Here is a 57671-nt window from a genome sequence, read left to right as displayed (position 1 = left end):
AAGGTCGACACCCTTTCGGGTATACAAACTGCGCCCAGATCGGGCGCTGAGTAACTGCTGTTTGTTCTTCGACGAAGATAGATTCGCCGATTTGTATGTCGTTCGGTCCGTTGTTGGAAATCGAAACTTGATCCGAATCAACCCTAACGGGTTGCCGGATAAATACCCCATCTGAGGTACTGCGAAAACCGAAGCACCCTGAAGATTGAGTATCAGTAATCGAAGCCGTCATGACATGTCATAGCGGTCAACAACCTTTAGTTCATCCAGCACCAAAGCACGAAGGAGGATATATGAGCACATTTCTCGCCCATGATGGAACCAAATTGTTCTATAGAGACTGGGGCACAGGCCAGCCTATCGTTTTCTCACACGCATGGCCCGCAAGCGCAGACGAGTGGGATCCCCAGATGTTCTTTTTTGCAAACCGAGGATTCCGAGCGATCGCTTTCGATCGCCGAGGCCACGGACGATCTGAGCAGACGTGGGACGGCAACGACATCGACACCTATGCCGACGATTTGGCGGCTCTTTTAGAGACACTCGATCTGAATAATACGATTTTGGTTGGGCACTCCACGGGCGGCGGCGAGGTAGCACGGTACGTCGGTCGGCACGGACTATCGCGGCTTGCCAAGATCGTGTTTCTAGCATCAGTAACTCCCGGGATGCTTAAGAGCGATACCAATCCCGACGGGTGGCCGCTTGAGACGTTCGATGGGTTTCGCGAGGGGCTCTTGAAGAATCGCTCACAGACGTATCAGGATGCTGCGCTGACGTTTTACAGTTATGACCAGCCTGGAGTTGAAGTCTCAAAGGGCACGCAAGATAAGTACTGGTATCAGGCGATGCAGGGGAGCCTGAAGGCGCACTACGACTGTGTCGCGGCCTTTTCAGAACCGGATTTTACAGAGGATCTGAAAAAGATTACCGTGCCGACTCTCGTCATGCATAGCGAGGACGATGAGGGAGTACCGTATCATTTCACTGGTGCCCGTTCCGCGAAGCTTATCAAGAACGCACAGCTGAAAACTTATAAGGGTCTTTCGCATGGCATGGCTGAGACGCATCCCGACCTCATCAATGCAGACTTGCTTGCGTTCTTTCAAAGCTAGGGTACTTCGCAGAGAGCCAAGGTCGAGTCCTCACGATTAAGAACATCGCTGAGGACCTGACCAATTTCGGGCATGTTGCCTACCCCGCTTGACAGTCCGACATACGTCAGAGATTGGCGCTCAAGTCTTCCGAACCTAATATCCTTTGAAGTTTCAGGAGAGCTTGATGAATCGTTGATAAGTGAAGTCTCGCTCGTCGGAGATTCAACGCAAGCAGTCGCTCTACGCAGAGGCAATTTTATACGCTCGGTTCGCCGGAACACGTACTTCTATTTCCGTTCCCCTTCCCGGGCTACTCCACACCTTCATTCCGCCGCCGAGTGTAATCGTAAGGTTGCGCATCTCAATGAGTCCCCTGACTACGGGGTTTTTAGGTGTGAGCTCCTGGCTCGAGGAAGATATCCCGGTGCCGTTGTCGTAGATCCGGCAGACCAGTTCGGAGCTGCTGTATGTCAATAAGACTTGTGCGGTCGAGGTGTTCGAGTAAAGTGAAGCATTTGTGAGGGCTTGGCGCACAATTCGAGAAAGTTCCTGTTGAGCGCTTATCTCTAATTCTCGACGCTTGCCATCTTCCACAACTCGAAAGCCAATACCCGGACATATTCCGGGTTCCTCGAACATTCTGGTCAACTGCACGGCAAAATCTGTCCCGTTTAAGCTTTGTGCGCGGGTTTTCTCCAAAGAACTCCGAACTTCAGAATAGACCTCATCCGCACGAGCGAGCGCGAGTCTTAGAGATCTCATAACGGGCTCGTTTTCGGGAAGTGTATCAACTACTACATTCAAGTGAAGCGTCAGCCCGTAGATGGTTTGGAGAAGTTTGTCATTCAACTCCTGAGCGACGTGAAGCCGTTCTTCCGAACGCAGAGCAAGCTCCCTTCTTATGGATCGTACCCGCAGCCAGTGGGTGATATATTGCAGTCCTAGAAGCACCAGACAAGTAGATACTGCGTACCAGGGACTCAAATGTGCCGTTGGATTGTTCAATAGACTTCTCCTACGGTCCGGAGTCGCGTCCGAAAGAAACCCGCTTGATGAATCACATGGGCATCCTACGAATCAACTGAAAGACCGTTAACGCTTCGCTTCCATGACACTTTCGTATCTTTCAGGTGCCAAGATACCCCGCATCCTAATCCCTAGCTGTTCGGATAAGCCATGAGCAGGTCTAATGGCTCTCTATCAGCATCTGACTACGATAAGCCCGGAACCTTCTCTGACGAATACCCTAAAGGGTGACTCCCACGCGCCACTAGATAGTGTTTCTAAGAAGTCCGGTGATAGGTACCTTCATTAAATGTTGAGTCCTCAAAGAGATGGGCAAGGAGCAGGTCTCTTGCTCTTACGTCTGACAGCGATAATCGTGCCGCTCAGGATGATCCAATGCGAACTGCTAGGAGGAAGAGCTTTTCCGATCTTCGTTTTGGCTATCACATTCGCTGTTCTATCGACGTTGGGTCTCTTCACGTCGATAGCCTCTTGCCTAATGGCAGCGCTGATTGCCCTTCTTTTCTATTTAGGTTGGAGCCTAGATGGCCTAACCACCTTGTATGGGCTGCTGACCTGCTTTTCGCTAGCACTGGTAGGTCCTGGCGCTTACTCCCTAGATAATCTTCTATTTGGACGACGACGAATCACACTCCCGGAGTCAACACGTCTCTCGCGAGGCGCATAACAGTGCTTGATGTTTTACATTAGCGAGATGACACCCACAGTTGATTGCTCTCCTAAGAATCGATGGGCTTGCGAATTCGTAACGCGGTCGATACGATGTGTTCGTTTGCGGGGCTGATGAGATAGAACGTCATCTACCCGGATGGACTCCTTCAATGCTGCTACACCGCCGCAGTATCATCATCAAATTCCTCCAGCGCAAGAAGATCCTGACTGCATCTTCCAGTGAATACTTCCTGGGAGCGAGTCCCTCACAACGCACCACACTATCTCGTAGATCACAGCCAACCCTAAAGGGTGGTGGTCTTTTGAACGTCCTGTTGTCTTATTGCAATAGCAGAAGCAGACAAGCCGGAGGGTTGCTATGACGTTCGAGATATCGCCCACTTCATGTATGGAAGAAATCAATATGAGGACCAGCCGATCCACACCCACGAGGTTTAGCCGCCGCCACTTCGTTGTTGCGGCTGCATCATCTGTTGCAGCGCTCTCGATGTCGCATTCCGCAACGGCAGCAACTCTCAACCAACTTTCCACAAACCTACAATATAAGGAGAATCCGATGAATATGATCACGGTCAAGGACGGTACGCAGATTTACTTTAAAGACTGGGGCACTGGTCAACCTCTCTTCTTTCATCACGGTTGGCCGCTTTCAGCCGACGACTGGGACACACAGATGATGTTTTTTCTGGAGCGAGGATACCGGGTGATCGCACACGATCGTCGTGGTCATGGGCGTTCGACACAGACGGTGACGGGAAACGAAATGGATACCTATGCCGCCGATGTTGCCGAGTTGGTCGCCAAACTGGACCTAAAAGAGGCTATTCACATCGGTCACTCCACTGGTGGTGGTGAAGTAGCACGGTACGTTGCGCGATACGGCAAGGGTCGAGTCGCGAAAGCCGTGCTGATAAGCTCCGTGCCCCCGATTATGGTCAAGTCGGAGAAGAATCCTGGAGGTACGCCGGTCGAGGTGTTTGATAAGATCCGTGAAGGAACCGCGAATCACCGTGCGCAGTTCTACGAGGACATTACTCTTCCCTTCTATGGCTACAACAGACCAGGTGCGGTTATATCTCAGGGAGTGAGAGACAACTGGTGGCGCCAGGGTATGATGGGCGGGATCAAGGCACAATACGACTGCATCAAAGCGTTCTCGGAGACCGACTTCACTGAAGACCTGAAGAAGATCGAAATCCCAACCTTGGTCATGCACGGTGAGGACGACCAGATTGTTCCTTTTTCCGACTCGGGGCCGCTCTCTGCAAAGCTTTTGAAGCATGGCACACTGAAGGCTTATCCTGGGTTTCCTCACGGAATGCCGACAACGCATGCAGAGCAGATCAATGCCGACCTCCTCGAGTTCATCAAGTCGTAGCTAGAATGCTGTGGAGAAAGACTATCCAGGACTTCTTCACAGCGCCGTTTTCCCTCACGCATCTGCTGCAAATGGGGACATAAAATAATGACAACCTCTAATAAAATTCGAGTACTCTGCGCGGACGACCACCCTCTAGTTCGGGATGGCATAGCTTTTGCACTTCAACAGCAAAGCGATATGGAACTTGTCGCAGAGGCTAAAAACGGTTTGGAAGCAATTGCCGCCTTCCGGCAACACCGGCCAGACGTTACGCTGATGGACCTGCAAATGCCGCAAATGAATGGGATAGATGCAACGGAAGCTATCCGCAAGGAGTTCCCTAATGCACGCATTGTGATTCTTACAACTTATTCTGGGGATATACAAGCTTCACGTGCCCTTCAGGTTGGAGCTGTCGGTTATATCCTCAAGGGAACATTTCGCACTGAGCTCATTAATACGATCCGCACTGTTCATTCCGGGCAACGCCGAATTCCGCCGGAGATTGCCTCCGAGATCGCTGAGCACTTCACGGCGGACGCACTATCGGCGCGTGAGATTGAGGTACTTCGGTGCGTAGCGGCTGGCTGCGCCAACAAAATCATCGCCGATCGGCTATTGATTTCTGAGGACACGGTGAAAGGCCACATGAAAAACATTCTGGCTAAGTTGCAGGCGAATGATCGCACGCATGCTGTCACGATCGCTATGAAACGCGGTTTTCTTGACGCCTAATGAACAACGCAGAAATGTGATCGCGATAACGGTTGAATGCGCCAGATTCATCTATGTTGTGTCTGACTTTCGGGAAACTGTGGCTTACCCTAAAGAGGGGTAGGTAGACGACCGCAATTGAGCTTCCCCTTCTTGGGTGCTCTGCCACAATCCATCCATCAGTTCTTTTTTCTTTCGCCTCAAGAAGGAGTAGAGATGGCACTGTCACTTAGCACAACCTCAGAACACTCGGGCACATTCTTTGCGACCGGCGTACCTGGAAATGCGCTCCGTAAAGCAAGCGCTGAGTCGATGCTGACCTCCGATATGATCGAAAGACTTTTTGCTTATGGCAAGGAAGAGGAATTTCATTCAGGTGCGGTTCTCTTCGCGCGTGGTTCCCGAAGTGCCGACTTCTTTGTAGTAATTGATGGCACAATCGAATTACTGGAACACAAACGCAACGGATCGTTCTATCCGCTCGCTACCCTCACCAAAGGTCAGTTCTCAGGAGAGCTAGACCTATTAAGCGGCAGGGAGACGCTCTTAAGTTGTCGTGCCGCTATGCGTAGTCGGATCCTGCGTATCGGAGCTAATGGCCTACGTCAGCTGATGCGGACCGAACTCGACATCACGGACCTCATAATAGAGGCATGGGTTGGAAGACGTGCTTTTCTACTTCAGCATTCGCAGGGTGGCGTCATCGTAGTCGGCCATGGTCATAGTGCCGCGACCATGCGAACTCAACAATTTCTTGTCCGAAACGGATACCCTAACAAACTGATCGACGCTGAGATGAATCCCCATGCTGAATTGTTGCTGCAGGGCCTAAACCTTGATCCAACTGAACTACCTGTTGTATTTCTCCCCGACTGCCGGATGCTGCGCAACCCGAGTAACACGGACCTCGCGGACGAACTCGGCATGAACAATGTGCTGCACATGCAGGACACATTTGATGTAGCCATTGTCGGCGCGGGACCAGCGGGACTAGCTGCAGCCGTATATGCTGCTTCAGAAGGACTGAGAACGATCGTCCTTGAAGGCACGGCGCCGGGCGGTCAAGCGGGCACGAGTTCCCGGATAGAGAATTACCTCGGATTTCCAAGTGGGGTGTCCGGCCAGGAGCTTGCTTCGCGAGCAGAAATACAGGCTCAGAAATTTGGGGCTCGCTTCTCTGTCTCACGAAATGTAGTCGACTTGAATTGTTTGGGCAGCATCCACAGGCTTTATTTGGCCGGAGGCCAGATTGTCTCATCTCGAACTGTAATCGTGGCTACCGGAGCCCGCTACCGAAGGCTGCAAGTAGCAGGATACGAGCGATTTGAGCTGAGAGGGATACACTACGCTGCAACGCCAATTGAATCCGCTCGATGCAAAGGTCAGGTGGTTGCCGTGGTTGGCGGCGGCAACTCTGCCGGGCAGGCTGCGCTCCATCTTGCGCATAGCGCCCATCAAGTGCACTTGATCGTGCGAGGCACAACGTTGGAGGCAACTATGTCAGACTATCTCGTCCAACGAATCAATTGCTGCCCGCGCATTACCATGCACCTGAATGCCGAAATCGAGTCTATCTCTGGCGATCAGAAGCTTAGCGGCTTCGCAATGACTGATAGTCTGAGAAGCGAAAAGACGTTTTACGAGGTAAGCGACATTTTTGTGATGATTGGCGCCGATCCGAACACCGATTGGCTTAGAGGACGGTTGGATTTGGATCGAAATGGCTTTCTAAGGACTGGCCATACTCCCTCCAACGCCGGGTCGCCTCTGGGAACAAGTTGCCCAGGCATATTTGCAGTTGGCGATGTGCGCTCCGGGTCTGTTAAACGTGTCGCCTCTGCGGTCGGAGAGGGTTCAGCAGTCGTATCGGATGTCCACCACTATCTAGAAGATTTCGAGACAAATTTAGAGACTCCTTCTCTGGCGGCCGGAGATTGTAGAGTTAAACTTGCGTCTTGAGGTGACAAATCAGTAAGACAAAGATCGCGGGGGGGGCAATGGGCTCGACGTCTCGGAGCACAAAAACACGTTAGAACGCTCGAGCACCCATAGCAATAGCGAGTCAAGATTTATTATGTGGGCAATACCGTCATGACTGAGGGAAGAGCGAAGGGTGAGGAGAGCGAATTGATCATCTTCCTGAAGGCTTTACGTCCGCCTTGGTCCTGCAGATTCGCCTACGTGCTGATCCTCTTTGTCGGGGTGCATGGGCTAAATGCGCAGGATGCTCTGAAGCTGATTCAGCTCAATCACATGTCGTGGACAGCCCGGGATGGCGCTCCTTCAGAGATTGCTGGGCTCGGACAGACGGCGGACGGAATCCTCTGGATTGGTAGCGGCAGTGGCCTCTACCGGTTCGACGGCACCACCTTCTCTCTCTTTCAACCTGCTCAGGGAGAACCTCCGTTGCCGCGAATCTCGATCAGATCGCTTTGCGTGGCTCAGGACGGGGCGGTGTGGGTAGGATTCAGACCTGCCGGGGTAGCTGCAATCAGGAATGGCCATGTCAAGCTCTACGGAGTCCAAGATGGCCTTCCGCCAGATACAACCTACCAGCTGCTTCAAGCAAATGATGGAACGATGTGGGCCATAGCCGGTCTACACCTTTGGCAACTACGCGGAGAGCGGTGGCAACGAGAGTCACCGAGCGAACCGTTCTCATCTGAACGCGTCTATAAGATGTTCTTCGATAAAGCAGGAACACAATGGGTGGGAACTAACAAATGGATTTACCGACGAGAATCCGACCAGGATAAGTTTGAAGCGACAAAAGAGGTCGGCGGGGAACTGATACAGTTCGCGGAGTCGCCAGATGGCAGTCTTTGGGTTGGTGGCGAAGAAGGCGCGGGGGCACCCATCCCAACCGTAAGACGCCTCAACGTGGAGGGTCATCGGTCCCCGGACCCGATGCGCCTGCACGTGCTATCGGATACGCTCCTTTTCGATCCGGAGGGCCAGCTTTGGATAGCATCGGTGTATGGTCTCTTGAAGGTCAGCCCGCGTGAGATTGCGAAAACTCCGATTCCCAACGCGGTGGATCAGGACAAGCAGTTCAAGTGGTTCGGGCATGATCAGGGACTGAGTACAGACAGCGCTACCGCAATATTTAAAGATGCCTCAGGAGATATTTGGGTAGGAACAATGCGCGGCCTGGATCGATTCGAACCGCCTAAGCTAATTCATCCCGAAAACGTTCCAGTATCGGACCGGCGCATGATGGTCACGAGTTGTTCAGATGGCGAGGTATGGATAGCGGTGCCTCTTGCGCCACTGGTTTCGATCCGCGACGGACGGACAACCACCCGCATAGATAAGACATATGAGATCAATTCCATCTACTGCGGCCCGAGTAACGTCATCTGGTTCACCGATGATCATGGCATCGGACGGTTTGATCGTAAATCGACTACTCACATCCCACTTCCGGAAGGAATGCGGCCATCCTCGGCAAAACAAGTCATAGAAGCAAGTGATGGTTCAATTTTTGTTACCTTTCGCAATGCCTCAGATCTATGGCGATGGCAGGGTGGAATATGGTCCTCAGTCACCGTTCCGAGCATTCAGAAGGAAGGAAGGAACGTCATCTTCCAGGATCGGTCAGGAAGGCTCTGGGCTGGCTATGGCAATGGCACGATCGCTGTGCTCGAAGATAATTCTGGACACGACTTCCAATGTCCGACTCTCGGCGACGTCACAGCTTTTGCTGTAACGAGTCACGGATTTCTTGTCGGCGGCATGAATGGTATAGCAGTGCAGCGCGGAAATAGATTTGATCATTTACCTCTGGAAGACGAGCTTCACGTGCGCGGAATTTCAGGTCTAGTTGAAGCGGACAACGGCGATTTATGGCTGAACGTCGCCTACGGCGTGGCGAGAATACCGCAAGCCGAATTCCTCAAAGCTCTCGACTCTTCGGCCTACCGGATGAAGTCGCAACTTATCACAGAAGGTTCTGTTATTGGACCAGCACCTCTCAGCTATGCTCTGCCATCAGCAGTCCGGGGGGCCAGGGGAACGATCTGGTTCGCGAACTCAAGCACCGCATTCTATGTAGATCCAAAGCGGCTGCCCCAGAATTTAATTGCTCCCGTGTTGACCATTTCGTCTGTCTCTGCCGATGGGGCGGCCCTTCCTGATTACCGCCGGATCCGACCTGGGGTGAACACATTAGTCATTAAATACGCGGGGATCAATTTACCTGCCCCAGAGCGTGTTACCTATCGCTATCGGCTCGAAGGAAGTGACACTACGTGGCAGGAAGTTGGATCTAGAACTGAGGCTGTTTACACGAAACTACGTCCTGGGCACTACGTATTTGACGTGCTCGCCTCGAACGGGGAAGGAGTTTGGAGTCAGCCCTCCAGTACTCGCTTTCAAGTGTTGCCAGCTTTTTACCAGACGGCATGGTTTGCCCTGATGTGTTTCGCTCTCGCAGTCGCCGCGGTTTGGCTCGTCCTCATGTTGCGAATCCAGCGCGTAACCGAAACGGCGCGAATTAGGGCGGAGGAACGCGCTGACGAACGTGTAAGGATTGCACGCGATCTGCACGATACCCTCCTGCAGGGGGTACAGGGACTTATGCTTCGCTTTGATGTCGCGTCACAGGAGGTTCCAGAGGGGGGACGCGCCCGCAGCATGCTGGAGGATGCCCTCAAATCGGCAGACACGATTTTGTTGGAAGGAAGGAATAGGGTTAGAAGTCTCAGATCCGACAGACTCAAGGACCTCACCCTAGCTGAAGCCCTCGACGGCGTCGGCAGGCACTTCACGCCCTATAGCAAAGTTAGATTTGATGTTCTAACCGAGGGACCAGTACTTGTCGTCGATCCGATCGTTCTCGAAGAAGTATTCTGCATCGAACGCGAAGCCATTACGAATGCCTTTCAGCATGCTGATCCTTCGTATATTGAAGTGGCGATCAGCTATGGTAAGAAAGAGTTTGTTGTCTCGTGCGCAGACGACGGTCTAGGGATAGATCCCATGCTTTTCAACGCTGGTGGAAGACCAGGCCACTGGGGACTTGTGGGAATGAAAGAGCGGGCAGAGAGGATAGGCGCCAAATTCGAATGTTTGAGCTCACCTGCGAATGGGACCCGGATTATAATCACGCTACCGGCGAATCGAGCCTACGGAGTTAGGTCTCCAATAATGCGCGTCCTCTTTAAATGTCTGCCTCTGTTGCGATCGTAGACCTCAAAAAGCCAACAATAGATCTCAAGGTTTTGTGAGGTGCGATCTGACGACATAATGAGCCACACTCAACGGTTACGCATACTATTTACCTTTCTCTTTTTGCTGAGCTTCAAACCGGTCTTCGCACAAGCGCCATTGCCATCGCTCCCTGACATTGAGTCCGCCGGGGCTCTGGGAGAAGATCTCTTTGTCCAGTCTGGGTCCACCGGAATGGTTCTTGTTGTCGTGAGAGATAGCCAAATCTTTTTCCGCGGATACGGCGAGGCCGCGCCCAACTCACAAAAGCCTCCCACTGAGGACTCTCTGCTGCGGCTCTGCTCGCTTACAAAGATCTTTACTACCGATGTCCTCACGAAGCTCGTTATGGACAGGACTGTGCGGCTCAACGATCCCCTTCAACGGTTTGCTCCGCGTCGTACGATTGTGCCCAAACGTGGCCAATCCATCACTCTCGCGGATCTCGCGACGCACACATCCGGTCTCCCGCGTGAACTCGGCAACCCTCCTCGCGGCACACCGCATTTCACCTTTCCCGACTACGGCACTCGCTGGCGTTGGCTGCCAAATCAACGCCTCCGCAGCGCTCCAGGTACGACTGCCGTCTACTCGAACGTTGCCTTCGACCTTCTCGGCGACGCTCTTCAGTCCGCCGCAGACAGGCAGTATGCAGCTCTTCTTGCGGAGCGCACTCTCACTCCCCTCCACATGCGAAACACGACGTTCTTCCCCAGCGCTGCGCAATGCAGCCATCTGCTCATCGGCACCAATGACGAAGGCCCCTGCACGTCCACTGAAGAAACTGCCGGAAGTTCGGGCCTCTACTCCACGGCTGGCGATATGGAGATCTGGCTAAGGTACCTGCTCGGCACAGGTGGTTCTACCCACGCCGCGCAGAATCCTGCGGCGCAGGAGATCTACATCATCCCTTCGAAGCTCGTCAGCCAAAAGGGGCTCGACCACGCAGGCGAACCGACCGGTGTAGGTCTCGGCTGGATTCACCTCCTGCCGATCACAGATGAATCACACATCATCGAAAAGACAGGTGGGGGAGCGGGGTTTTCCACCTACATAGCCATCAACCACTCTCGCCACACCGCTATCTTTCTCGCCGCCACCGACGGCCCCCTCGATACCCACCTGAATCTCTTCAATGGAGCGAACAAGCTTCTGCTCGCTGTAGCCGGTCTGCCACCGCTCCCACCGCCAACTCCCAAACCCGCAATCAAGCGGAAACACAGATCGCGACGTCCTTAGACAAAGCGAGATGGTACCTACCGAGCGGTGATAATAACTCGGCTTCTCGATAGTAGCCACAGGTGACTAGAAGGGCGTTTGAACTAAGCCGCTGGCGCGGCGGATGCTGCATTGGTGGCGGGGCTGGCGGAGGCTGGGTTTAGCGTTTGGGTCACAAGGAGGATTCCCCTGTGACCCATCTTCGTCAGTTGATGCTAGACGAGCTCGAGCGCCGCAACTACTCTCCGAACACCGTGCGGTCTTACCTTCACGCGGTCGAGGAGTTTGCCCGGCACTTCTGTCGTTCACCCGAACAGCTTGGACCCGAGCACGTCCGCGAGTACCAGGTCCATCTGTTTCGCGACCGCAAGCTTTCGGCGCGGACCATCGCGGGGCAGACGGCGGCGCTGCGGTTCCTGTTTGTCAAGACGCTGCGGCGGCCTTACCTGCCCGATGCGCTGCCGTTCCCGAAGATAGGAAAGGGGGATCCTCTTTTAGGGATCGCTTTTCTTATTGCTGATTCACCCCTCAGTTAACTTGCGAAGCTCAACAACGAGGCTGTCGATGTTATCTTGCAGCATTTTCTGTTGACTTCTACGGATTGCAATTTCCCCCGCCATCTTTGGATTGCATTCCAATTTGGCTATTTCCGCTTTCAGCCTCGCTTGTTCGCCTCATAAGATCTGATGTTCGTGTGGAGCGTCTCTCCTGTTGGACTATCCATCAGTCCCTCCCACTGTCTGGCTCCTCTAATCCTGAGAGCAGGCGTACCAGCGTGGACTTGCCGGCACCGTTGGCCCCTAACAAGGCACAAATGCCAGGTTCTACAACGAGGTGTATGCCTCGGAGAACGGGTTTAGAGGTATAGTTCTTCGTCGCGGCTTTGCAGTCAATCACTCTGTTGTTCCCCACTAATCGCCGATGCGGCTCCCGTCTGGCTCATGAAGCGCGACCTGCTATTTCTCGCCCAGCGGCTTACCGCGATGGTACGCCATCACCGCGAGGGTCAAAGCCCGCCCACAAGCCTGAGGCAAAGACGGCAAAGAAGCCTGCTGCGTACTCGCCACCAGCGGCAGATTCTCGCGGAGCCTGAGGCCCACGGGCTCCACGTTTTTATATCCAGCAGCCGCGCGTGCGGCCGGCTTTCATTCTCTCTGCACTCAGTCTGGAGGGAATCGACCAGAAGGGTTCGTCATGCCGGTATTGGCCGCAACGGCGACAGGCAAGATCGTCGAGGGAATCGTTCCGCCGATCAAAGTTGGATTGCTAGTTGCAGCATCTCGTCGCGGAATCTCACATCGTGGCGCTGTCTCGTCGTCAGGTTAAGGATGTGAGCGAACCACCGTTTTCGATCCTTCTTGCAATGGTCCTCTATTCACTCCGTTCTCAGCGCTTCCATTGGCTCTCTCTTCCCTGCGCGTATCGCCGGCATGAGGGTAGCCGCAAGCAGGGGCGCCAGCAGAACCAGCAGCGATGCAAGGTAAAGCCGCAGATCATCCGGTTGCACCCCGTACAACTGACTGCGTAACAGCCTGTTCGCTACCAGCGAAACCACAGTACCGGTCGCCAGGCCTATCGCTGCCGGGACCATCGCCCGCCGCACGAAAAAACGTGTGATGTCACCCCGTGTCGCTCCGAGTGCCATCCGGACGCCAATCTCCTGCGTGCGCTGCGCAGCAAGATACGAGACGACTCCATAAATTCCAATGCAGGCCAGTAGCAATGCGACCCCGGCAAACGACGTAAATACCGCTGCGTTCAGCCGTGGTTGCGCCACAGCATCGCCTAGTAGCTGATCCATCGTCCCTATCTCTCCTACCGCCAGCCACGGGTCTGACTGGTGTATCTGCTCGCGGATCGACTTTGCGGCTTGTTCCGGCGGCACCTTCGTCCGCACCAGAAAGTAGCGATGCCAACCGCCATTGGCGTTCGCAGGCCAGTAAACAGCCGGTCCAGGCTCCGCCGCGATCGCTCCTGATACCCCTCGCACATCGGCAACCACCCCCACGATCTCGTGCGCCTGTCCATCCAGGAGCAGGTGATGTCCGATTGGATTTCCCGTCGGCAGAAACTCCCGCACCAAGGCCTCGTTCACCAGTACCGGTGGCACTGTCGAGACCTGATCCGCTTCGGCAAACGCTCTCCCTGCCAGCAGTGGTGTCCCGATCGCCGCCAGCAGATTCCCGGCGATATTCCGGATTTCCGCGCTGATTGCCGGCTGATTGGCAACTTGCGGCAGCCAGTCCGCGTTGAAGCTGCCGCGCACATGAAAGTCGGTCATCGGCGGCGAACTGATCTGTCCCGCAGCCTCTACTCCAGGGAGATTTTCAATTCGTTGTTGCACGTCGTTGTAGAAATTGCGTACCGCTTCCGGTCTCGTGTCCCACGGCAACACCACCCGAACCGTGAGCAGGTGTTCTGGCTCAAATCCCAGTGGCTGCTTCATCAAGTTCCACAGCGACTCCGCCAGCAGCGACGCACCCACCAGCAGCACGAGAGACAGACCTACCTGCACCCCACCAGGACGCTGCGCAACCAATTGCCCGATGACCCTCCGAGGCGTGTCTCACCCTGCTTGAGCGCCGAATGCAGCTGCACCTTCCGTGTCTCCAGCACCGGAACCACTCCGAACACGATTCCAGTTGCCACCGAGATCAGCAGAGCGACCCCAATAACAATCCCGTCCATGTGAATCGTGCCCGGCCGCCCCAGAATTCCCGGTAGGCTGGTAGCGGCGGTGCGAGTCAGCACGAATGCCAGGAGGATTCCCGTAACGCCGCCTGCCAACGCAAGGAGCACACTCTCCACAAAAAACTGAAAAGCCACGCGCCGTCCCGAGGCACCCAGCGCCCGCCGCAGAGCGACCTCTCGCTGCCGAGTTGTCGCCCGAGACAAGAGCAGGTTGGCCACATTGATGCAAGCGATCAGCAGCAGTAGCGCCGACGCGATCAGCAAGACCACCAGTGCCGACTGTACCTGACCGTACCGGTCCTCGCGCAGTGTCTCGCTCGTGAACTGCCACGCGCCGTCGCTCGACGGATACTCTCTCCTGAGTTGCTCCCCGATCCGATCCAGATCGGCCTGAGCCTGCGCCAGGGTTACGCCCAACCGCAACCTCCCAAATACATTGGTGTCCCGCTGTCCGTCGCCCCGATCATTGCCCCATTTATTCGGAGTAAACTGCGCCGCTTGCCAGAGGTCCACGCCTCCCGGCGCAGAAAAACCCTGCGGCATCACGCCCACAATCGTCGCCGTCTGCTGATCCAGCTTCACCTGTTCTCCGATTACGTTCGGATCGCCTCCGAAAAGCCGCTGCCATCCCGGATAACTCAACACCACGGTCTGCGGGGCATGGGGCACGTCGTCTCTTGCATTGAATACCCGCCCTAGCATCGGCGCTGTGTCGAAGACATCCCAGAATCCGGCATTCGCCCCCGCTCCCTTCATATAGATAGGCAACTTCTTTCCCGCAATGAGGGTGCTCTCGTCGAAGTAAAAGATGGCCAGACTGGAGAAGCTCCGGTTTCGCGCTTCAATGTCATAGAATCGCGGCCCCGTCATCAGCCCTCCAGCCGACCGCCCGGCAATCCGTGTGTCGTGAATCGCGACAATTCTCTCCGACTGTGGATAGGGCAAGCTCCTGAGCAGCGTCGAATACACCACCGTGAACATCGTTGTCGTCGCCGCAATCCCCAGTGCCATCGTCAACACCACGACGAGCGTGAACCCCGGCGAACGCCTCATCTGCCGCAGCGAGTAGTGAACGTCCTGCCAAAAACGCTCAAACTGTGCCGTCCCCCACGCCTCGTGTGTCTGTTCCCGGATCAGCGTGGGGTTGCCGAATGCGCGGCGGGCCGCATAACGCGCTTCTTCTGCCGACAAGCCTTTCTCACGTTGCTCTTCTTCTTCGAGCTCCAGGTCGTAGCGCAACTCGCGCTCGAGATCGGCACCGCGCTTTCTGATCTGCCACCAATGCATATCAGCTCTCCTCGGCAGTTGGCCACATCACGCTCGCTACAGCTTCGGCCATTTGCTTCCACTGGGACTCTTCGACCACCAACTGCTTCTTGCCCTTTTCCGTGAGCCGGTAGTACTTGAACTCCCGATTGCGGTCCGGGGCAGTTTCCCATTTGGAAACCACCCATCCGCGCTTCTCAAGGCGATGCAACGCGGGATAGAGAGAGCCATGCTGCATTTGTAAAAAGTCGTTAGTGGTGCGCTGAATGTGCTTGCCGATTTGATGTCCGTGAGCAGGACCGTAAAGGAGCGTCCGCAGGATAAGCATGTCCAGCGTGCCTTGGAGCAGATTCGACCGTTGCGGTGTCAGTCCTACCATAGAAGACGTTCGACCCTCGATGGAATGCGATGGTAGTTCGTCTACCATCAATTGTCAAAACTACAAGCTCAATTCAATTCTGGAATGATGGCAACAGTCAGTATGGAGTGACCGGCGCCGATGCGCCGACCGTGGGTTAGGCTGTGAGCGTCCGAAGGACGCACAGTCCAGAGCCACAAGCGGAAGGGAGCCGGTCATGAAGGAGAAGTTACGATTTTCAGGTTTGGATGTCCATGCTGAGACGATCGCGGTCGCGGAGCCGGAAGGTGAAGTGCGGAGCCTGGGAACGATTCCGAACCGCGCGGAGTCGATTCGCAAGTTGATCAAGAAGCTTGGTCCAGCAGACAAGCTGAGAGCATGTTACGAAGCCGGACCGACGGGCTACGTCGTGTACTGGCAGCTTGCGGAGCTAGGCGTCGAGTGCGAAGTTGTGGCACCCACGCTGGTACCGGTCAAGGCTGGTGATCGAGTCAAGACGGATAGACGGGATGCAGAGAAGCTGGCACGTTGCTATCGATCCGGTGATCTTACTGCGGTGTGGGTTCCGGATGGGGGTTCCGAAGCGCTGCGCGATCTGGTACGTGCCCGCGAAGCAGCTAAGCAGGATCAGACGCGAGCGCGGCATCGCTTGAGCAAGTTCCTTCTGCGTTCCGGTCAGCGCCCATCGACCGGAGTCAGGCCGTGGACACGACCCTATCTGATCAGGGTCGCGCAGCTACGTTTCACACAGATAGCTCAAGAGTCCACGCGCCAGGATTATCTCCACGAGGTCGAGCACATGCGGGAGCGAGTCGCGCGCCTTGAGCAAGCCATCATGGAAGCGGTGAGCTGGCATCGCCGGCGATGCAACAAGTCATTAACGATTTACAAGCACTGCGCGGTATTGCAGATATCTCGGCTGTGACCATTGCGAGCGAGTTAGGTCAGGTATCTCGCTTTGAGAGTGCTCGCCAACTGATGGGTTACTGCGGGGTTATACCGAGCGAGGATTCCAGTGGCTAGGCGGCCCTGAAAAGGCTGACGTCTCCGGTTCGATCCCGTCAACTCTTCGAACACTCTAGCTACGAGACGACTCATTGGGATGAAGCCAAGGCCGGAGCAACGCGTGAGCAATCAAGAGCGCTGACGAAACAGCTTCTGCGCCAATCGTTACCGCGCAGCGCGCGGGCATACTACTTGCGTGTGGTATGACATAGTGGGCGAGCCCGCCGAACCCTAACACTCCGTATGCAACGAGCGCTGTCCGAGTACTTTTCCAATACACCAGGCAAGCTGCGAGGAGCACGGCGACCCATGACGTCAATACCAGATTGCGTGTGAGCCACACTGGCCCAGGGTAAAGATCGAGGCGACGGGCGTTATCGACAAAATGAGCAGCGGAGGTGATTATCGTAAGACCAAACAGTATCGCCTCTTTCGGGTGCCAAATCTCCGCACTTGAGGTCGTTGCTCTCATTGACGTCAGATTAGGCCTGAATGCCCTCGGTCCATGTACTACTTGTGTCACAAGGCGAAGCGTTCACATGCGAGACGGCTGAAATGCCGTGGGGCAGTAACGCAAGATTCCAACTTCGGAAACCGTTCTGAGCGCGCAGCATTTTGTGCGACTCGGTTACGGTTTCGTCGTGTGAGCTAATTAGTCGCTTGAAAACTTCGGAACAAATCTAGGAACAATTGAAGCCGAACGCACTCCAAATAGCGCATTCGGCTCCGCGTAAATCTAACAAAATGCAATCGCTCCGGCTGCCTTTAGCCCACTGTTAATTGAAGGGTTATAGAAGTCACAGTCCGGTTCCTTTCTCGATGAGTGCATCGACAATCGAGAGCCGCTCCTTCCGAGAGCGGGTTTACATTACTTGCATCCACGACCTCGTCGTATGGTGTCCGCGCTGAGAGCCAGTCCAGGGAATGCCTGTTTCGTCCGTGAGGAACCGAGCGCTGAATCGCTGCCGACCAACCATTTCCACGAAATCCTTAGATAAAATCCCGTCCGCTAGCCTCTACATCGAACGTTACTTTATGGGTCTCTGGTGTCAGTCAGAGCACATGCCCGCCACGGCTTCACAGTTGCCATATAAACTTATGATGGACTCCGGATGCTCAAAACACTGTGCTTGTTTCTTTCTCTCACACCGTTACATGCTCTTGCTCAACAGCTTGCGATCACTTTTGATGACCTACCGGCTCATGGTGTCAAGCCAGCCTCGATCTCTCGCCTTCAGATCGCTCAATCGATCCTTGACACTTTGAAGCACCAGAACATGCCACCCGTGTATGGCTTCATCAATGGTGTTCGAACAGAAGAAGTTCCTGAGACCCTTGATGTCCTTCGCGCGTGGCGGGCCGCCGGTCAGCCGCTCGCAAATCACACATGGTCTCATCCGAATTTCAACGAAACCTCTTCCGCGCAGTTCATCGCCGACATCGAAGCCAACCAGCCGCTTCTCCGCACTCTCATGCCTGCGCCCTCTGACGACTGGCACTGGTTTCGGTATCCCTACTTGAATGAAGGCAACACTTTGGAGAAGCACCGCGAAGTTCGCACCTGGCTCAAAGCCAACCACTATCGTGTGGCTGAAGTCACTATGGATTTCGAAGACTATGCGTGGAATGAACCTTATGCCCGTTGTTTCGCCAAAAACGACACGGCAGCGCTCCAACAGCTCCACGACACGTACCTCTCGACTGCTGACGAGTTCATCACCTACTATCGCGCCATGTCGAAGACTGTCTATGGCCGTGATATTCCCCTGATCTTGCTGATGCACGTCGGTGCCTTCGATGCTCACATGCTCCCGGAGCTTCTCGCTCTGTACCGCTCCCGAGGTTTCACCTTTGTTAGTCTCCCACAAGCCACCGCTGATCCCGTCTACGCTGTAGATTCAGACATCGCCTACAAGTATGGCGACACCCTCACAGAGCAGCTGGCTTTCAAGCGCGGCATCCCACGTCCTCACCATGAACCTAAACCTTTTGCTCTCTTGCAGGCTCTCTGCCGCTAAGTAAGATAATTCGCATTGGGGAAGTTACTCTTTAAGAGCAGTCCGGCGCGCGGACTGGGCGCTTAGGTGCCGTGCCGCAGAGTGAACTAGTCCATCAAATCGGTTCCTCTGTCGCACACTCAAGTCTGTTACGCTGCTGCGGTGGACACTCGCTTCCAACAATTCCAATCCGGAAACGCATTACTGAGCGAGACGGTTGCACAACTCATGGATTCAGGGTTTGCCACCATACCCGGACCTTATTCCAGAATGCGATTTCAGGAGTTGGTCGCTGACTATGACGAGGTGATGGCATCATCGCCGGGGCCGGACTTTAACGAAGGAAGCACCACGAACCGACTATCCGGTCTGCTCAACTACAGCTCGAGGTTCGACGACATCTTTCTCTACTCGCCCCTCCTTGAGGCCTCCGCTCGTTTGGTCGGCGAGCCCTTCAAGCTCAGCTCCCTGTTGGCGCGCACCCTGCGTCCGGGAACACCGGCGCAGGAACTTCACTCGGACTTACCTCGTGAGTTGGAGGATGCGCTGCTCGTCGGCTTTATCTTGATGCTTGATAGTTTTCGACGTGAGAATGGCGCAACGCGGTTCGTTCCCGGATCCCACAGATGGCCGGATGTTCCACGCGACCGAATGACCGATAGACGGGACACTTGGCCGGGCGAAGTTCTGGCTAATGGCGAGGCGGGGACACTCATCGTATTCAATGCGTCCATCTGGCACGGACACACGGCTAACTTGACGACACATCCACGCCGCTCAGTGCAAGGATACTTTGTGCGCCGGAGCGCACAATCCGGTTCCAACTTCGCAAATTGCCTGCTGCCGTCCACTCGCAACCGCATGAGCCAATTGGCGCGATACCTCCTGTCCTTCCGAGACTAGGCATGCGTTCGCGTTGGCCAGTCGCCAACATCTTAGGTGCTAACGCCGCGAAGAATTAGGCTGGCGTTCCTCCGTCTTCCACTGGGATTAATCCTGCTAAACGCCCTTCTCGTCGCTTAACTCCCGGATGGTCGGCAAACAGGGAGTTAGCAACTTGCCGATCAAGGAGGAGAGTAACTTCCCCATAACCCGTGACTCGGGAGCAACGCGGAAGTGCCGAGCTCGTAGGAGCTCAATGAGTGCATTGGCGATTTAGCAACAACTGAGATTCGCCGAGCAGCGATTGCTTCCACAAGCGCGTTTTTCACGGCTAATCGGACGTCATACGACTTTCCAAGCTCGATCCTGCTGCGGGAATCGAGCGGCAGCGGTTAGACCCGGCCTTGCTTTGCAAGGAACCTCTTGCTCAACCATCTCCGTAGAGGCTCGTCGTAAAGTTTCAGGCTTGCATACGCAATCGCGATGGCCGCGATCGCGACCAGAAGCGCTGGAAGAAAGCCCTGAGCTAACGTCGGCTTATCGATTACTACCCACGCAGTGTAGATGTAGATCAAAGGATAGTGCGTGATGTAGAGCGGATAGGACAAGTCTCCAAAAAACCGCGCCACTCGGATCGATGGACCGTCAACACGCTTCTCACCGGCACCGATGGCCACAATGATCGGGAAGATAACGATGATGCAGAACGCTTCGTAAAGGCCATTCATCCAGTGGTGCTGCGTGCCTCCGAACCGCGGAAGCGACAGTGCAACAACCAGGAGCAGACTGGAGATGCCAAATGCACCCTTAAGCTGGATGCGCGCTCCGAGCCGGCAGAGCAGAATCCCTGCGAAAAACGGGAACAGAAGCCGTGCGAAGCCGACGTGCAGCTCCTTTGTATTAAGAGCCCAGCCACCAATGAGGTCTCCGCGATGCCCAAAGACTGCGAGCTGAACGAGAAGAATTGCTGCCAAAAAGACGAATACGCTAAGGGCCCTCTTTGAGAGCTTGCGCAGGCCAAGCGCGTAGAGGATGTTGGCGATGTACTCGAAAAAGAGCGACCAGGCCGGCCCATCGAGCGGATGCATCTCCTGCCAGCCCCGGATGTCCATGGAGATGGGGAGAGGAAGCAGGGTGCAACCCACGACCATAACCAGCATCATCTTCCACACGGGGGTGACAGCGATCAGGGGAAAAACTGGACCCTTCTGGAAATAAAAGAGCGCCGCACCAATAAGGCTTCCCATGATGACCATCGGTTGCAGGCGGATGAGCCGACGCTTGTAGAACTCCCACTGCGTCATGCGCGTCCAACGATCGTCGTACGCATAGGCGATAACAAAGCCGGAGAGCATGAAGAAGAAATCAACCGCGAGGTATCCATGGTTGATGATCTGCTTGACCGGATTCTCATTCGAGAACGGCTCGAAGAGGTGGAACGCCAAGACCATCAGCGAAGCGACGCCACGGAGACCATCAAGTATGACGTAGTGGTTCTTGGTGGGCGCGATTGCGGTGGTAGAAGTTGCAGCGAAAGCAGTTTCCATAGGGCCGTCCGGGATTTGTTGAAACGCCGGATAACCGGCGGTATAGGTAGCAAGTTCTAGTAGAACACGCTACCGCGTTGGGATTAGCGGAGGCGCACTGTCCCTTTCAAAATGGCATCAGTGGATGATGGTCCAGCCGTGATAAGAGTCTCGCGGAGAACGCGATTCAGCGTCGCATCTCAGGAGAGCGGATTCGAGTCGATGAACGCACTCCTGCGGATGTAAGCCCCGGATCCAGGACGCGTTTACTTATGCACCATCTTTATTAGGCACCCTCGAATCTCAGTTGGCGACATCAGGCCGAAGCACTCATTGAGGCTACAGCCACGCTCACTGAGTGACTCGGCGATTTATCAACAATTGAGTGCACCTATCGAAGCTAGTTCTCGGCACGTCTTTGACGGAGCGGGCCAATCTCGTGCGCGACAATCGAATTTTAGGTTCATGACGGATTGCGACCTGGGCTGCATATCCCAAAACGGGTCAGGAGCCCCACGGAAGGCAATAGACCCCTCCGCCAAAGCCTAGCGCGATACAATTGACGCCTATGGATGTTTACTGGGGATGTGTTTGCAAGACGTCGGGATGTAACACCTTTAACCTTGCTCATCGAATCGGCCCATTTACTGGAAGAGACGCGGTTTTCACTCTCCCGATAGAGGGGCCGGACTGGTGGGATTTTGGCTGCATTGGTTGCGGCAATATTCACAGGTACACTCGGGTTGACCTGAAAGCGATGCCAATTCTTGCACCAATCCCTTTTGAATGGGAGCCGTGGTGGTGATTTTGCCTAGCCTGACTACCTCGCCATCGTATCGAATCTGCCCGTAAATCCCCTTAGTCAGTCAAGTATTTTGTTACCGACGCGTGGCCGAAAATGCAAAATTGGTACCGAGAAATGGGATGAGTTGTTCATGACCTTCGGTCACAACGACGGATGAAAATAGGATTAGGCTGTTGTGGTCGTGCCTGCATGAGGTCGTAACCTGCATTGGCGCTTGGAACCCGCTGATGAGTTTGACCCTGGATGCGTTCAGGAACGGACTGTAGGCTTCTTTATGGAAGAGCACGCGAGGGAGACTCTCGCACTATGCATCCTCGGGAGAACGGCAGAGGAGGCGGTTATGGAAGTGCTCTACGAAAGATGCTGCGGTATCGATGGTCTGTAGCGGTATGTATTCTTCTGGACCAGAAGCACAAGCCGCAGAAGCATCTGCGCCGGTTCGGCTGCACCACCGACGTGCCTCCAGCGCGGATCAGCGAACAGTTGCAGGAACTAGGGCACGAAGTCAGCGTGGCGAACGTCCGCGAGTTGCGAGCCATCTCGCACAGCGATCGGAAGAGCGACGAGGTCCATGCTGAGAAGCTGGCAAGATATGCGCGGCTCGATCCGAATATCCTCCGGCCGATCGCCAATCGCACCGTCCAGCAGCAAGAGGCTCTAACTCTGGTTCGTGTGCGAGCTCTGCTTGTGCGACGGCGTACCGCTGCGGTGAATGCCGTTCGTGGTCTGACAGAGTCCTGCGGCTATCGTATGCCCGCATCGGCCAGACCCTGCTTCGCTCAGCGCAGCCTCGCTGTTACGCCGCCTGGATTGGCACAGACGCTCGGCCCGGTGCTCCAGCAGATCGCGGAGATGACGCTGAAGATCAAGCAGTACGAACGGCAATCCAGCAGCCCGGCCAGATCGAGTATCTGGAAACGCAGGCGCTGCTGAAGGTCCATGGTGTCGGCCATCTCACCGCCCTAACCTTCGTACTGACTCTCAGCAGCAAGGAACGATTCGGTCGAAGTCGCGATGTGGGCTGCTACTGGGCTTGCGACCGCGGCGAAGTCAGTCCGGAGATCACGATGCTCAGCTCTGCATCACCCATGCCGATGCTTGAGAGTTTCTGAAAAGCGGTTCATCGGTCTTCAGTGTCATGATTGCATTGCCACCCCCCGCGATGCTTGCCCTTCTCTCTTCGACGGATTGAGTCTACATCTGTACGTCATTGGACGGAACGTCTTACTCTTATGGTCAACAGTATCCTTCTTCGTCTTTGCCGCCTGCGCCATTGTCTGGGTCAGTGAGCGGCAGGAATGGGCCGACCGATGTACTACAGGGCCCAATCATGTGACGTCAACTCTATCCGTCTGAGGGCAAATCGCTAGTAGTGAATGCCGGCACCAGCTTTCGTGCCAGATCGAAACAATCCTCACCGACTACATCGAAGGATCTTTGCCACCCTGACCGTCCGACCTGGCCCTCAAAGAACATCGGAAGTAGCGTATCCAGCTCTTCTACGAGGCAAGAGCCAGATACAAACGCGCGGAGCGGTCCAACACTAAGGTCATTCAAACGATCAAAGAAACGCGTATCGGATGATGGCGAGGTGAGGCTGTGACGCCGAAGATCTTCCAGAAAAACTTCGACATCATCGAACTCGCCGTCCGAAGTGACTTCGATCTTAGCTTCCCAATTTTGCAAAACATACCCGGTCAGAACGTATGAATTTTGCATATGAAACCGCAAGATCACGATAAAAGGCACTCCGTGTGTCCGGAGTTCTGAGTTCGTGTATTCGAGAATCTGATAATCGCAGGGCGTCATTTTCACTGTTCGGGTAAGCAAACTGTCGAGATCTTGCCGCATCCTTTTGGACAAGTTCGGTCAGGTCGGATAATCGATGGATTAGTCCCTCCATCAGGATTCTCAAGTCACCGTTATACCATCGCGGCGGAAGAATTGAGGTGACCCAAGAGAGGACATCTGGAAGCACGGTCCGAAAGTGGGAAATCCAGGAAGAAACGACCTCGTCATGCCAGAGTTCGGAGTAAACGGACGATTCGAGATGGAGGGCCGCTCCCAGCCGTTCTTGAAAGTTCCAATCAGGACCTCCAAACATATGACCGTGGTCGATGAAGAAAGCCTCCTGAGCATTGTCATCGGATCTCTTGAGGAGAACAGCCTGCCGGTTGTCTTGATGATTCGCCCAAACGTCTAAGATGTACATCCCCAGGAATGCATCCCGATTCGCAATTGAGTTGATTCTCGAGGGACTGATGTACTCTGACGGCCGTTGTGGACCAGAGGGTTGTCCGACAATCAGGCTTCCAAAATGCAAGCCCGCGTTCGGACGCTTTCTTCCTGAGGGGAGTTCAAACCAGATGCCTGGCTCATTATCGATGAAGTCATCGGATAGGTGGATCACCATGCTTTCAGCTACGGGAAGTCCAACTGCGCCCGCGATGACGCTACCCAGAAACTCATTTGCCACAACATTAGGCCCCTGCGGATTGCCAGCCATTTTTACGACGTAGAATCGATTGTCGTCGCACTGAACCAGAATTGATTGAGAACCACCTTTCATCTTCCGAATGTATTTGTTGGCAGTGAGATAAACAGTAGAACAAGGATGCTCTTCCTTATAGAAGGAATCAAACTCAACGAAACTCAACGCGTTCCTCCAAGTTGAATGACTAGGAGGCTACATGGTACGACCATGATTTCGCTAGTAGTACGTTGAGAATAGTTCGTAGTTCGATAACACTTTTGTGTGAACCGTTCGGAACCGCCTCCTGCTACTCGTGTCATGTCCAGGACCCAGTTTGTCTCCCCGGTCTTAACCTCGTCGGGCGAGTCCGCTTGCTCCCAGTGACACGATGTCTTAGTGATGTTGGACCAGATGAAGCGCCTGAACTCGCTTACCTTGACCGTACCATCCCCATAGAAAGTTCCACGCCATTGTGGAAGCCTCCAATCATGGGCGGATCCAATGGTTCGGATGGTGTTCTACTGTCGAGCCACCAGATTGATCACGGCTGGGTCTTCGTGTCGAAGATTCCACCCGGATGTTGCGCCTGGGATGCACGCCATAACTCCATCAAACAAGTATCGAGTGGAGTGGAGCACTAGCAATTTGAAACGGTGCATGACGATCGAGGTCGAGACCCTCAAAACCAAACACTGCGATGCCAAGTGCAAGTCTTGGATATCGTCGATGAAGTCGCGGGGAGATGTTGTGGTCGGTAAAGTCTACGCCGGAATTCAACCCACGAAGGACAGCACAATCCATCTGGACTTTACTTTCAGAGGGTTCGTTCCTCAATGCAATCGAGCTTACGCCCTCAAAGTCCGACGCCGGAATCCCGATCCGGATGCTTGCCGGTCCGGCAGCCTTCCACGATGGGCAAGGCAATGTGTAGTTTCCTGAACGCTTCTTCAAGGGCGGTCGGCGAACCTTTCACGTCGACGGTGTGCCTAAAGTCGCAAACGAGCGGCTCCTCGAATGGGAGCGATACGGCCACTTCAGCTACCATATTCCGGTCGTTGCCGACAAAGAATACAAAGTCACCTTGTATTTCTGAAGAATGCTGGTCGAAGCAATGGTGGCCGGATGCATAGGGAGCCGCGTCTGATGTCCGCTCAAATGGAACTACTCTACTCAAGGACTTCGACATTACGAGAGACCAAGAAAACGGTTCGGTGGTCGTGACATTCGAACTTTTAAAGCCCACGGTCCACAGCATGCTGGATCTATACTCCACTCCCAACATCAACTACCCTCTGATCAATGCAATCAAAGTTGAATCAGCGAGTTAGCCCAAACTCGAGACGAGCCTTTGGATTCTGGATATGCAAATCACCAATGCGCTTACCTGCGCCGGGTCACCTCCCGATTCATGGCCGGCCCCTCCGCCGTGCGTTGCAGTCTGTCGACGCGATAAGTGTTGGGCAGTTGTCCGGGCACTTTGGGCCAAAATTCGCAGTCATGAGTCGACCATTGAGAAACAAATAGATGAAATGGGACCGTCTATAGCGATTCTTATGTTGAGTCAAGGTAGGTTTCCGCATGACCCACAGTTTATCCACAGAATTGTTCTTTTTTACCCTGCCGAGTTTCGATTTGGGAACTCGCTTCGGTAGCGAACAAGGATCTTTTACCGAGGTAGACTGGCTGACTAAGTTAGGCCAGAGCGGTTTAACGTCCCTGCTGCGACTTGACCCGCTCGACCGAGTCGTTGCGCCTCATGAACAACGACGAGATCAAGGAGGCGGGCGGTTTCGGCTGGTATAGCCTGAAAGACGGCTACGACGGGCTGACCACGCAGATCAAGTACCTCCTGCAGTATATGGCGGAATCGCAAGATCGTCGACGGGGAACGCATTCGATCTGGATCAGCGAACAGGTTCAGGAGCTTGGTCACGAGGTGATGAAACATACATGTTCACCGCTTGCGTTGATACTCGCTCACTTCGTTAGCGTCGCCTTCGTAGCGCCTGTGGAGATGCCTCCATCCACAAGGAGCGTTTGTCCGGAAATGTATGCGCTTGCATCGGACGCGAGAAACACGATCGCGCCATTTAAATTATTGGGCTCTCCTGGGCGCTTCAGCGGAATACGGTCTTTCAGATACTCCACCCATGCCTGGTTCTCATACAGCACCGCATTCTGCATGGTCTTGAACCATCCCGGAGCAAGGCAGTTCACCGTAATGCCATTCACGCCCCACTCGTCAGCCAGGCTCATCGTCAACTGCTTGATGCCTCCGCGACTAGCGCAGTAGGGAGCGATACCGGCATACCCAAAGACGCTCGTCACGGAGCCGATGTTTATGATCCTGCCGTATCCGCGCTCGATCATGTGCGGTGCGAGTGTTTGCGCAACGAAGAACGACCCGCGCAGGTTTGTGTCCAGCACAAGATTCCAATCGTTCCAAGTCACGTGTACAGCCGGTTTGCGAACGTTGCAGCCTGCATTGTTGACCAAGATGTCTACCGTTCCGAAGTGGTCGATAGCGCGGGGTGCCATGTCGCGGATGCTGGATTCATTCCGTAAACCGAGTTCCAGCGCAAGCACGCGTCGGCCAAGCATTTCGATTTCGCCCCTAAATTCCCTAAGGTCATCTACATTCCGGCTGGTAATCACCAGGTCCGCACCGGCTTTTGCCAGTGCGCGCCCCATGTACTGACCCAACCCACGGCTTGCTCCTGTCACTATAGCCACACGGCCGGAAAGGTCAAACTGATTGTCTCTGTTCACGGGAGTGTCCCCTTCTACGGTTGCAATATCACTTTCATCAGGCCGAGCTCATGATTGTACAGCCGGTCAAACCATGCTGGTCCCTCGCTCAATGGAACAACGGCGGATACTAGAGGGTCCACGTTAATCGACCCATTTGCGACCAGTTCGATGCACTCACGATATTCTCCCGCAGACGCACAGGAACCCAGCAGGCGAAGTTGTCGCGTTACAACCGACTGAAGCGGTATCTCAACTTCAGGCGCAAGGTTACCGATCAGCGTCACAGTTCCTCCGCGCCGAACGACGTTGATCGCGGTCGCAATCGAACTCTGTGTTCCAACGGCGTCCACAACGATGTCTATCCCTTGTCCTCCCGCAGACCGGGTTAACTTTTTCATCAACTCTGGATCTGTGGCGAGAAAAGTTTCGTTCGCGCCGAGAAGACGTGCGACATCGAGCTTGGTTTGTTCCAGATCGACCGCGAAGACCTTCTCACAGCCATACTGGCGAAATGCCTGTACCGCAAGTACGCCGATCATCCCTGCGCCAATCACTGCGGCACTGCTTCCCTGTCTGATTTCCGTAATTTTGGCCGCATGCACTGCGATCGATACAGCTTCTATTAACGAAGCCTTCTTGAAGGGAAAAGCCGCAGGCAGCACGTAAACAATATGGGCCGGAACCGACACATATTCCGCAAACGCGCCGTTCCGCCGATAGTCGCCGCACGACACTCCGAGCACCTGACGGCTATCACAAAGATTCACATCTCCGGTCCTACAGAAGCTGCAAGTTCCACAGCTGACGGTGGAATCGAATGTGACCCGGTCTCCCACCCCAACGGTGCTGACCTCGGGACCTACTCTTACAACGATACCGGCGGCTTCGTGCCCCATGATGATCGGCGGAATGCGACGTCCGGTGCTACCGTCGTACCCATGAACGTCGCTTCCGCAAATTCCGCAGGCCTTCACCTGGATAAGAACATCGTTTGAGCCCAGTTCCGGTTCGAGCACATCCCTTTCTCAAGGCTGACTGCAAGACCGTTGCCAGCTGGTATATCGACTTCCCGTCATTCGAAGCTTTGCGTGAGTTCTATCTACGCTGCAATCCGGAAGATATTGAGGATTTCGAACACTGCATCCGAGCATGGAATAAGGGCAGCGCCTGGGTAAATCTCGCGCCGGAGCAGTACGCAAAGCTAAAGCAGGAACGACGACATCACGTCAGTGGACTGCCCAATTGGGCTCTCACGAATGACGGGCAGAGAAGGTCGCCGACGCCGAGTCCCGATCTGGCACACAGAACAATACCACCGTCCCCAAAAGCTTCTTCTTGCTATAACGTCATCGTCTTTCGCCGATAGAGAGTCCAGTCCCTCTTACGAACGGAAGATGCCGATGAAGTCACCCATTTTTGCACTCAGCGCCTTCGCCCTCGCACTCGCGATTCCACACTCCCTCGCCCAAACCACCGCTCTCGAGAACAGTGCGTTCAACACCGAGCCGACGCCGATGCACGCCAACAACTATCCAAGCGCAGCCGCTTTCGTCAGTCGTCCTCCAGTTCCCCGCGCCGCAACACCAAGCTACCACCCATTCTCAGCTATAGGATTCGCCACGCGAGTGGGCCTCGGAGGCACTGGCTTCGACGTTGCTACACCTCTTGCAATGCGATTCAACCTGCGCGCCGGTGGAGACTTCTTCAACTATGCCACCACCCTTCATTGAGTATGCTGAAGAATTCGATCTCATCGAGTCCTGCGGTTTTCGTACCAGGCGCCTGGCATGGGGAGGAGGGGTACGGCTTTTCGGATGGCGGCGTGCAGGAGAGCGTGGTCTGCGGTGAAGTTCTGAAGCAAAAGTGTCAATTCGCCACTATGGACGAAGATGGCAAGCGAGTTTTGCGGGGGCAAAGCGTTGATGAAGTCGTTGAGCTGCTTGTAGAGGATCATCTGAGTGACGATGTCTATGGTGACGGTGTCGAGGACAATGACGTTGAAGATCGGTGGCGGGTGAAGCAGGAAGTCGTTGCTGAAGGCGTGCGGAGCGTAGGGTGCGGCGGTTGGGATCACTCTGGGGTGCGCGCCGGGGTGCTCCTCAAGGGAGGCGAATGTCCTGTGGATTTTTATCGTCAAAGATATGGAAGGCCGAGCGGCATAGATTGTGGACCGGGTTGCCGTTCTTGTGGGTGACGGTGACGTCGGTGAGGACAACGCGAGCTTGGGTGCGCAGAGTGAACGGGGGCGGGGCTGGTGACTGGCCCAGCATTGGGGACGGGACTGCCAAGCTCAAAAACAGGCATACGGCGATGACACAATCCGGCATCGTTCCTACCTAAGAGCAGCTCCAGCAATGTGACGGTTAAGCGTAGCTGGGTATAACGAACAGTTCCCGAAAAGTCGAGTCTTCGCAATTCTGGTTCAATTTGTGAGAACTGGCCAACGCGCTCATCGAGCTTTCACCGATTCGTATTTCCACACTCCCTACCAAATTCACATCACAGCTCTATTCAAATCGCGAGTTCGTTAAATTTCTTGTTGACAGTGATCTTTTGCCAAGAGTATAGGCCTGTCATCGAGTTTTGAACCGATTCAAAGAATTTGAACGTAGGGAGCTCAACTTGAGATTCAAATATTTGGCAACCCATTTCTTCCTCGTTTGCTCTATGCTCCTTCCTGCTATCGCGAAGGCGCAAGCTACTGCGACCATTGCAGGAACGATCTCGGATCCGGCGGGGTCCGTGATTGCCGGGGCGGTCGTAACTGTCACCAACGTCGACACCAACGGAGCTCGCGTCGTGACCACCGACAATAACGGTCGTTTCGTCGCCAACCTGCTACCCATCGGCAACTACAAGATCCAAGTATCTGCGCCGAGCTTCCAGAGTGCTATCAAGAATGGCATTCTTCTCGAAAATCAGGCATCGCCGGAGATAAACTTCACCTTGCAGCCGGGTTCAGTCACATCGGCCATTTCAGTAGAGGCCAATGCAATTGCGGTCGAAGCCACTGACTCTTCTCTGAGCCAGATCGTTCACTCTCAGCAGGTCTCCGATCTCCCCTTGAATGGCCGTAACTTCGTGGAGCTGGCAACGCTCGCTCCCGGAACCTCTGCGGGTAATCAGCCCAATGACTTCTTTGCAGGCGGCGGCGGCAGCGAGACCTCTATCCGCGGCTCATTCTCGCTTTCGGTCGGCGGTTCGCGTGAAAATAGAACGGACTGGATCTACGATGGTGTCGACAACAACGAGTTGACCTCAGGCGGCATCTCCATCGTTCCCTCCATCGATGCGCTCCAAGAGTTCAATGTGCTCACCTACAACTACTCCGTTCAGTATGGAACGCGCGCGGGTCCGACCGTCCTGCTCACTTCGAAGTCCGGCACCAACCAGTTTCACGGAACACTCTTCGACTTCCTTCGCAACACCGATCTGAACGCGACCAGCTACTTCTCTCCAGTCAATCCCAAGTACATTCGCAATCAGTTCGGAGGTTCAATCGGTGGACCGATTCGTAAGGATAAGACGTTCTTCTTCTTTGACTACCAGGGGACTAAGAGCATTCAGGGAATCCCTTCGCTCACCCAAGTGCCGACCATGCTCGAGCGCGAAGGTATCTTCACAGAGTCGTTCCCAGGATCTCCCGAGGTTCCTATTTACGACCCGAACACAACGGTCATTGACCCGGTCACTGGAAACGCAAGCCGCACTCAGTTTCAGGGCAACATCATCCCTCCCTATCGGCTCAACCCGATCGCGGTCAAGATGCTCAATTACTTCCCCGCTCCGAACGTCTCCGGAGTGCTTTCCGCGAACTATGTGGATGTTCCAAACCAGACCTTCAACGACAACAGCTTCGACATACGAATTGATAACGTATTCTCTGAGAAAGATAGAGCCTTCGCTCGCTTCAGCAGAGATCAGGCAACTGTCTTTCTACCCTCGGGGCTTCCCGATTTTGGGGCGCAGCCTGGAGGTTATGCAAGCAATCAGACACTTGCGGATCGCGGAAGAAATCTTGCCGTTTCGGAGACGCACATCTTCTCGCCAAACGCGATCAACCAGCTGACCTTGGGATATAACCGCATCTTCGATCACATCACGTCTTATGGAGACGGCACCGATTGGAGCACGCAGCTCGGAATCCCCAACGCCAATCTCGGAACCTACTTGAGCAGCGGGTTGCTCAACACGCAGTTCAACGAGGGATACTGGGGGCTGGGCGATCGCGGATTTTCTCCCATTCAAGATGGAACGAACGTCTTCCAGTACAGCGATGATTTCGAACTGGTGCATGGGGCACACTCGTTTTCCATGGGCATAGGCATACGTCTCATGCAGCTCAACGAGCTTGGCAACGCCTTTCCAATGGGCGAGATGGAGTTCGACAACCTGTTCACGGCTGGGTTCACTAATGGCGCCTTCAATTCGGCGAGCGGCAATCCCATCGCCAGTTTCCTGCTTGGCATCCCCGGCAGCGGCGAACACGATGTTTCTTTCTCGGGCGATGTGTCGGGTCGCAGATGGAAGGAGTTCCGCCCTTACTTCCAGGACAACTGGAAGATCAGAAAAAACTTGACCGTTCAGCTTGGCATGGCGTGGAACTACACAACACCGGTTGTCGAATCGCAGAAGAGGTTGGCTAATTTCGACTTCCCAACCGGCCAGATGCTGATCGCGGGCGTCAACTCATCTGATTCGGCGGGAATACAGTCGTACTACCGCGGTTTCGAACCAAGAATCGGATTCAGCTTCACTCCCTTTTCCACGAAGAACGCCATTCGCGCAGGCTACGCGATTCTTCACGACGCTGGATGGAACCTCGGCGCACAGGGTCTGGACCTGAATCCTCCTTTCTACGGAACGTTTGCTTTCCAGGCCGACGACATAAACCCGGTGACAACACTGTCCGCTGGATTTCCGGTGCCGACCCCACCAGACGTGAATAACTTGACGGGCAACGTGTACAGTCAGAACACCAACTTTCACCCTGGAATAATTCAGCAGTTCAATCTAAACATTCAGCGGGAGCTGCCCACCGGCACCATCCTGACGGTCGGGTATGCGGGATCTCGCGGGACGCATCTGCAGACCTCGGGCTTTCCGCTGAACACTGCTACGCCCAGCCTTCAGGTCGATCCCGCCAATTTGCGGCCGTATCCGAATCTGAACGCAATCACTGGATTCCTCGACCGCGGCCTCTCGCGCTACGACTCGCTTCAGGTCAAGGCAGAGCGCGCCTACAACAACGGCGTCTACATCCTGCTTGCCTACACCTATAGCAAGGGATTCGACAACGGTCTCTACGACGACCTGGGTTCGCTGATCGGTGTTCCGTACTATCCGCTGAATCCGGCGCCGAACGCGTATCCTCTCAATCCCCGAGGCTATACCGACAAGGGACTCAATGTGACGGATCAGACGCATAATCTATCCGCCAGCGTTCTGTATCAACTGCCTTTCGGGCGCGGCAAAAAGTTTGCTTCCAACGCAAGCAGGCCGGTTCAGGAGTTGGTCGGGAACTGGCAGTTGAATCTGATAACACACATCGCATCAGGATTTCCTCTCGGGCTCACCGCAGGCGTCAACAACGCCGGCACAACGACCGGCAGTCGTCCCGATCAGATCTGCAATACGCCTCCGGCTCACCAATCATTGGCAGAGTTCATCAACACAGCGTGTTTCGTCGACCCCGCTCCTGGCGTCCTTGGGGATGCATCTCGCACGCCGCTATACGGCCCCGACTTCGTCAACTTCGATAGTTCGCTTTTCAAGACCTTCGTCCTTCCTAAAGAGACACAGCTCGTCTTCCGCACCGAAGTCTTCAACGTCTTCAATCATCCGCAGTTCGCGAATCCCGGAACCACTACGGACTCTCCTGGATTCGGACAGATCACTCAGATAGTAAATAATCCTCGTCTGATTCAGTTCGCATTGAAGTTCGTGTTCTGATCACCGTCAACTCATCATGGAAGGATAGAAAAGGCATGAAGCCTGATTGGTTTCATCGGAATTCAGACCGCAGAATGTTTTTGAAAGCAACAACGGCTTCTGCGATCGCTGCGATGGTTCAGGGGCCGTCGCGCGTATTCGGAGCACCGTATATGTTGCCCCGGAAGGGGGTGTCGCATCCCGCGGAGGCGACAACGGCCGCGAGGGTCATTATCGACACTGATCCAGGAGTCGACGATGCCTTTGCCCTGATGCTGGCCATGCGCTCACCCGAACTCAACGTTATGGCCGTCACCGCAGTCGCCGGAAACCTGCCTCTGGAGATCACCCTGCCTAACGCCCTGCGTATGGTCGAGATTTGTGACCGAACCGATATCCCCGTGGCAGCAGGTGCCTCGGCTCCCCTCATCCGGCGGCAGGTGACCGCGTCGTATGCACATGGAGAGAACGGCCTCGGCGGCGTCTCGCTTCCTCCGCCCAAAATGACTGCTATAAGAGAACACGCCACGGAACTGATCTGCCGCATCGTTTTGGAACATCCGGGCGAGGTAACACTGATCGGCCTTGGCCCACTGACCAACCTTGCCCTTGCGTTTCGATCGGAGCCAAATCTTGCAAAGGCTATCAAGAGCATTGTGTTGATGGGTGGCTCGCTTTCGGGCGGCAATGTTACACCTGCGGCTGAATTCAACTTTTATGTCGACCCGGAAGCAGCAAGCATCGTCTTCAACTCTGGAGTTCCCATCACCATGGTCGGCCTCGATGTAACTCGCAAGGTCGAGTTGACCGAACCCTATATTCGTGAACTCGAAGCCGGCACAAATAAGCCGAGCCGTGCTGCAGCCGGTATCGCACGAGCCATCATGGCAACCTATCGTGGGCACGGAGAGAAGGGCGGCCCAACCCTGCACGATCCTCTTGCAGTCAGCGCTCTGATCCGTCCCGATATACTTAGCTTTGAGAGTTATCGGGTGCAGATTGAAACCGACGGCCTCATCACGGCAGGCGAGAGCGTTGGATGGAAGCGTGCCCCGATCCGATACGCGGCTGCCTTCGAGAACAGTCCACGTGTGACGTCATCGGATGAAACCTTCACAGCCAACACCAAGGTTGCCGTCGACGTCAGGCCAGGCAGCTTCTTCCGTCTGCTGGTCGATCGAATTACGGGAAATAAGCAGGACAACGGATAGTCTCAGGAGGAATTGCGTTGAAACATCTACGAAAGAGCTCGCTTTGGTCTCTGGTTCTCTTCTCCCTTCTTTTCGCTGTAATCTCATCTCCTGTGCTCGCAGCACAGGATGCCCGCTACGTCATCATCGATCAGGATGCAGTCGGACCAGCGGGAACAGACATGAACTCGATGCTCGTTTTTCTGCAGTCTCCGCACGTCAATGTGCTCGGCATCACGGTGCTCACCGGAGACGGATGGCGAGATGAAGAGGTAGCCCACACTCTACGTCTGCTGGAACTCGTTGGCCGCACTGACATTCCCGTCATGGCAGGAGCGATTACTCCTCTGGTAAGAACGCAGCAGTGGACCAATGCTTGGGAGCAGATCTACGGGAAGGTCGTCTATCAAGGCGCCTGGAGCAGCTTCCGTCCGAAGCACGGTCCCTTTGATGTCCCCAAGCTGCAAGAAGGAAATCCCACAACAAAAGTATCCGACGAAGACGCGGCGCACTTTTTGATTCGCATGGTGCACAAGTATCCGCATCAGGTTACGATCTACGCTGCCGGGCCTATGACGAATGTGGCTCAGGCGATCAGCCTCGACCCGCACTTCGCCGAACTCGCAGCGGAGCTCGTCATCATGGGAGGCAGCCTCAATCCGCATACCGACGATAAGGAATACATTGACAGTCCACGTCATGAATTCAATCTCTGGTTCGACCCCGAAGCTTCGACCATCGTCTTCCACGCGCACTGGCCGAAGATCACAGTCACCCCGGTGGACGTCTCGATCGAGACGCATCTCACGAAGGAAATGCTCGACGAGTTGAAGAAGAGCAGCTCTCTAGCCGGCCAATACATCGCCCGCTACACGCGCCGCCCCGGAGATTATCTATGGGACGAACTCGCTGCGGCCGCGTGGCTTGACCCAAGCCTCATCACGCGGGAGCGCTACGTCTATTTCGATGTCAGCGTCGATAAAGGCGTCAGCTACGGAGACACCATTGTTTGGACCGATGACGATAAGCCCGACCTCGATCTTCAAAAGGCTCATGTCCAAATGGATGTTGACTGGTCTAAATTTCAGAAGATGTTCGTGCAGTCGATGTCCTCGCCAACCCCGGGAGCGAAGAACCCTCAGCTCGAATTAAGTCAAAGCCACTAGAGTGACCGATAATAGAGTTCACCCAACAACGCCAATAGACCAATCTATGACTGCTGTGGAGCCCTGACATGAACAGTAAACCCATTGCCATCATGGGAGTCTTTGCCATCGATCTGGCCTTCCGAGTAAATCGTCTGCCGGTTTGGGGAGAGACAGTTCTCGGGTCCGAGTTTCGTCTTGGGCCCGGCGGTAAAGGATCAAACCAATCAGTCGCCGCCGCTCGTCTCGGTGCACAAGTCCACTTCATCAGCAAAGTGGGAAGCGACAACTTCGGCGACATCGCTCGTCGAACCTACAAAGAGGAAGGCGTCGACACGCAGTTTCTCTTCTCCTCGGATAGCGAAACGACCGGCGCTGCAGCCATCATCATCGACGAGATCAAGGGCGAGAATGCAATAGTCATCACTCCGGGCGCTGCAAACGCTCTCTCAACAGATGAGATCGATCTCGCCCGGGCCCAGATAGCCGGCTCCGCCGTCTTCATGACCCAACTCGAGCTTCCTCTTCCCATCGTGGTGCATGGTTTGAAGACTGCACAGGAGCTCGGCGTTCTTACTATCCTCAACCCTGCACCCGCCTGTGCGTTGGACGACGCGACTCTCGCACTATGCGACTATCTGACGCCCAATGAGAGTGAAGCCGAAGCTCTCACCGGCCATCGGGTCGCGTCCCTCGAAGACGCAGAGAGCGCAGCCGGTCAGTTGCTTGCGCGCGGTGTGCGCAACGTCATACTCACCCTGGGCGCTCGCGGCGCTCTAGTTAAGACCTCGTCGATGACCGTGCACATCGAAGCCTTCAGCGCCGGACCCGTAATCGACACCACGGGCGCGGGAGATGCATTCAACGCAGGTCTTGCAGTGGCGCTCTCAGAGGGAATGAGCCTCGAAGATGCCGCACGCTTCGGATGCGTCGTAGCTGGCATCTCGGTCACGCAACACGGAACAGCTCCGTCGATGCCACGAAGAGCTGAGCTGGAACGGTACAAAAAAGCTTATTCAAAAAAGTAAGACCAAGTACGATCAATGCGACTGTTGCGCTTCGAAACAGATAGTTATTCCGCGACGTAGCGCTGAAAACGCCTTCCAGCCGTTCACATGATTGCGGAGCCTATCAGAATCAGCCCCGCGGTGTAACCAACTAGCATGAGCGCGACAAGCGTTCGTGTGCCGGCTGCCGCTCCGCGAAACTCCTTCCACACAAATACACCCCAGAGGGCAGCCACTAGCGTCGCCCCTTGTCCCAGCGCATACGACACCGCAGGCCCCGCCACCCCTGATGCGATGACGTTCAGGCTAAGCGCGATCATCCAGATGGCACCGCCCAACAAACCTAACCAATGCAGCTTCGGCTTTGCCTTTCGGTACTCTCGGTACGTCGAGCCCTGCACGCGCATGAACACTGTGTTGATTAGCACGTTACTCAGCAGTAAGCCGATGCCGAACAGCAGAAGTGCCGTATAGGGCGTTAAATATCCCAGTTGAATTGGTTCACTGTTGAAGTTTGGCGACATCGAGGAGATGAGCTGCGGATAAAAGAACCCCATCAAACATCCCGCGGCGATGGCAAACAACAGTCCGCGGCTCGTGCTAACCGAACGTTGTTTCTGCACCTGCCGTGTGGCCATGGCGGACATGATCATGGCAAAGACGATCAGCACAACGCCCGCGCCCAGCAGCACAGGGCTACCCTTCGGCGCATGGAAATAGCTCGCCACCGTGCCGATTACGAGAGCAAGCCCGACGCCCACCGGGAAGGCAAGGGACATACCCGCGGCGTCGATCGCGATCACCAGCAGTATATTAGAAAGGTTGAACAGCGCGCCGCTGGCAAGCGCGCGTAGCAGCGAGCCCGCGGAGGCATCATGGAGATTCGCCACAGCGCTACTTCCCGCCGAACCGAAATTGCCAAGAGTGAAACAGAACACCACGCCCAGCAGAGCGACTCCGAACGCGTAGTCCCAGTAGTAGAGAGCAAAGGCCCAGCTTTCCTTGCCAGCCAGCTTCTGCGTATTCGCCCATGAGCCCCAACCAAGCATGGTGACAATGCAGAGTAAGAACGCGACAGCTTGATTATCTACGATGAACATTCCCCGTCCCTGCTGCGAAAGAACGGGGTTCGCTCCCGCACTTTCACGATCGAAAAGATGACTCTAGGCTGCTTCACCTTTGCTTGTTTTGGCTCGCACGATCTCATTTTGAACTGATTCAATCCCGCGCCATTCTATGCTTTCCCCAACGATCGCTGTCAAGAAATTTTTCCGGACGTAACGAATTGATGGCTCTGTTCTACCGGAGTTCGCGGCGCCTTGCGCCCAATACTTCGCAGCATCACTACCCCACTTGCAAATTTCTCTCAACCCTCTTAGTCTCCTTGGCACTGCGATAGTTCTATTTGCACAGCTTTTACCCTGAGTCGACGAAACGGGAGTCAATATTAACAAGCGCACTGCCACCATCCAAGAGGTTGCACGACGAGCCAAGGTCTCTGTTGGCACCGTATCCAACGTGCTCAACGACAGCAACGCCGTTAGTTCTCAGCTGTTGCGGCGCGTTCAGCAAGCGATGCGCGACCTCAACTATCATCCAAACAACCACGCCCGAAGTCTGAAGTCACGCCGCTCTAGCGTGATCGGTATCGTCATCTCCGATATCACGAATCCTTTCTTTCCCCTCGTTCTGCGCGGTGTCGAGAGCGCAATTGTTCAGCATGGCTACATGCTCACGATCTTCAATACTGACGACGATCTGGAACGCGAGCGTCAGATTTTCTCACTGCTGCGCACGCATCGCGTTGATGGCATGCTCGCCGTGGTCGCGCCTAATCCCGCAAATAATGTCTCCCACATCGTTCAAGCGATTGATATGGGAATCCCTGTAGTATGTCTTGACCGCACACCTCCTGGGCTCAACGTGGATGCCGTCGTTGTCGATAACATTCGTGGAGCGGCCATGTGTGTGCGCCATCTGGTTGGCCTGGGTCACCGAAAGATTGGCATCATCAACGGCTCGTCCTGGCTCCAGACCGCGCGCGATCGATATAAAGGCTACGAGATGGTTCTGGGTGAAGCGAACATCAAGATCGAGCGGGATCTGGTGCGTGAAGGCGACTTCCGCTTCGAAAGCGGCTACAAGATGACCAAAGACTTGCTGTTGAGTCACTCGCACCCCACAGCTCTCTTCGTCTCCAATGGAACCATGGGGCTCGGCGCTCTACAGGCGTTCAACGAACTAGCGATCCGCTGTCCGGACCAGGTTGCTCTCGCTATCTTCGACGAGGTTCCCGGCGGACGGATGCTGCGCCCTAGCATTACCTCCGTCGTTCAACCCGCCTATGACCTCGGAGTCAAGGCTGGCGAACTTCTGCTCAGCCGCCTCACCAACAAGGCTGGTCTCTCAGGCCCAGTCACGATCACCCTGCAGGCGGAGCTTATTATCGGAGAATCCACTACCGGATCGGGAAGGGCTGCCTCGGCCACAGGAGCGGGACGCTCCTCGTCACGAGGAAAGGTAGTTAGGCCCAAAAAATAACAATAGCTTGCGGGCTATTGCGACTGGTCGAAACGCGCTTTTGGTGACTAACTCTCGGCGTTGCTAGCCGCTCTGACCGTTGCCCCTGAAAAGTCGGCTTTGCGGAAATCTCGGCTACAACCCTCCGGGGTCGAGCTCAAGACCGATCTTATCGTTCAATGCGGCGACGATCTGCTGCGAGAACCCAAGTAGCGTTCGGTAGTCTCGGCGGACCTATGCCCAAGAAGAAACTGGATCTGCTCCAGCTCGCCTCCAGCCGCGTGACAGAGTCGAGCGCATGTCCGGCGCAGGTCATGCAGGGCGAGCCGTTCGATCGCGTGAGTCTAGATGGTAATCACCTCTTCGGGCACGCCATCCCGGGTGAGCACAAAATCTTGTTCAGGCTTCCCGACGACTCCCTCGTTAGACCCAACCCGGCCGAGTCCTTCTGAAAATACAAGGTTCCCCGGCATATCTCCTTTGAGAAGACCATCAACATATTGCAAAGACCACCTGCCCGAGTGATACGGAAGCCGCCCCCAAGGGCACGGCGACACCCACAAAGACCAATTTGCTATTGGCTGTCGAGATTGACCGTGTAGAGATTTCCTGTTCCAGTTCTTGATCGCACAATAGGGATGTTGTCGATCGTGAGACCACAGAAAAAGTAGTCTTCTGTGTCGCCTCCGCTGAAGTCGGAAAGATTCGCAATCTGTTCAAGCCGGCCATCAGAGATTGAGGCACGGTAGATGGGCTGCATGTCCGCGGAAGAGGCATGAAAGAAGATGGCCTTACTGTCCGATGCCCATACCGGGTCCGCAACGGTCGTATCTGCCAGCGTCCGCCAACTACGTGCTGCAACGTCGAAGAGCAGGAGCCTGCGCTGGTCCAGTGAGATCGCGGCGATATATCGTCCATCGGGAGACCATCGCGGACTGAAGAGCCCTTCAGAGCCTGGAAGTTGAGTTTGTTTGTGGGTTCGAAGATCAAGGATCTGCAAAGCTCTGGGGCCGTCTTCCTTACCCATGATGTCGGGTATCCGCCCGAAGACGATCGACTGCCCATCGTCGGACCAAGATGGGTCAGCGGCGTTCCGGTTCTCGTGAAGCGGTTGCTCAAGAGTTCCGCCATCTGCAGCGACCGTATAGATCTGCCACGCCTTGCCGGGTTCGCGCGCCATCAAGGCGAGTTTTTTTCCGTCGGGTGACCAGTGTGCATGGAACACCTGCAGCGAGTCCGGTGTGAGTTGGATGAGTTCAGTGCCATCGGACTTCGCCCTCCACTGGCGTCCCTGAAGGTCAGTCCAGGTAACCCATTGTCGATCACGTGAGTATTCGATTCTGTTGGCGTCGGACAAGAAACCGGGGGCGGGCACAAACTCTCGCCGCCCCGCATCATAACGCTGCAGCAAAGACTGGGTCTCAGCGCCTTGAAAATAGATTCGGTGCCCAATGCGCGAAGTGACAGGTCCAGCAAAGCTCAATGGGCCGTTTGTCACGCGCACGGGATTCGCGATCTTTTTCCCGTCAAGCCGCCACAGATCACTGCTCCCACCTCTATCAGATTGGAAGACGAAGTATTTACCGTCTCCCGTCCAGATCCCGCAGCACTCCGAAGAGGGCTTTGTCCAATCACTCAGGATAGGCCGCAAGGACCGGCCGTCCCTGCCGATCTCCCAAAGACCAAGAGTGTGGTCCACGGGATCCATCAAGGTAAATCGGAGGATCTGTCCATCGGGTGACCAGCGCAGCCAGAAGGCCCGACCTGGGAGTGTGACGAAAGGTGTAGACGTCCCATCCTCCGGTCTGCTGATGAACAATCGATTTCCCGCCGCATAAAGAACCCTCTTACCGTCGGGCATCCAGGTTGCGTCGTGCGCTATGACATTGGCTAGTCGCAGGGCGGTGCCCCCACCCGTCGAAAACGTCCATAGCGGTTGCTCAGATTCAGGAGACAGGTGGTTGCGTAGGAGCAGCGTTGAGCCATCGGGTGACAGGTCACCAAGAGTAGGGGAGGAGATCTCGCTTGGCAGCGGGAGCTTTTGAATCTCGCCCGTTCGTACGTCTACCTGTGCCAAGACTGACCTGCCGCCGGAGATGACGGGGATAAAAATTCTTAGTCCATCCGTGGCTGATGCCGGCAAACTCTCAGTTGCGGGCGTACCCGGGGCAATCCAGTCAGTCCGCGTAAGTCGTTCGATCCGTGGCAGCGGGCCCGGACGCCTTGAGCCGGCATAAAAACCGCCGATACCAGCCAAAAGAGCCGCCAGACAGGCAGCTGCCACCCAGACTCCACTCTTCGGAGAGGATAGAGCCGCACCTTGAACTGGCAAGTCTTGATGCGTAGAGGTTGATTCGGCGTCGGCATTCGTGGCTATTCCCGGAACATCACGCGCATCGACTGTATCGGACACGTGGCCTTCGCCAGAAGTGCTTGTTTCAAGTGCTGCAGTCCGAATCGCGACTGGCGCAATAAATCTATACCCGCGTTTGGCAAGTGTCTCTACGAACCGGGGATTGTCCGCGGTGTCGCCCAATGCGTCCCTGATCTTATTGATAGCTGTGCCGATGGAATGATCGAAATCGACGACGGTGTCAGGACCCCAGACCCGTTGCTGAAGTTCGTCCCGGCTGACGATTTCACCCGCCCGTTCGACAAGGCAGGTCAGTACTCTAAATGGCTGGCTCTGCAGCTTGACCCTGCGACCCGCCTTCCACAACTCTCCCGTTTGCAGGTCGGCCTCGAATACTCCAAAACTGACCTTCGGGACTGTATCACTGTGCGACGGCATGACGTGGCCTTGAACCTTAAGTCTAGCATGTAGCGCAGATAGGTGCGCTACATGCTGTTGATCAGACGGATTTAATCGCCTAAGAGTCAACAACTTATCTGTTGACGAAAAAATAGCTCATAAAAGACGCCCTGGCGATGGCATTGATCGATTGCAAACCCACACTGTTCTCTCCGCAACGTGAACAGTTCAAAGAACTATTTCATTTGAGTTGTCTTTCAGGAGGCTTCACCGTGAATACACCCACCTCAGGTTACCCATCTCTCGTTAAAAATCTGTTGCTATCTATAGTCTGCGTACTCCTGGTCTCAGGCTTGAGCCTAAGAGCGCAGACCGACACCGGACGCGTCACCGGGATCGTCACGGATCCAACCGGCGCAGTGGTGCCTGACACCACCGTGAAGCTCACCAACACAGACACCGGAGCGATCCAGACTCTTACCGCCGGCAGCGACGGCAACTTTACCTTTTCCGCCGTGCCTCGAGGCAACTACAAGGTGGAAGCCAGCCACGCCGGTTTTCAGAGTGTGAATCAGTCCTTCGTGCTTCAGGTCTCCCAGATCCAGACGGTGGAGTTCAAGATGCCCGTTGGTGCCTCCAGCGAGACCGTCGAGGTTAATGACGCCGCTCCGGTGGTAGACCTCTCGACTTCTTCCACCGGCTCGGTCATCGAAGGAAAGCAGGTCACCGACCTCCCGCTCAATGGTCGCAACTTCACATCCCTCGCGAACCTCATCCCCGGCGTAACCCGTGGAGCGTTCAACTCAGACGCCAGCGGCCGAAATGGAAACGTCGAAACCTTCCGCTACTCCGACTCAGGCGGCGGCGCGCTTGCAGTGAACGGACTTCGTCAGCAGTCCAACAACTTCATCCTCGATGGCGTCGATAACAATGAGTCCCTCGTCAACTCCATTGTCTTTTTCACGCCCCCAGAAGCTATTCAAGAATTCCGCGTCACGACCTCAGTCGCTCCTGCCGAGTTCGGCCGTGCCGGCGGAGCCATCCTCCAAAACTCCGTAAAGTCGGGGACCAACAGCATCCACGGTTCGGCGTTCGGATACTTCCGCGATCAGATCTTCGATGCAAACCCTCTCTATTTCAATCCCGGCAACCCCGCTCCCGCCTTCCAGCGTAAGCAGTTCGGCGGCGCGGTCGGTGGTCCGATCTGGAAAGACAAGGTCTTTATCTTCGGTGACTACCAGGCTCTACGTCAGAAGCAGCCGAAGGACACGGGCTTTTACACTGTGCCGACTGCTCTTATGCGCCAAGGGAACTTCTCCGAACTTCTTGGTCAGAACGTAACCAGCAATCCCGGAGCCTTCGCGTCTGCCACCGGCTGCCCAGCGCTTCCCGCAGGTGCCACACCTGTCGTTGGAGCGATCTATGATCCGACCACTTGCCAGCCATTCGCCGGCAACATCATTCCGAAGGATCGCATCAATTCAGCGGGGCTGAACTATCTCAATGCCTTTGATGCACCCACGCGGGCGGGTGTACTGAATAACTACTTTGCCGTACGGAATGCCATCCAGAACTTCAACGACTTCGACGCCCGCCTCGATTACCACGTCTCGCAAAAGGACACCGTCTTCGTACGCTACAGCTATGGCCAGGACAACCTGGACGTAAACAGTCTCTTTACGAACCTGCCGGCAGGATTTGCCTCCGGTGGAAACGTAAACCACCCACGAGGCGGAGCGGCGGGTTACACACACATCTTCACACCGAACCTCGTCAATGAATTCCGCTTCGGCTATATTCGGCCTGAGTTCGCGTATGTGAACCCCGACCAGGGCATACCGATCTCTGCCAATCTCGGCATCGTAAACGCCAATCGCAACTCACTTCTGGGAGGCGGCGCTCTCATCGGCGGAAGCAACACCCAGATCGAGTACACCGGCGACGGCGGCCCGTACTCTGTCCCTGAAAAGACATTTCAGTTCCTTGACAGCGTTAGCTACACTCACGGCAAACACACCCTGAAAACTGGTGCGAATATCATCCGTCGTGAAGTCGACTTCTTCCAGGGAAATGACTCGAAGGGCTACTTTGTCCTTGGCGGCGTCAACTTTCCTGGGACCGGGCGCTTCACCGGCTACGAGACTTCAGAGATTCTTGCCGGCTTCTCAGACTATGAAATTGGAGCGGCAAGCACTTTCTTCAAGACGTTCAACTACGAGACGGGCTACTTTGTGCAGGACGACTGGAAAGTAAATCGCCGTCTGACTCTCAACCTGGGTATCCGCTACGATCTCTACACCTACCCCTACGAGCAGAACAATAATCAAGCGAACTACGACATCTCGACCGGCACCCTCCAGGTCGCCGGGGTCAATGGAAACTCGCGCTCGCTCATCAACACCGACAAGAACAACTTTGCACCTCGCATCGGTTTCGCCTATGACCTCTACGGAAACGGGAAGACTTCACTCCGCGGCGGCTATGGCATCTTCTACTTCCTCGATCGGGGAGGCGTGGGCAACCAGCTGTCCAACCAGCCAGGGTTCAACGGTGTCAACCAGTACACCGCCACCAATGGCTACCGCATTACGTTCACTGGCCAAAGCCCCACCATCCCGAACAATGCCGCCACCGCCACCGCTCCTCTTCCCATACCTGCGTTTGGCCCCGGGGCGATCAACTCAATCAATCTCGCTAACGCGACTGTCATCTCTGTGCCAGTGAACAATCAGAACGGTGCAGTCACCCAGTACAACCTGCAGATTCAACAGCAACTCGACCACGCTACTTCGTTGAACATTGCCTATGTTGGCAACAAATCGGATCACCTAATGACCTGGTTTAATGCCAACTCCCCTGTTCTCGACGGCACGACCGCCGGCCTCTATCCGAATCGCGGAACGATCACGGAAGGACTCGCGGGCGGCTCCTCCAAGTATGACGGCTTGCAGGTCTATCTCAACCGCAGTGTTGGGTCGAGCCTGCTTGCGACTGTTGCGTACACGTGGTCGCATTCGCGCGACAATTCAAACGGAGCCTTCAGCTCAGGCACCGGCACAAGCTCAAGCGGACGTATCTTCATCACCCCGGACGGTCCCGACCTGGGTGCGAACTACGGCAACTCCGATCAGGACCAGCGAAATGTCTTTGTCGCCAGCGCTGTCTACTCGCTTCCCGTCGGCCGCGGCAAAATGTTTGGCGCGAACATGAATCGTGGTCTCGATGAGGTCCTCGGAGGATGGCAGCTCAACACAATCGTCACACTCGACAGCGGCACACCGATCGACTTCAGCACCACAGGAAGTCCCGGAACGATCGACAACCGACCGGACCTCATCAGCTTTAGCAAAGTTAAGCGTCAGCTCGTTGGCGGATCGAACAACTCCGATAACCGCACGTTCTTTACCGGCGTCTTTGGCCTTCCCCCGATCAACTCGTCCGGCATCTTCACCCGTCCAGGGAACCTGCAGCGCAACGCATTCTCCGGCCCGGGCTATAAAACAGTGGACCTTGGAATCTTCAAGGGATTCCACATTACCGAACGGGTCAACGCTGAGTTCCGCGCTCAAGCCTACAACCTGTTCAACACACCGCAATTCGGAAATCCGGACACCAACATCCACGATGGCACCAACATCCCCGGATCCAACACCGTCTTTACCACTGGTGCAAATGCCAGCGGCGCAGACAACGGGTTTGGGAGCATTAACAGCATTCGACTCAACACCGAACGCCAGTTAGAGCTAGCGGCTCACATCAACTTCTAACTGCTTCCATCAAAGCGGCACCTCTGAGCGCGTCTCTCTGGTGCCGCTTGTCTTTATCAAATTCAACCATCGCGCCGTCGCGTATTTTTTTTGAGGATCTGTCTCCATGCGCCTCCTCCTTCTTGTCTTCGCGTGCTCCATCTCCGCGCTCGCGCAGTCCCCTCAAATCGACAAATTAGATCCACCGAACTGGTGGGCCGCGATGCCTGCCCCCATGCTCCTCGCAAAAGGGCAAAACCTGAACGGCGCACGTTTCACCTTGAGCGACACCGGCTTACACATCAAAAAAACCGTCATCTCCGATAACGGCCACTACGCTCAAATCTGGCTGACAGCCTCACCCTCTCGAACGGAAACTATCCGACTCACCGCGCGAACATCAAAGGGCGCAACCACAGTTGCCTATACATTCTCGCCCCGCCGAAACCCCTCCGACGGCTTCGCTGGGTTCTCCTCAAAAGACGTGATGTACCTCATCATGATCGACCGGTTTGCAGACGGTGATCCTTCCAACGATGGACCTGACCACGATGCTCAACTCGCCAAATCCCGCGGTTGGCACGGCGGAGATCTTCGCGGCATCACACAGCACCTCGACTACCTGCAGCAGCTCGGCATCACCACCATCTGGATTACGCCCGTCTATCAAAATTACGGCAGCCAGAGCTATCACGGCTACGGTGCAACCGACATGTACGCGGTAGACGAACACTTCGGCAACCTCACCGATTTGAGAGATCTCTCAGCGGCGTTACATACCCGTCACATGAAGCTCGTCCTCGACACGGTTCCAAACCACATCGGCCCAAATCACCCATGGGTCCGCGACAGTCCTGATCCCACGTGGTTCCACGGCACCCTTGAAAATCACACGATTGCTCAAACAGACTTTGCTCCCCTCACAGACCCCCATGCCCCCTGGCGCGACCAAATCAATGTGACTGAAGGATGGTTCGCCAACACTCTTCCTGACCTTAACCAGGAGGATCCCGCCGTCTCCCGCTACCTGATTCAAAATGCCGTCTGGTGGACAGAACAGGCTGGTCTCGACGGTCTGCGCATCGACACTTTCCCGTACGTCGGTCGCGCTTTTTGGCAGAGCTTCCACGCCCAGCTCCACTCGCTCTACCCGCACCTGACCACCGTCGGAGAGGTATTCAACAGCGATGCCACGATAACTTCGACCTTCGCTGGCGGAGTCACCCGCACTGGCGTCGACACAGGTCTCGACACTCCGTTCGACTTCCCCACCTACTTTGCTCTCCGCGATGTCTTCCTGAAGGATGCACCGATGACCAGGCTTGCCGACGTCCTCCGGCTCGACAACCTGTATCCCCATCCTGAGCGCCTCGTTCCTTTCCTCGGAAACCACGACACTACCCGTTTTCTCGACGGCGCCACTTCACCCAATACTCTTGAGCTGGCCTTTACCATTCTCACTACCATGCGAGGCTTACCGCAGATCTACTCTGGTGACGAAATCGCCATGCGCGGAGGAGCAGACCCGGACAACCGTCACGATTTTCCCGGAGGCTTTGGTCCTACGCAAGATAATGCCTTCAATCCAGCAGGCCGCTCTCCCGATCAACAAAAAGCGTTCTCATCACTTAAGAATCTTCTTGCTCTTCGCAACTCCCACCCAGCCCTTCAGACTGGAACCGAACAACTGCTCCACGCCGACAAAAACACTCTCGTCTACGTCCGCACACTTACCAACTCAGCCCATGGAATCCAGCGAACTCTAGTTGCCGTAAACAAAGGCAGCGAAGCGGCAGATGTCGTTATCAAGACCGACGAGACAGAGATTCAGAATGCGCAAAGAAGCACGGTCCTCTTAGGCTCGCCCAGCTCAATCTCTATGAACAACGGCGCTCTTACAGTCCATCTCGCCGCCGATGCGGCGGTAATTTCAGACCTCGATTAGACAGTCCGACTCACAGGCTCGAAATAGATATCGCCCCCTCATGAAGGAGATCGTAGATGGATTGTTCATGTCATGCCGCAGACGCAATCGACGGTTCATTGACTAAAAGAAAACATCTTCCGTCGAATCACATGCTCTCCTTCGTGCTCGTCTCCCTGCTTTGTGTCGTGGGACCGTTCGGGCTTGCCCAGGCACCAGTGCTCTCAAAAATAGATCCTCCCAATTGGTGGACGCAGTTGCCAGACCCGATGCTGCTAGTCCAGGGAGAACATCTGCAGGGAGCACAATTCTCCGTCCAAAATTCAAACACAACCATCGACCTCGTACGTACCTCTCCCAACGGTCATTGGGCGTTCCTGAAGCTTGGCATTAAGTCGGCAAAACCGGGCTCATTTCTCCTCGAAGCACGAAACTCCGCAGGAGCCACCTCATTTCCCTACACCCTCGCAGCACGCGAGAAGGCCGCCGCAAACCCACAGGGTTTTTCATCAAGAGACACGATGTACCTCATCATGACCGACCGTTTCGCTGACGGCGATCCTGACAATAATCGTCAACCAGGCATGACATACGATCGCAATGATCCACACGCCTGGCATGGCGGCGACCTTCGTGGGATTCGTCAGCACCTCGACTATCTGCAGGATCTGGGTGTAAACACCGTCTGGATCACCCCGGTTGATCAGAATCGCGAGCCAGACAGCTATCACGGCTACGGTACGACCGACATGTACAAAGTGGACGAACACTTTGGTACGCTTGCCGACCTCACCGCGCTTGCCACCGACCTGCACGCTCGAGGCATGAAACTTGTTTTGGATATCGTTCCGAATCACGTCGGTCCCGCGCATCCGTGGGTCGAGGATTCGCCCACCCCCGATTGGTTCCACGGAACGAAAGCGCAACATCGACTCGCTCAAGGCAACTTCCGCGCACTCATGGACCCCGATGCTTCCGCGCGAGATCGAAAGGATGTTCTCGATGGATGGTTCGTCGATCTCCTGCCGGATATGAACCAGGAGAATCCTCTCGCGGCTCAGTATCTGATACAAAACACAATTTGGTGGGTCCAGGAGACCTCTGCCGACGGCCTCAGATTGGATACTTTCCCATACGTGGGACGTCAATTCTGGCATGATTTTCACGCCCGACTTACCGAGATCTTTCCCCACCTGACAACGGTCGGCGAGGTATTCAACGGAACATTCGCCATGCCTCCCATGCTCAACTCTTTCTTTGCTGGAGGCGTTATCCGAAGCGGCGGCACAACTGACATCGACACAGGTCTCTACACTCCTTTCGACTACCCATTTTTTTCAGTCATACGAGATGTCACCGTTCGGAACGCGCCGATGACAGATTTGGCAAATCTGTTCCGACAAGACAGTGTGTACCCTCATCCCGACCGCTTAGTAACTCTTCTTGGCAGTCATGACACGAAACGGTTCATGAGCGAGCCAGGAGCCACACCCGAGAAGCTACTGTTGGCGTTCGGCATTCTTCTTACCACCCGTGGCACTCCTGTCATATATTCGGGAGACGAGATTGGTATGGCCGGCGGCGAAGATCCCGATAATCGGAGAGACTTCCCCGGTGGTTTTGAACCACAGAAATCCTCGACAAACGCATTCCTTCCCGCTCGAAGAAGCACCGACGAGGCAAGCGTTCACGACGCCGTCAAGCGGCTTTTACTATTGCGAAATAGAGTCAAGGAGCTGCAACAAGGAAAGCAACAATTGGTCCAGTCTGATGAGGACACAATTGCTTATGTGCGCGGACTGAATCTGAAACGCGGATGTGCCGCAGGCCAGGGTAGAGTTCTTGTCCTTGCAAACAAGTCCGATATAGTCAGAAGGTTAAATATAGATATGAACGAAACTTCAATGGAAGGCTGCACTAGAAGTGAACCGTTACTCGGCGACAAGCACTCAGTCCAAGTATCTTCGCATTCAATTAGCGCTGACGTAGCTCCCCTAGGCCTAACGGTTGTACAACTGCGCTGACTACCGGAGATATTTGTGAGTTGGATCGTTTCGTTGCGGAAGAACGCCGACTTGAAATCAAGAAGGTTCGATCCGGTGAATCCTGCGACAACGTAGGCAAGCTGAGTTATTCGACGCTCAATTCCTACCTCAGCGTCATCAAGCGAGTGCGTGCGAAGTGGGGAAAACTCGTATCACTCGCCTGAAGCGGATGAATGTCTAAGAGTAGTTACGAAACCTGGAAGCCGCCCCCAAAACCAAGGTCACGTGAAAGCCGTCATACATCGCTGTACGAGAAGGCCATTCTGTGGATATGGTCCAATGGCAATGGAAGCGATGGAGTTTGTCGAAATCAAGGGCATTAGCAAGCGCCGGTAACGACCGTTGAACCGTTACCAACTAATCAGACGCTGAACCGACGAGGACCAAACTCGGCCTCGATCTCTCAGCATGGAGGGCGATCGTATTCATCATAGTGACGGCTTTCTGCAACCGGTTTAGGCTGCAGGTCACCGCATAAAAACCCGTAATCGATCTCCGACGAAGGCAGCACTGCGATACCCTTCCACAACAGCCCAAAACGGTACGTTTCTCACTTCGTGGATTGGCGAAGGATTTTGCACAGGACTGATCAAGCCCGAAGCTATCAGGGGCGAACTGGCGATGTAGGGGTGAAGTCGGTGAAGCTGACTTTGCTTATGGTGTGCTGTTGATCGCCTATCAGGTTGATAACTTTGATAGTCAATTGGTATCGCCCGGGATTTAGGGCTTTAGTGACTTCGATGCGATAGGGTGTGGCAAACTGATACAGAATTGATGGGAGGAAAGCGGCTCCGGCATTGCTTGCGCGAAGCCGCTGTCTCTCCGACCTTCGACGTCAACTGCGATTGGGACTACCAGGGATATGTGCCGTCCTTGTGGGTAAAGCTCCCGGTCGGACCATCCTCCGGCAGTTGCGCGAGGCGCACGATCGCGATCGCACCCTCCTCGACCGTCCCTGGGCCGCTTTGGTTGTTCAGTTCGGTAGCAACATAGCCGGGAGACGCAGAGTTGACCTTGATCCTGGTCTCGCGCAGGTCGTAGGCAAGGCCTACGGTGAACATGTTTAGCGCCGCCTTTGAGGCGTTGTAGGCGAGAACCTTCGCGTGATAGAAGGGTGTGCTGGGATCACCATTGATCGCGAGCGAGCCGAGTCCGCTGGAGACGTTGACAATGCGGGCCCTCTCAGCCGCGCGTAGCAGTGGCAGCAGCGGCTGGGTAATTGCCACCGTGCCGAAGAAATTTGTTTCAAACGACTAGCCACGACTAGGGCTCTTGCCGAGCAGCTCCCGCGCAATCACCATCCGCTGAATCTCACTCGTGCCTTCACCAATCGGACACAGCCGCACATCCCGGTAAAACTTCTCTGCTGGATAGTCCTTGATGAATCCATATCCGCCATGTATCTGCAAGCCTTCATCGCAGATCCTGCATGCAGCCTCGCTCGCATACAGCTTTGCCATCGCAGACTCCAGAGTCACTTTCTTACCTGCGTCTTTCATCTGTGCCGCACGCATCGTCAACAACCATGCCGCATCCAATTCGGTCGCCATATCGGCCAGTTTGAACTGAATCGCCTGAAACTCGCTGATCGTCTTGCCGAACTGTCGTCTCTCCTGCGCATATTTCATCGCAGCATCGAGCGCTCCGCGTGCCATTCCCAGACTCAGCGCCGCAATAGAAATTCGTCCGCCATCGAGCACGCGCATCGCGTCTTTGAAGCCATCACCTTCCTTGCCAACAAGATTCTCTGCCGGGATCTCGCAATCTTCGAAGATCAGCTCCGCAGTATCGCTCGCCCTCAAACCAAGCTTGTTCTCTTTCCGTCCCGACCGAAATCCTTGCGTCCCGCGCTCCACCACAAACGCCGAGATCCCTCCACGGGTTCCCTTCTCCTTATCCGTTACTGCTAGTACTACCGCGCAATTTGCATAGCTCCCATTGGTGATGAACGTCTTACTTCCATTCAGCACCCACTTGTCGCCACGCTTCACAGCAGTTGTGCGCGCGCCCCCAGCATCGGAGCCCGACCCGGGCTCCGTCAAACCCCATGCCCCAAGCCATTGACCGCTGGCCAGCTTCGGAATCCACCGCTTCCTCTGCTCGTCGTTCCCACCGAGCATGATGTGGTTCGTGCACAGCGAATTATGCGCCGCCACAATGATCCCGACGCTGCCGTCCACGCGCGAAAGCTCCTCAATCGCCAGCACATACTCCACGTAGCCCATGCCGGCCCCGCCCAGTGATTCGGGAAATATCACACCCAGCAGTCCCATCTCTCCAAGCTTCTTCACCACTTCGTGTGGAAACTCGCTCTTCTCATCCCACTCCGAAACGTGCGGTGCTACTTCACCCTCCGCAAAGGCCCGTACCGCACTCTGCAACTGCTTCTGCTCATCGGTCAACCCAAACATGCATCCTCCGGCGCTTCATAACCTGCGCTAATACATGTATCACACTCATGCATAGTCTGGCACGTCGCCTAACCGTCACGAATAAGGGCGCGGACTGTTAGGCCCGCGCCCGACGGTTGAAACCCCGCAAATCTAAATCCGGTCCAGAGCCTGTCCTAGGTCCGCGACGATATCATCCACATCCTCAATTCCGACTGATACCCGCATCAATCCATCGGTGATCCCCAGGCGTGCGCGACCTTCCGCTCCCACCGCAGCATGTGTCATGGTGGCAGGATGACAAATCAGCGTCTCCACCCCTCCTAACGACTCCGCCAGCAGTCCAAGGCGCAACGCCTTGGCAAACGCATTCGCCTTCTCCAGCGACCCCAGTTCTATCGAGATCATTGACCCAAATCCACTCTGCTGTCGCTTCGCGAGTTCGTGTTGGGGATGCTCCACCAGTCCCGGATAAAACACCTGTTGCACCTTAGGATGGCTCTTCAAGAAATCGGCAACCACGCGCCCATTCGCATCATGCTGCTTCATCCGCACTGCCAGTGTTTTCACTCCACGCAGCAGCAGATAACTTTCAAACGGTGACAAGATTCCGCCCGTACACTTCTGCACAAACCGGAACGTCTCAGCGTGCTCCGGCTTCGTGCAGATCAGTACCCCGCCCAGCCCATCCGAGTGCCCATTCAAAAACTTCGTCGTCGAGTGCATCACGATATCCGCTCCCAGTGCGAGCGGCTGCTGCAGATACGGTGACAGGAACGTATTGTCGACACTCAACTCCACACCCTTCGCATGACAGATCTTTGCCACAGCCCCAATATCCGTCAGCGACATCATCGGATTCGTCGGCGTCTCGATATGCACCAGCTTCGTCGCCGGCGTGATCGCAGCAGCAACATTCTCCGCCACACTAGTGTCCACATAGGTAAAGGTCAGCCCATAGTTCGTCAGCACTTTGTCGAACAAGCGTCCCGTCCCGCCGTACACGTTGTCCGAGCACACCACATGGTCGCCCGACTTCATCATCGTGCACAACGCCGTAATCGCAGCCATTCCACTGCCGAACACATGAGCACTCGTTCCGGCCTCCAGCGAGCACAGGCTCACCTCCAACGCATCCCGCGTAGGGTTCGTCAGCCGCGCATACTCATGCCCTTTGTTCTTCCCAATCTCCTCCTGCTGATACGTCGAAGTCAGATAAATCGGCACATTCACCGCACCCGTCAACTCATCCGGCTCCTGCCCATCATGGATCGCCCGCGTTGCAAATCCAGGCCGTTTCTTCGTTTCCTTCATTTGTAACCTCAATAATCACAATCTATTCAAATCTAAAAATTAGTTCAACAGTCCCTTCGACAGATATCGCTCAACCGAATCCGGGATCACCGTTACCACTCTTTTCCCTCTTCCAAGTTCTTTCGCGACATCAACTGTCGCGCACAACATCGCACCTGCGCTGGACCCCGCGAACACACCCTCTTCCTCGGCCAACCGCCTAACCATCTCCAACGCCGGCTCATCCATCACCATCATCGCGCGATCACAGACAGAGCGGTCAAACGTTGCAGGAATAAACGAAACCCCAATCCCTTCCACCTTATGCGGCCCCGGCTCTCCGCCCTCCAGCACACTTCCCTGTGGTTCCACAGCAACGGTCAAAATCTCCGCTCGCTTCTTCTTGAAAAACCGCGCCACCCCGGTAAAGGTTCCCGCCGATCCCACTCCCGAAACCCAGGCGTCCACGCGGCCTTCCATCTGCTCCCAGATCTCCACCGCCGTCGTTTCCTCATGAAAGTCAGGATTCGCCGGATTCTCAAACTGCAGCGCGGCGAACGCTCCCGGGGTCTCTTTTTCGAACTGCAGCGCCCTCCGAATCGCGCCTGCCATGCCCTCATCCTCAGGTGTCCGCACCACGGTCGCCCCGAGCCCACGCATCAGCTTGCACTTCTCCTCGGCAAACTGCTCCGGCACATACAGCATCACCTTGTACCCACGAGTCACACCAATCAGCGCCAACCCAACGCCGGTATTCCCTGCCGTCGCCTCTACGATCGTTCCGCCCGGCTGCAAAACTCCCCGCCGCTCCGCATCCAGCACAATCCCAAGTGCGGCCCTGTCCTTAATACTTCCACCAGGATTCAAATACTCCAGCTTTGCCCAGATCTCCGCACAGTTCTCAGTGCCGCTTCCCGACTCAAGTCGGCGCAAACGTACCATCGGCGTCCGCCCCACCAGCTCCAATATGCTTTCGACAACCTTCATCAACCAACCCTCTGCCTTTCCTGGAACCCCCTTCTGGAAGCCTTCGACATCATCTCACTTCACGACCACATCTTTCCTACAGGCATCAGAATCTCTTCTGGGGCCAGCAGCTCTGAAGTAGTGGACGTGTAGCTTTCGCTAAAGGCTAAACCCCACCATATAAAGAGAATTAAGGAAGACTTTGCAGATGATAGCCTCAACCTTTCCCATCAAGGCTTGCTCCCTGCACTAAAGCCCGCGCTGGCGCCTTTGCTCGCATCCGCGACCACTCTCGGGTAGTATCCTGTCCGCGTTCGGACCGACAGTCTTCCGAAGTTCTTCGACTTCGCCTCTACGTGCACCTCGCGATACCCGCCCAGCGTCGGCGATTTCGTTGAGTGATACGAGATCGTGTACTGAGTGCGAATATCCTGCGCCACCTCCGCAGCAATCGCATCCACCTCTTTCACCGACTTCGGGAAGTAAGCCGCTCCGCCCGTTTGTTCCGCGAGAGTCTCCAACACTCTGCGCGCATGCCGCGACTCGCGTTTATCGGTATCCTCGCCAAATAACAAACCCACGCAGTAGATCACCGGCCCATCCAGATCCTGAATCCTCCGAATCGTCTGCTCCAGCGTCGCGCTCGAGGCGTTGTCTTCGCCATCCGTAATCACAAGCAGCACCTGCTTCGGATGTTTCGCGTTCTTGCTCAAATAATCCGCCGAGGCCACCAGCGCATCGTAGATCGCCGTCCCACCGCTCGACTTGATGTATCCCAGCCCTTGCTGCAGCTTGTCGATATTGTTCGTAAAGTCCTGGTCGATGAACGCCTCCCATGAGAAGTCCACCAGAAACTCTTCATCTTCCGGGTTCGATAGCTTTACGAAATCCAGCGAGGCCTTATCTACCGAAACCCGCTTGTCATACATCGATCCTGAACTATCGATCAGCAGCCCCAGCGAAACCGGCAAATCCTCGTGCCGAAAGGAGTTGATCGTCTGCGGCACGCCGTCTTCATAAATGTGAAACGCATCCTTATCCAACGTCTGAACCGACCGTCCGCTCCCATCGAGCACGGTCGCATTCAACCGGACTTCATAGGCATCCTGTCGCAGCGTGTACTTGCCACCCTCGCGAGAGATCGCACCAGTTGCTCCCACACCCTGAGGCGCGCCAGTCTGGCTCTGCGCCGGCGGGTCTGGGTCCGGCGAAGCCACAGGGTCGCGATCGATAGTCAGCGAAGGCTGTTGCGATGAGGGCTGTTGTTTCGCGGATGTCTGCGGAGACGCCGGCCGCTCGGCCCATCCGCCAACCCCACCCAATAGCAGCGCCAACCACCCCGCGGCGGCCATACCCAATGAAAAACTCTTACTGCGAAGGTGCATAGTACCCCTGGCGATTATGTACCGTCAGGTTTGGAAGCCCTGGCGGCGGAACGAGTCGTATCTTCAATTTACGCCAGTTCCCATCCTGCTTCACCTCCGAAGGCCGGTATCCAATCACATATTCATTTCTCAGCTCGGCGCTGATCCGCGAAGCAATATCCCCCAGATCCCCCAACTCAGAGACCCGAAACATCCGTCCCCCTGTCATGTCGCAGATATCGGTCAGCAGAAGCGGCCCCAGCTGCTCCTCGGTCGTCGGGGCATACTGGTCGAAGATACCGATCGAATATATCTGAACGTCGCTCTCCCGCACCACCCGCCGCAGCTCGCCCTCTGTATAGCGGCTCCGATTATCGCCGCCATCGGAGATGATCAGCAACGCCTTGCGTTCATACTTCGCCTGCTTCAACTTATCCACGCCAAGATAGATGGCATCGATCAACGCCGTCCGATTCTCCGGCTTTAACATCACCATCCGCGCCTCGACGTCGTCCACATCCGACGTATAATCCACAATCACGGCGGGCCGGTCGTTGAAGCCCACCACAAAAAACTCATCCTGCGGATTTGACGTCCTCAAAAACTCACTCAACGCCTTCCGCGCCCTCACAAACTTCGACGACATACTTCCGCTCAGGTCGAAGATAATCCCGATCGTCACCGGCGCGTCTTGCGTGGAAAAGCTCTTGATCACCTGCCCGATGTTGTTGTCATAAACCTCAAAGTTTTCCTTCTCCAACCCCGTCACCAAACGGTTCATCGGATCGGTCACGGTAGCTGGAATCAGCACCAGATTCACGTCCACACGAATGCGCGCGTCACGCCTTGAGGTTCCCAGCGCAGCTGCGTTTGCCGCTCCTTCAATAACAGGCTTCTTTTCTTCCGGCGTCTTAGGCGGTGGAGGAGGCGTAGGCGTATGCACTACATCCAGCGGATTCTCCTGCTCCTGCGCACCGCAAACTCCACTCCCTGCCGAAGCCCAGAGCCCCACCCAGAGCAACGTTGCAACAACCCAAACAGCTCGCCGCGCTACCCGCCGACCCGACTGCAAGCCTCTCCGCCCACTACCCTCATCCATTCCGTTTCGCGTGTTGATTTCCATCTTGGCACCCATGCGTCCTCACGACAATCAGCCGTAATCTCAGTGAGGACTTCACATCGTCTCCTCGATAGTCAACTTACCCAGACCGCCAGTCCATCAGTTTTTGCGTTCTGAAGATAATAGACCTCGTGTCAACCCCTTTTGTCATCATTTCCTTGCGAGAACGTCGTACTTCTGTCTCCTCAACGTTCTCCGTGCGCTTCCGGATTCGACCTGACCCTTCTTCCTCTGTCTTTCACACTCCAACCCGTACAATCACCTCATATTCCAAGTTGGAGAAACCTCAAAGCATGGCCCGTCTCTACCCCTTTCGCGCCCTCCGTTACGACCCCGCCCGCGTCAACATGGAAGACGTCGTCACCCAGCCCTACGACAAGATCACTCCGGCCATGCAGCAGCGCTACTACGAAGCCAGCCCCTACAACCTGATCCGCGTCATTCTCGGCAAACACGAACCCGGCGACACCGATCCTCAGGACTTCCTCCCCGCAGGCGAGCAGGCACACAACGTCTACACCCGAGCCGCCGAAACCCTCCGCGAGTGGCGCCGCGATCGCATCCTCGCCGAAGAATCCGAACCCGCCGTCTACGGCTACTCCCAGACCTACGAAGTGCCGGGCACCAGCGAAACCCGCGAACGCCGCGGCTTCATCGCCCTCGGTCACCTCTACGACTACGCCGACAAGGTCGTCTACCGCCACGAACAGACCTTCCCCAAACACAAGTCCGACCGCCTCGCTCTCTTCAAGGCCACCCGCGCCTACTGCGAGCAGATCTACATGCTCTACTCCGACCCCGCCTTCACCGCCGAAAAACTGATCTTCGGCGCCAGTGGCCCGAACGGCCCCGACACCGCTCCAGCCGACCTCGCCATCACCGACGAGTACAACGTCGTCCACCGAGTCTGGAAGATCTCCGATCCCAGCATCATCAATCTCCTCCTCACCGCCATGGCCGACAAGAAACTCATCATCGCCGACGGCCACCATCGCTACGAGACCTCAGTCGCTTACGCCAAGGAGCGCTCTGCCCAGCTCAAACTCCCCTTCAAGCAGCCCATCCCCGGCGACGAGCACGGTTCTCCCTCAGTCATCGCCGACGGCGACACTCGCTCCATGCTTCCCACCCCAGCCTTCCCTGAAGCAGCCATGATGATGACCTTCGTCAACATGGACGCCCCCGGAATCACTATCCTGCCGACCCACCGCGTCGTCCACGGCCTGCCC

General features: G+C 55.3%; 43 protein-coding genes and 1 pseudogene (1 of these 44 only partly in view). 23 read left to right on the top strand and 21 right to left on the bottom strand.

The genetic code is table 11. The features are described from left to right. Window positions 1-293: 293 nt before the first annotated feature. The gene (locus RBB76_RS16890; RefSeq protein WP_429634783.1) at window positions 294-1115 is read left to right on the top strand and encodes an alpha/beta fold hydrolase; all 822 of its coding nucleotides are present in this window, start codon (window positions 294-296) and stop codon (window positions 1113-1115) included. Window positions 1116-1337: 222 nt separating this feature from the next. On the opposite strand, the gene RBB76_RS16885 is transcribed toward RBB76_RS16890, so the two are convergent. After that, window positions 1338-2102 (bottom strand): sensor histidine kinase, encoded by a 765-nt coding sequence (locus tag RBB76_RS16885; protein WP_429634784.1) that lies wholly within the window; start codon window positions 2100-2102, stop codon window positions 1338-1340. A 1249-nt stretch (window positions 2103-3351) separates the two neighbouring features. Here RBB76_RS16885 and RBB76_RS16880 point away from each other — a divergent pair. The 6 genes from RBB76_RS16880 to RBB76_RS16855 all read left to right on the top strand — a co-directional run bounded on the left by RBB76_RS16880 (window position 3352) and on the right by RBB76_RS16855 (window position 11831). Beyond that, complete coding sequence (locus RBB76_RS16880) at window positions 3352-4173, top strand: alpha/beta fold hydrolase (RefSeq protein WP_429634785.1); 822 nt, start codon at window positions 3352-3354, stop codon at window positions 4171-4173. 87 nt (window positions 4174-4260) lie between these two features. Further along, on the top strand, window positions 4261-4890 hold the full coding sequence (locus tag RBB76_RS16875; RefSeq protein WP_260735885.1) for a response regulator transcription factor: 630 nt from the start codon (window positions 4261-4263) through the stop codon (window positions 4888-4890). A 195-nt stretch (window positions 4891-5085) separates the two neighbouring features. Further along, window positions 5086-6828, top strand: a complete 1743-nt coding sequence (locus tag RBB76_RS16870; protein WP_429634786.1) for an FAD-dependent oxidoreductase — start codon at window positions 5086-5088, stop codon at window positions 6826-6828. Between the two features lie 132 nt (window positions 6829-6960). Then, complete coding sequence (locus RBB76_RS16865; protein WP_429634787.1) at window positions 6961-10059, top strand: sensor histidine kinase; 3099 nt, start codon at window positions 6961-6963, stop codon at window positions 10057-10059. A gap of 57 nt (window positions 10060-10116) precedes the next feature. Beyond that, window positions 10117-11316, top strand: coding sequence for a D-alanyl-D-alanine-carboxypeptidase/endopeptidase AmpH (ampH, locus tag RBB76_RS16860; protein WP_429634788.1), 1200 nt, complete (start codon window positions 10117-10119; stop codon window positions 11314-11316). Between the two features lie 170 nt (window positions 11317-11486). Next, the gene (locus RBB76_RS16855) at window positions 11487-11831 is read left to right on the top strand and encodes a site-specific integrase (RefSeq protein ID WP_429634789.1); all 345 of its coding nucleotides are present in this window, start codon (window positions 11487-11489) and stop codon (window positions 11829-11831) included. A gap of 187 nt (window positions 11832-12018) precedes the next feature. Here the strand turns inward: RBB76_RS16855 and RBB76_RS16850 are convergent, their stop codons facing one another. The 5 genes from RBB76_RS16850 to RBB76_RS16830 all read right to left on the bottom strand — a co-directional run bounded on the left by RBB76_RS16850 (window position 12019) and on the right by RBB76_RS16830 (window position 15631). Next, the gene (locus RBB76_RS16850; protein ID WP_433963445.1) at window positions 12019-12192 is read right to left on the bottom strand and encodes an ATP-binding cassette domain-containing protein; all 174 of its coding nucleotides are present in this window, start codon (window positions 12190-12192) and stop codon (window positions 12019-12021) included. A gap of 59 nt (window positions 12193-12251) precedes the next feature. Then, window positions 12252-12395, bottom strand: a complete 144-nt coding sequence (locus RBB76_RS16845; RefSeq protein ID WP_429634791.1) for a hypothetical protein — start codon at window positions 12393-12395, stop codon at window positions 12252-12254. A 275-nt stretch (window positions 12396-12670) separates the two neighbouring features. After that, on the bottom strand, window positions 12671-13834 hold the full coding sequence (locus RBB76_RS16840; protein WP_429634792.1) for an FtsX-like permease family protein: 1164 nt from the start codon (window positions 13832-13834) through the stop codon (window positions 12671-12673). After that, window positions 13801-15273, bottom strand: a complete 1473-nt coding sequence (locus RBB76_RS16835; protein ID WP_429634793.1) for an ABC transporter permease — start codon at window positions 15271-15273, stop codon at window positions 13801-13803. Before RBB76_RS16835 ends, RBB76_RS16840 begins: the two co-directional genes overlap by 34 nt. 1 nt (window position 15274) lies before the next feature. Further along, window positions 15275-15631: a PadR family transcriptional regulator gene (locus RBB76_RS16830; protein ID WP_353070785.1), complete on the bottom strand. Its 357-nt coding sequence runs from the start codon at window positions 15629-15631 to the stop codon at window positions 15275-15277. Window positions 15632-15827: 196 nt separating this feature from the next. On the opposite strand from RBB76_RS16830, the gene RBB76_RS16825 reads away from it, so the two are divergent. From RBB76_RS16825 to RBB76_RS16810, 4 genes are all read left to right on the top strand, one after another. Further along, a complete protein-coding gene (locus RBB76_RS16825) occupies window positions 15828-16535 on the top strand; it encodes an IS110 family transposase (protein WP_429634794.1) in 708 nt (235 codons plus the stop codon). Further along, the gene (locus RBB76_RS16820; protein WP_429634795.1) at window positions 16475-16633 is read left to right on the top strand and encodes a transposase; all 159 of its coding nucleotides are present in this window, start codon (window positions 16475-16477) and stop codon (window positions 16631-16633) included. Before RBB76_RS16825 ends, RBB76_RS16820 begins: the two co-directional genes overlap by 61 nt. Before the next feature lie 1094 nt (window positions 16634-17727). Beyond that, the gene (locus RBB76_RS16815; protein ID WP_433963444.1) at window positions 17728-18633 is read left to right on the top strand and encodes a polysaccharide deacetylase family protein; all 906 of its coding nucleotides are present in this window, start codon (window positions 17728-17730) and stop codon (window positions 18631-18633) included. Between the two features lie 207 nt (window positions 18634-18840). Continuing rightward, window positions 18841-19515 carry a phytanoyl-CoA dioxygenase family protein gene (locus tag RBB76_RS16810; RefSeq protein WP_433963443.1) on the top strand — a complete coding sequence of 225 codons (675 nt, stop codon included), beginning with the start codon at window positions 18841-18843 and terminating at the stop codon, window positions 19513-19515. A gap of 371 nt (window positions 19516-19886) precedes the next feature. Here the strand turns inward: RBB76_RS16810 and RBB76_RS16805 are convergent, their stop codons facing one another. Next, window positions 19887-21041, bottom strand: coding sequence for an acyltransferase family protein (locus RBB76_RS16805; RefSeq protein ID WP_433963442.1), 1155 nt, complete (start codon window positions 21039-21041; stop codon window positions 19887-19889). Between the two features lie 1090 nt (window positions 21042-22131). On the opposite strand from RBB76_RS16805, the gene RBB76_RS16800 reads away from it, so the two are divergent. After that, window positions 22132-22758, top strand: coding sequence for an IS110 family transposase (locus tag RBB76_RS16800; protein ID WP_429629663.1), 627 nt, complete (start codon window positions 22132-22134; stop codon window positions 22756-22758). Window positions 22759-23491: 733 nt separating this feature from the next. Here the strand turns inward: RBB76_RS16800 and RBB76_RS16795 are convergent. The 4 genes from RBB76_RS16795 to RBB76_RS16780 form a co-directional block, all read right to left on the bottom strand. Further along, entirely contained in the window at window positions 23492-24481 is a 990-nt protein-coding gene (locus tag RBB76_RS16795; protein WP_429629664.1) for a HipA family kinase, read from the bottom strand. Window positions 24482-25151: 670 nt separating this feature from the next. Continuing rightward, complete coding sequence (locus RBB76_RS16790; RefSeq protein WP_429629665.1) at window positions 25152-25553, bottom strand: hypothetical protein; 402 nt, start codon at window positions 25551-25553, stop codon at window positions 25152-25154. Window positions 25554-26275: 722 nt separating this feature from the next. Beyond that, window positions 26276-27067: an SDR family NAD(P)-dependent oxidoreductase gene (locus RBB76_RS16785; RefSeq protein ID WP_429629666.1), complete on the bottom strand. Its 792-nt coding sequence runs from the start codon at window positions 27065-27067 to the stop codon at window positions 26276-26278. Window positions 27068-27081: 14 nt separating this feature from the next. Next, window positions 27082-28065 carry a galactitol-1-phosphate 5-dehydrogenase gene (locus RBB76_RS16780; protein WP_429629667.1) on the bottom strand — a complete coding sequence of 328 codons (984 nt, stop codon included), beginning with the start codon at window positions 28063-28065 and terminating at the stop codon, window positions 27082-27084. A gap of 384 nt (window positions 28066-28449) precedes the next feature. Here RBB76_RS16780 and RBB76_RS16775 point away from each other — a divergent pair, with 384 nt between their 5' ends. Next, window positions 28450-28779 carry a hypothetical protein gene (locus tag RBB76_RS16775; RefSeq protein ID WP_429629668.1) on the top strand — a complete coding sequence of 110 codons (330 nt, stop codon included), beginning with the start codon at window positions 28450-28452 and terminating at the stop codon, window positions 28777-28779. A 20-nt stretch (window positions 28780-28799) separates the two neighbouring features. Here the strand turns inward: RBB76_RS16775 and RBB76_RS16770 are convergent, their stop codons facing one another. Next, the gene (locus tag RBB76_RS16770) at window positions 28800-29186 is read right to left on the bottom strand and encodes a hypothetical protein (protein WP_429629669.1); all 387 of its coding nucleotides are present in this window, start codon (window positions 29184-29186) and stop codon (window positions 28800-28802) included. Between the two features lie 530 nt (window positions 29187-29716). Here RBB76_RS16770 and RBB76_RS16765 point away from each other — a divergent pair. The 4 genes from RBB76_RS16765 (at window position 29717) to rbsK (ending at window position 36343) form a co-directional block, all read left to right on the top strand. Further along, window positions 29717-33001, top strand: a complete 3285-nt coding sequence (locus RBB76_RS16765) for a carboxypeptidase regulatory-like domain-containing protein (RefSeq protein WP_429629670.1) — start codon at window positions 29717-29719, stop codon at window positions 32999-33001. 35 nt (window positions 33002-33036) lie between these two features. After that, window positions 33037-34191, top strand: a complete 1155-nt coding sequence (locus tag RBB76_RS16760) for a nucleoside hydrolase (protein WP_429629671.1) — start codon at window positions 33037-33039, stop codon at window positions 34189-34191. A gap of 17 nt (window positions 34192-34208) precedes the next feature. Next, window positions 34209-35336: a nucleoside hydrolase gene (locus RBB76_RS16755; protein ID WP_429629672.1), complete on the top strand. Its 1128-nt coding sequence runs from the start codon at window positions 34209-34211 to the stop codon at window positions 35334-35336. A gap of 68 nt (window positions 35337-35404) precedes the next feature. After that, window positions 35405-36343: a ribokinase gene (gene rbsK, locus RBB76_RS16750; RefSeq protein ID WP_429629673.1), complete on the top strand. Its 939-nt coding sequence runs from the start codon at window positions 35405-35407 to the stop codon at window positions 36341-36343. Window positions 36344-36426: 83 nt separating this feature from the next. Here the strand turns inward: rbsK and RBB76_RS16745 are convergent, their stop codons facing one another. Then, window positions 36427-37422 (bottom strand): GRP family sugar transporter, encoded by a 996-nt coding sequence (locus RBB76_RS16745; RefSeq protein ID WP_429629674.1) that lies wholly within the window; start codon window positions 37420-37422, stop codon window positions 36427-36429. Window positions 37423-37768: 346 nt separating this feature from the next. Here RBB76_RS16745 and RBB76_RS16740 point away from each other — a divergent pair, with 346 nt between their 5' ends. Beyond that, a complete protein-coding gene (locus RBB76_RS16740) occupies window positions 37769-38863 on the top strand; it encodes a LacI family DNA-binding transcriptional regulator (RefSeq protein ID WP_433963575.1) in 1095 nt (364 codons plus the stop codon). 155 nt (window positions 38864-39018) lie between these two features. Here the strand turns inward: RBB76_RS16740 and RBB76_RS16735 are convergent, their stop codons facing one another. Further along, window positions 39019-39153, bottom strand: a complete 135-nt coding sequence (locus RBB76_RS16735; protein WP_433963574.1) for a hypothetical protein — start codon at window positions 39151-39153, stop codon at window positions 39019-39021. Window positions 39154-39416: 263 nt separating this feature from the next. After that, window positions 39417-41633 carry a winged helix-turn-helix domain-containing protein gene (locus tag RBB76_RS16730; RefSeq protein WP_429629675.1) on the bottom strand — a complete coding sequence of 739 codons (2217 nt, stop codon included), beginning with the start codon at window positions 41631-41633 and terminating at the stop codon, window positions 39417-39419. A 233-nt stretch (window positions 41634-41866) separates the two neighbouring features. On the opposite strand from RBB76_RS16730, the gene RBB76_RS16725 reads away from it, so the two are divergent. The 4 genes from RBB76_RS16725 (at window position 41867) to RBB76_RS16710 (ending at window position 49473) form a co-directional block, all read left to right on the top strand. Next, window positions 41867-45361, top strand: coding sequence for a carboxypeptidase regulatory-like domain-containing protein (locus RBB76_RS16725; protein WP_429629676.1), 3495 nt, complete (start codon window positions 41867-41869; stop codon window positions 45359-45361). Window positions 45362-45467: 106 nt separating this feature from the next. After that, window positions 45468-47285 (top strand): alpha-amylase family glycosyl hydrolase, encoded by a 1818-nt coding sequence (locus RBB76_RS16720; protein ID WP_429629677.1) that lies wholly within the window; start codon window positions 45468-45470, stop codon window positions 47283-47285. 56 nt (window positions 47286-47341) lie between these two features. After that, the gene (locus RBB76_RS16715) at window positions 47342-49288 is read left to right on the top strand and encodes an alpha-amylase family glycosyl hydrolase (protein ID WP_429629678.1); all 1947 of its coding nucleotides are present in this window, start codon (window positions 47342-47344) and stop codon (window positions 49286-49288) included. Between the two features lie 20 nt (window positions 49289-49308). Continuing rightward, entirely contained in the window at window positions 49309-49473 is a 165-nt protein-coding gene (locus tag RBB76_RS16710; RefSeq protein WP_429629679.1) for a hypothetical protein, read from the top strand. Window positions 49474-50160: 687 nt separating this feature from the next. On the opposite strand, the pseudogene RBB76_RS16705 reads toward RBB76_RS16710, so the two are convergent. The 6 genes and pseudogenes from RBB76_RS16705 to RBB76_RS16680 all read right to left on the bottom strand — a co-directional run. Next, window positions 50161-50547 (bottom strand): annotated as a pseudogene (locus RBB76_RS16705) (SDR family NAD(P)-dependent oxidoreductase); the annotation flags it as partial. Window positions 50548-50562: 15 nt separating this feature from the next. Continuing rightward, a complete protein-coding gene (locus RBB76_RS16700) occupies window positions 50563-51720 on the bottom strand; it encodes an acyl-CoA dehydrogenase (protein ID WP_429629680.1) in 1158 nt (385 codons plus the stop codon). A 132-nt stretch (window positions 51721-51852) separates the two neighbouring features. Continuing rightward, a complete protein-coding gene (locus RBB76_RS16695; RefSeq protein ID WP_429629681.1) occupies window positions 51853-53013 on the bottom strand; it encodes a trans-sulfuration enzyme family protein in 1161 nt (386 codons plus the stop codon). Between the two features lie 39 nt (window positions 53014-53052). After that, on the bottom strand, window positions 53053-53979 hold the full coding sequence (locus RBB76_RS16690; RefSeq protein ID WP_429629682.1) for a PLP-dependent cysteine synthase family protein: 927 nt from the start codon (window positions 53977-53979) through the stop codon (window positions 53053-53055). Between the two features lie 209 nt (window positions 53980-54188). Continuing rightward, a complete protein-coding gene (locus tag RBB76_RS16685; RefSeq protein ID WP_429629683.1) occupies window positions 54189-55343 on the bottom strand; it encodes a VWA domain-containing protein in 1155 nt (384 codons plus the stop codon). Next, window positions 55327-56457, bottom strand: a complete 1131-nt coding sequence (locus tag RBB76_RS16680; protein ID WP_429629684.1) for a VWA domain-containing protein — start codon at window positions 56455-56457, stop codon at window positions 55327-55329. Before RBB76_RS16680 ends, RBB76_RS16685 begins: the two co-directional genes overlap by 17 nt. Before the next feature lie 278 nt (window positions 56458-56735). On the opposite strand from RBB76_RS16680, the gene RBB76_RS16675 reads away from it, so the two are divergent. Then, window positions 56736-57671, top strand: the 5' portion of a protein-coding gene (locus RBB76_RS16675; RefSeq protein ID WP_429629685.1) for a DUF1015 domain-containing protein. Its footprint extends 477 nt past the window's final position; the window shows 936 of its 1413 coding nt (coding positions 1-936); the start codon lies at window positions 56736-56738; the stop codon falls past the right edge of the window.

Origin of the sequence: Tunturiibacter psychrotolerans (assembly GCF_051013365.1) — a bacterium.
Classification (GTDB): Bacteria; Acidobacteriota; Terriglobia; order Terriglobales; family Acidobacteriaceae; genus Edaphobacter; species Edaphobacter psychrotolerans_A.
This window is presented reverse-complemented; position numbering and strand designations above follow the sequence as displayed.

Excerpts from the sequence above, each read along its gene's own strand:
- RBB76_RS16830 (WP_353070785.1), bottom strand. The coding sequence starts at position 15,631 with ATGGTAGGACTGACACCGCAACGGTCGAATCTGCTCCAAGGCACGCTG.
- RBB76_RS16875 (WP_260735885.1), top strand. The coding sequence starts at position 4,261 with ATGACAACCTCTAATAAAATTCGAGTACTCTGCGCGGACGACCACCCT.
- RBB76_RS16820 (WP_429634795.1), top strand. The coding sequence starts at position 16,475 with ATGCAACAAGTCATTAACGATTTACAAGCACTGCGCGGTATTGCAGAT.
- RBB76_RS16880 (WP_429634785.1), top strand. The coding sequence starts at position 3,352 with ATGAATATGATCACGGTCAAGGACGGTACGCAGATTTACTTTAAAGAC.
- RBB76_RS16680 (WP_429629684.1), bottom strand. The coding sequence starts at position 56,457 with ATGGGTGCCAAGATGGAAATCAACACGCGAAACGGAATGGATGAGGGT.
- RBB76_RS16835 (WP_429634793.1), bottom strand. The coding sequence starts at position 15,273 with ATGCATTGGTGGCAGATCAGAAAGCGCGGTGCCGATCTCGAGCGCGAG.
- ampH (WP_429634788.1), top strand. The coding sequence starts at position 10,117 with ATGAGCCACACTCAACGGTTACGCATACTATTTACCTTTCTCTTTTTG.
- RBB76_RS16870 (WP_429634786.1), top strand. The coding sequence starts at position 5,086 with ATGGCACTGTCACTTAGCACAACCTCAGAACACTCGGGCACATTCTTT.
- RBB76_RS16690 (WP_429629682.1), bottom strand. The coding sequence starts at position 53,979 with ATGAAGGTTGTCGAAAGCATATTGGAGCTGGTGGGGCGGACGCCGATG.
- RBB76_RS16715 (WP_429629678.1), top strand. The coding sequence starts at position 47,342 with ATGGATTGTTCATGTCATGCCGCAGACGCAATCGACGGTTCATTGACT.
- RBB76_RS16720 (WP_429629677.1), top strand. The coding sequence starts at position 45,468 with ATGCGCCTCCTCCTTCTTGTCTTCGCGTGCTCCATCTCCGCGCTCGCG.
- RBB76_RS16730 (WP_429629675.1), bottom strand. The coding sequence starts at position 41,633 with ATGCCGTCGCACAGTGATACAGTCCCGAAGGTCAGTTTTGGAGTATTC.
- RBB76_RS16765 (WP_429629670.1), top strand. The coding sequence starts at position 29,717 with ATGCTCCTTCCTGCTATCGCGAAGGCGCAAGCTACTGCGACCATTGCA.
- RBB76_RS16745 (WP_429629674.1), bottom strand. The coding sequence starts at position 37,422 with ATGTTCATCGTAGATAATCAAGCTGTCGCGTTCTTACTCTGCATTGTC.
- RBB76_RS16800 (WP_429629663.1), top strand. The coding sequence starts at position 22,132 with ATGCATCCTCGGGAGAACGGCAGAGGAGGCGGTTATGGAAGTGCTCTA.
- RBB76_RS16815 (WP_433963444.1), top strand. The coding sequence starts at position 17,728 with ATGCTCAAAACACTGTGCTTGTTTCTTTCTCTCACACCGTTACATGCT.
- RBB76_RS16810 (WP_433963443.1), top strand. The coding sequence starts at position 18,841 with ATGGATTCAGGGTTTGCCACCATACCCGGACCTTATTCCAGAATGCGA.
- RBB76_RS16760 (WP_429629671.1), top strand. The coding sequence starts at position 33,037 with ATGAAGCCTGATTGGTTTCATCGGAATTCAGACCGCAGAATGTTTTTG.
- RBB76_RS16865 (WP_429634787.1), top strand. The coding sequence starts at position 6,961 with ATGACTGAGGGAAGAGCGAAGGGTGAGGAGAGCGAATTGATCATCTTC.
- RBB76_RS16775 (WP_429629668.1), top strand. The coding sequence starts at position 28,450 with ATGAAGTCACCCATTTTTGCACTCAGCGCCTTCGCCCTCGCACTCGCG.
- RBB76_RS16890 (WP_429634783.1), top strand. The coding sequence starts at position 294 with ATGAGCACATTTCTCGCCCATGATGGAACCAAATTGTTCTATAGAGAC.
- RBB76_RS16685 (WP_429629683.1), bottom strand. The coding sequence starts at position 55,343 with ATGCACCTTCGCAGTAAGAGTTTTTCATTGGGTATGGCCGCCGCGGGG.
- RBB76_RS16700 (WP_429629680.1), bottom strand. The coding sequence starts at position 51,720 with ATGTTTGGGTTGACCGATGAGCAGAAGCAGTTGCAGAGTGCGGTACGG.
- RBB76_RS16825 (WP_429634794.1), top strand. The coding sequence starts at position 15,828 with ATGAAGGAGAAGTTACGATTTTCAGGTTTGGATGTCCATGCTGAGACG.
- RBB76_RS16805 (WP_433963442.1), bottom strand. The coding sequence starts at position 21,041 with ATGGAAACTGCTTTCGCTGCAACTTCTACCACCGCAATCGCGCCCACC.
- RBB76_RS16695 (WP_429629681.1), bottom strand. The coding sequence starts at position 53,013 with ATGAAGGAAACGAAGAAACGGCCTGGATTTGCAACGCGGGCGATCCAT.
- RBB76_RS16790 (WP_429629665.1), bottom strand. The coding sequence starts at position 25,553 with ATGCTGTGGACCGTGGGCTTTAAAAGTTCGAATGTCACGACCACCGAA.
- rbsK (WP_429629673.1), top strand. The coding sequence starts at position 35,405 with ATGAACAGTAAACCCATTGCCATCATGGGAGTCTTTGCCATCGATCTG.